Source organism: Methylobacterium sp. D48H, from assembly GCF_053345715.1.
In genome coordinates, this window is record NZ_JBKFAP010000006.1 from 1 (window position 1) to 56,365 (window position 56,365).

General features: G+C 72.3%; 49 protein-coding genes and 1 pseudogene (1 of these 50 cut by a window edge). 23 read left to right on the top strand and 27 right to left on the bottom strand.

Going from position 1 to position 56,365, the window contains the following annotated elements; all coding sequences use genetic code 11:
* The 7 genes and pseudogenes from ACLBX8_RS13010 to ileS form a co-directional block, all read right to left on the bottom strand.
* Positions 1 to 110: pseudogene (locus ACLBX8_RS13010) on the bottom strand (ferredoxin--NADP reductase); the annotation flags it as partial.
* A 314-nt stretch (positions 111 to 424) separates the two neighbouring features.
* Positions 425 to 1,375, bottom strand: coding sequence for a ring-cleaving dioxygenase (locus tag ACLBX8_RS13015; protein WP_447699515.1), 951 nt, complete (start codon positions 1,373 to 1,375; stop codon positions 425 to 427).
* 190 nt (positions 1,376 to 1,565) lie between these two features.
* On the bottom strand, positions 1,566 to 2,861 hold the full coding sequence (locus tag ACLBX8_RS13020) for a M16 family metallopeptidase (RefSeq protein ID WP_447699516.1): 1,296 nt from the start codon (positions 2,859 to 2,861) through the stop codon (positions 1,566 to 1,568).
* 107 nt (positions 2,862 to 2,968) lie between these two features.
* The gene (locus tag ACLBX8_RS13025) at positions 2,969 to 4,378 is read right to left on the bottom strand and encodes a M16 family metallopeptidase (protein WP_447699517.1); all 1,410 of its coding nucleotides are present in this window, start codon (positions 4,376 to 4,378) and stop codon (positions 2,969 to 2,971) included.
* Between the two features lie 159 nt (positions 4,379 to 4,537).
* On the bottom strand, positions 4,538 to 5,203 hold the full coding sequence (locus ACLBX8_RS13030; protein ID WP_020093175.1) for a hypothetical protein: 666 nt from the start codon (positions 5,201 to 5,203) through the stop codon (positions 4,538 to 4,540).
* 160 nt (positions 5,204 to 5,363) lie between these two features.
* A complete protein-coding gene (gene lspA / locus ACLBX8_RS13035) occupies positions 5,364 to 5,879 on the bottom strand; it encodes a signal peptidase II (RefSeq protein WP_447699518.1) in 516 nt (171 codons plus the stop codon).
* 85 nt (positions 5,880 to 5,964) lie between these two features.
* Positions 5,965 to 8,931 (bottom strand): isoleucine--tRNA ligase, encoded by a 2,967-nt coding sequence (ileS, locus tag ACLBX8_RS13040; protein WP_447699519.1) that lies wholly within the window; start codon positions 8,929 to 8,931, stop codon positions 5,965 to 5,967.
* 336 nt (positions 8,932 to 9,267) lie between these two features.
* Between ileS and ACLBX8_RS13045 the strand changes: the two genes are divergently transcribed.
* Positions 9,268 to 9,531: a hypothetical protein gene (locus ACLBX8_RS13045; RefSeq protein ID WP_447699520.1), complete on the top strand. Its 264-nt coding sequence runs from the start codon at positions 9,268 to 9,270 to the stop codon at positions 9,529 to 9,531.
* A gap of 50 nt (positions 9,532 to 9,581) precedes the next feature.
* On the opposite strand, the gene ACLBX8_RS13050 is transcribed toward ACLBX8_RS13045, so the two are convergent.
* From ACLBX8_RS13050 to ACLBX8_RS13065, 4 genes are all read right to left on the bottom strand, one after another.
* The gene (locus ACLBX8_RS13050; RefSeq protein ID WP_056523381.1) at positions 9,582 to 10,535 is read right to left on the bottom strand and encodes a DMT family transporter; all 954 of its coding nucleotides are present in this window, start codon (positions 10,533 to 10,535) and stop codon (positions 9,582 to 9,584) included.
* A 114-nt stretch (positions 10,536 to 10,649) separates the two neighbouring features.
* Positions 10,650 to 11,030 (bottom strand): hypothetical protein, encoded by a 381-nt coding sequence (locus ACLBX8_RS13055; protein WP_091926382.1) that lies wholly within the window; start codon positions 11,028 to 11,030, stop codon positions 10,650 to 10,652.
* Between the two features lie 427 nt (positions 11,031 to 11,457).
* A complete protein-coding gene (locus ACLBX8_RS13060) occupies positions 11,458 to 12,300 on the bottom strand; it encodes a DUF1932 domain-containing protein (protein ID WP_447715279.1) in 843 nt (280 codons plus the stop codon).
* A 26-nt stretch (positions 12,301 to 12,326) separates the two neighbouring features.
* Positions 12,327 to 13,529, bottom strand: coding sequence for a pyridoxal phosphate-dependent aminotransferase (locus tag ACLBX8_RS13065; protein ID WP_020093181.1), 1,203 nt, complete (start codon positions 13,527 to 13,529; stop codon positions 12,327 to 12,329).
* A 166-nt stretch (positions 13,530 to 13,695) separates the two neighbouring features.
* On the opposite strand from ACLBX8_RS13065, the gene ACLBX8_RS13070 reads away from it, so the two are divergent.
* The 4 genes from ACLBX8_RS13070 to ACLBX8_RS13085 all read left to right on the top strand — a co-directional run bounded on the left by ACLBX8_RS13070 (position 13,696) and on the right by ACLBX8_RS13085 (position 16,511).
* Positions 13,696 to 13,974, top strand: coding sequence for a ribbon-helix-helix domain-containing protein (locus tag ACLBX8_RS13070; protein ID WP_447715280.1), 279 nt, complete (start codon positions 13,696 to 13,698; stop codon positions 13,972 to 13,974).
* Positions 13,967 to 14,308 carry a type II toxin-antitoxin system RelE/ParE family toxin gene (locus ACLBX8_RS13075; RefSeq protein WP_026604932.1) on the top strand — a complete coding sequence of 114 codons (342 nt, stop codon included), beginning with the start codon at positions 13,967 to 13,969 and terminating at the stop codon, positions 14,306 to 14,308. The genes ACLBX8_RS13070 and ACLBX8_RS13075 overlap by 8 nt, the downstream gene beginning before the upstream one ends.
* 46 nt (positions 14,309 to 14,354) lie before the next feature.
* Positions 14,355 to 15,377 carry an LLM class flavin-dependent oxidoreductase gene (locus ACLBX8_RS13080; protein WP_056523373.1) on the top strand — a complete coding sequence of 341 codons (1,023 nt, stop codon included), beginning with the start codon at positions 14,355 to 14,357 and terminating at the stop codon, positions 15,375 to 15,377.
* 105 nt (positions 15,378 to 15,482) lie between these two features.
* A complete protein-coding gene (locus ACLBX8_RS13085; protein ID WP_447715281.1) occupies positions 15,483 to 16,511 on the top strand; it encodes a fumarylacetoacetate hydrolase family protein in 1,029 nt (342 codons plus the stop codon).
* A 167-nt stretch (positions 16,512 to 16,678) separates the two neighbouring features.
* Here ACLBX8_RS13085 and cysN read toward each other — a convergent pair whose 3' ends face one another.
* Genes cysN through ACLBX8_RS13100 form a run of 3 tightly spaced genes read right to left on the bottom strand, consistent with a single transcriptional unit; the run spans position 16,679 to position 19,871 of the window.
* Positions 16,679 to 18,085, bottom strand: a complete 1,407-nt coding sequence (cysN, locus tag ACLBX8_RS13090) for a sulfate adenylyltransferase subunit CysN (protein WP_447715282.1) — start codon at positions 18,083 to 18,085, stop codon at positions 16,679 to 16,681.
* Positions 18,085 to 19,047, bottom strand: coding sequence for a sulfate adenylyltransferase subunit CysD (gene cysD / locus ACLBX8_RS13095; RefSeq protein ID WP_091926378.1), 963 nt, complete (start codon positions 19,045 to 19,047; stop codon positions 18,085 to 18,087). Before cysD ends, cysN begins: the two co-directional genes overlap by 1 nt.
* On the bottom strand, positions 19,044 to 19,871 hold the full coding sequence (locus tag ACLBX8_RS13100; protein ID WP_020093186.1) for a phosphoadenylyl-sulfate reductase: 828 nt from the start codon (positions 19,869 to 19,871) through the stop codon (positions 19,044 to 19,046). The genes cysD and ACLBX8_RS13100 overlap by 4 nt, the downstream gene beginning before the upstream one ends.
* Positions 19,872 to 20,136: 265 nt before the next feature.
* Between ACLBX8_RS13100 and ACLBX8_RS13105 the strand changes: the two genes are divergently transcribed.
* The 6 genes from ACLBX8_RS13105 to ACLBX8_RS13130 all read left to right on the top strand — a co-directional run bounded on the left by ACLBX8_RS13105 (position 20,137) and on the right by ACLBX8_RS13130 (position 28,591).
* The gene (locus ACLBX8_RS13105; protein WP_010686224.1) at positions 20,137 to 20,652 is read left to right on the top strand and encodes an Lrp/AsnC family transcriptional regulator; all 516 of its coding nucleotides are present in this window, start codon (positions 20,137 to 20,139) and stop codon (positions 20,650 to 20,652) included.
* A 111-nt stretch (positions 20,653 to 20,763) separates the two neighbouring features.
* Entirely contained in the window at positions 20,764 to 22,533 is a 1,770-nt protein-coding gene (locus ACLBX8_RS13110; protein ID WP_447715283.1) for a diflavin oxidoreductase, read from the top strand.
* 262 nt (positions 22,534 to 22,795) lie between these two features.
* Positions 22,796 to 24,646: an NADPH-dependent assimilatory sulfite reductase hemoprotein subunit gene (locus ACLBX8_RS13115; protein ID WP_091978246.1), complete on the top strand. Its 1,851-nt coding sequence runs from the start codon at positions 22,796 to 22,798 to the stop codon at positions 24,644 to 24,646.
* 403 nt (positions 24,647 to 25,049) lie between these two features.
* Positions 25,050 to 25,349, top strand: coding sequence for a hypothetical protein (locus ACLBX8_RS13120; protein WP_447715284.1), 300 nt, complete (start codon positions 25,050 to 25,052; stop codon positions 25,347 to 25,349).
* On the top strand, positions 25,346 to 25,984 hold the full coding sequence (locus tag ACLBX8_RS13125; protein WP_447715285.1) for a TetR/AcrR family transcriptional regulator: 639 nt from the start codon (positions 25,346 to 25,348) through the stop codon (positions 25,982 to 25,984). Before ACLBX8_RS13120 ends, ACLBX8_RS13125 begins: the two co-directional genes overlap by 4 nt.
* 426 nt (positions 25,985 to 26,410) lie before the next feature.
* Complete coding sequence (locus tag ACLBX8_RS13130) at positions 26,411 to 28,591, top strand: TonB-dependent siderophore receptor (RefSeq protein WP_100252069.1); 2,181 nt, start codon at positions 26,411 to 26,413, stop codon at positions 28,589 to 28,591.
* 54 nt (positions 28,592 to 28,645) lie between these two features.
* Here ACLBX8_RS13130 and ACLBX8_RS13135 read toward each other — a convergent pair whose 3' ends face one another.
* From ACLBX8_RS13135 to ACLBX8_RS13160, 6 genes are all read right to left on the bottom strand, one after another.
* Positions 28,646 to 29,842: a PepSY-associated TM helix domain-containing protein gene (locus ACLBX8_RS13135; RefSeq protein ID WP_447715286.1), complete on the bottom strand. Its 1,197-nt coding sequence runs from the start codon at positions 29,840 to 29,842 to the stop codon at positions 28,646 to 28,648.
* Positions 29,843 to 29,918: 76 nt separating this feature from the next.
* Complete coding sequence (garD, locus tag ACLBX8_RS13140; protein ID WP_447699530.1) at positions 29,919 to 31,511, bottom strand: galactarate dehydratase; 1,593 nt, start codon at positions 31,509 to 31,511, stop codon at positions 29,919 to 29,921.
* A 44-nt stretch (positions 31,512 to 31,555) separates the two neighbouring features.
* Positions 31,556 to 32,443, bottom strand: coding sequence for a 2-hydroxy-3-oxopropionate reductase (locus tag ACLBX8_RS13145; protein WP_447699531.1), 888 nt, complete (start codon positions 32,441 to 32,443; stop codon positions 31,556 to 31,558).
* Between the two features lie 22 nt (positions 32,444 to 32,465).
* Positions 32,466 to 33,230, bottom strand: a complete 765-nt coding sequence (locus ACLBX8_RS13150; protein WP_447699532.1) for an HpcH/HpaI aldolase family protein — start codon at positions 33,228 to 33,230, stop codon at positions 32,466 to 32,468.
* 130 nt (positions 33,231 to 33,360) lie between these two features.
* Entirely contained in the window at positions 33,361 to 34,251 is an 891-nt protein-coding gene (locus ACLBX8_RS13155; protein WP_447699533.1) for a LysR family transcriptional regulator, read from the bottom strand.
* Positions 34,252 to 34,373: 122 nt separating this feature from the next.
* On the bottom strand, positions 34,374 to 35,507 hold the full coding sequence (locus tag ACLBX8_RS13160; protein WP_447699534.1) for a branched-chain amino acid ABC transporter substrate-binding protein: 1,134 nt from the start codon (positions 35,505 to 35,507) through the stop codon (positions 34,374 to 34,376).
* 348 nt (positions 35,508 to 35,855) lie between these two features.
* Between ACLBX8_RS13160 and ACLBX8_RS13165 the strand changes: the two genes are divergently transcribed.
* Positions 35,856 to 38,561, top strand: coding sequence for an MGH1-like glycoside hydrolase domain-containing protein (locus ACLBX8_RS13165; protein ID WP_447699535.1), 2,706 nt, complete (start codon positions 35,856 to 35,858; stop codon positions 38,559 to 38,561).
* A 30-nt stretch (positions 38,562 to 38,591) separates the two neighbouring features.
* Here the strand turns inward: ACLBX8_RS13165 and ACLBX8_RS13170 are convergent, their stop codons facing one another.
* Entirely contained in the window at positions 38,592 to 38,909 is a 318-nt protein-coding gene (locus ACLBX8_RS13170; protein WP_447699536.1) for a hypothetical protein, read from the bottom strand.
* Positions 38,910 to 39,095: 186 nt separating this feature from the next.
* On the bottom strand, positions 39,096 to 39,374 hold the full coding sequence (locus ACLBX8_RS13175) for a hypothetical protein (protein ID WP_427509520.1): 279 nt from the start codon (positions 39,372 to 39,374) through the stop codon (positions 39,096 to 39,098).
* Between the two features lie 550 nt (positions 39,375 to 39,924).
* Here ACLBX8_RS13175 and ACLBX8_RS13180 point away from each other — a divergent pair.
* A complete protein-coding gene (locus ACLBX8_RS13180) occupies positions 39,925 to 41,673 on the top strand; it encodes an outer membrane beta-barrel protein (RefSeq protein WP_447699537.1) in 1,749 nt (582 codons plus the stop codon).
* 372 nt (positions 41,674 to 42,045) lie between these two features.
* On the opposite strand, the gene ACLBX8_RS13185 is transcribed toward ACLBX8_RS13180, so the two are convergent.
* Positions 42,046 to 42,609, bottom strand: a complete 564-nt coding sequence (locus ACLBX8_RS13185; protein ID WP_447699538.1) for a sugar O-acetyltransferase — start codon at positions 42,607 to 42,609, stop codon at positions 42,046 to 42,048.
* Between the two features lie 112 nt (positions 42,610 to 42,721).
* Between ACLBX8_RS13185 and ACLBX8_RS13190 the strand changes: the two genes are divergently transcribed.
* The 5 genes from ACLBX8_RS13190 (at position 42,722) to ACLBX8_RS13210 (ending at position 50,092) form a co-directional block, all read left to right on the top strand.
* Positions 42,722 to 43,267: a TetR/AcrR family transcriptional regulator gene (locus ACLBX8_RS13190; RefSeq protein ID WP_020093203.1), complete on the top strand. Its 546-nt coding sequence runs from the start codon at positions 42,722 to 42,724 to the stop codon at positions 43,265 to 43,267.
* Between the two features lie 211 nt (positions 43,268 to 43,478).
* Positions 43,479 to 46,937 (top strand): PAS domain S-box protein, encoded by a 3,459-nt coding sequence (locus ACLBX8_RS13195; protein WP_447699539.1) that lies wholly within the window; start codon positions 43,479 to 43,481, stop codon positions 46,935 to 46,937.
* Positions 46,938 to 47,349: 412 nt separating this feature from the next.
* Positions 47,350 to 48,363 carry a taurine ABC transporter substrate-binding protein gene (tauA, locus tag ACLBX8_RS13200; protein WP_447699540.1) on the top strand — a complete coding sequence of 338 codons (1,014 nt, stop codon included), beginning with the start codon at positions 47,350 to 47,352 and terminating at the stop codon, positions 48,361 to 48,363.
* A 23-nt stretch (positions 48,364 to 48,386) separates the two neighbouring features.
* Positions 48,387 to 49,178 (top strand): taurine ABC transporter ATP-binding protein, encoded by a 792-nt coding sequence (locus tag ACLBX8_RS13205; RefSeq protein ID WP_447699541.1) that lies wholly within the window; start codon positions 48,387 to 48,389, stop codon positions 49,176 to 49,178.
* The gene (locus ACLBX8_RS13210) at positions 49,175 to 50,092 is read left to right on the top strand and encodes an ABC transporter permease subunit (protein WP_447699542.1); all 918 of its coding nucleotides are present in this window, start codon (positions 49,175 to 49,177) and stop codon (positions 50,090 to 50,092) included. Before ACLBX8_RS13205 ends, ACLBX8_RS13210 begins: the two co-directional genes overlap by 4 nt.
* On the opposite strand, the gene ACLBX8_RS13215 is transcribed toward ACLBX8_RS13210, so the two are convergent.
* The gene (locus ACLBX8_RS13215; RefSeq protein WP_447699543.1) at positions 50,089 to 50,808 is read right to left on the bottom strand and encodes a hypothetical protein; all 720 of its coding nucleotides are present in this window, start codon (positions 50,806 to 50,808) and stop codon (positions 50,089 to 50,091) included. The two genes, ACLBX8_RS13210 and ACLBX8_RS13215, sit on opposite strands and share 4 nt — an antisense overlap.
* 756 nt (positions 50,809 to 51,564) lie before the next feature.
* Between ACLBX8_RS13215 and ACLBX8_RS13220 the strand changes: the two genes are divergently transcribed.
* The 4 genes from ACLBX8_RS13220 (at position 51,565) to ACLBX8_RS13235 (ending at position 54,027) form a co-directional block, all read left to right on the top strand.
* The gene (locus tag ACLBX8_RS13220) at positions 51,565 to 52,164 is read left to right on the top strand and encodes a PAS domain-containing protein (protein WP_100252078.1); all 600 of its coding nucleotides are present in this window, start codon (positions 51,565 to 51,567) and stop codon (positions 52,162 to 52,164) included.
* 208 nt (positions 52,165 to 52,372) lie between these two features.
* The gene (locus tag ACLBX8_RS13225) at positions 52,373 to 52,882 is read left to right on the top strand and encodes a ferritin-like domain-containing protein (protein WP_056523329.1); all 510 of its coding nucleotides are present in this window, start codon (positions 52,373 to 52,375) and stop codon (positions 52,880 to 52,882) included.
* 98 nt (positions 52,883 to 52,980) lie between these two features.
* Positions 52,981 to 53,625, top strand: a complete 645-nt coding sequence (locus ACLBX8_RS13230; RefSeq protein ID WP_082557760.1) for a cysteine hydrolase family protein — start codon at positions 52,981 to 52,983, stop codon at positions 53,623 to 53,625.
* Between the two features lie 204 nt (positions 53,626 to 53,829).
* Entirely contained in the window at positions 53,830 to 54,027 is a 198-nt protein-coding gene (locus ACLBX8_RS13235) for a hypothetical protein (RefSeq protein ID WP_012318739.1), read from the top strand.
* 91 nt (positions 54,028 to 54,118) lie between these two features.
* Here ACLBX8_RS13235 and ACLBX8_RS13240 read toward each other — a convergent pair whose 3' ends face one another.
* Complete coding sequence (locus ACLBX8_RS13240; protein WP_132367614.1) at positions 54,119 to 54,889, bottom strand: glucose 1-dehydrogenase; 771 nt, start codon at positions 54,887 to 54,889, stop codon at positions 54,119 to 54,121.
* Positions 54,890 to 55,041: 152 nt separating this feature from the next.
* On the opposite strand from ACLBX8_RS13240, the gene ACLBX8_RS13245 reads away from it, so the two are divergent.
* Positions 55,042 to 55,671: a TetR/AcrR family transcriptional regulator gene (locus ACLBX8_RS13245; protein WP_020093213.1), complete on the top strand. Its 630-nt coding sequence runs from the start codon at positions 55,042 to 55,044 to the stop codon at positions 55,669 to 55,671.
* 8 nt (positions 55,672 to 55,679) lie between these two features.
* On the opposite strand, the gene ACLBX8_RS13250 is transcribed toward ACLBX8_RS13245, so the two are convergent.
* Together ACLBX8_RS13250 and pyrF are read right to left on the bottom strand one after the other, a co-directional pair.
* Positions 55,680 to 56,024, bottom strand: a complete 345-nt coding sequence (locus ACLBX8_RS13250; protein ID WP_447699545.1) for a DUF1330 domain-containing protein — start codon at positions 56,022 to 56,024, stop codon at positions 55,680 to 55,682.
* A 63-nt stretch (positions 56,025 to 56,087) separates the two neighbouring features.
* A protein-coding gene (gene pyrF, locus ACLBX8_RS13255; RefSeq protein ID WP_056523322.1) for an orotidine-5'-phosphate decarboxylase crosses the window boundary here: on the bottom strand, positions 56,088 to 56,365 show its 3' portion. The gene runs 415 nt beyond the window's last position; only the last 278 of its 693 coding nucleotides appear in the window; its start codon lies beyond the right edge, outside the window; its stop codon occupies positions 56,088 to 56,090.

Below are 56,365 nucleotides of genomic sequence, written 5' to 3' on the forward strand. Positions count from 1 at the left end.
AACTCGCCGTTGCGGAACCGGAACGCCGGATCCCGCGTCGTGCGGAACGAGAACAGGTTGTCGGTCCAGTGGTGGACCGACAGAACGCGCTCCTCGTAGAACTTGCTCATCGACGGATCAGTCCTCGAATCCTCTGACGCTCGGCACACGGCCCCGACGATTCGGGGCCCGTGGTGCGGGGGATCCCCGCCGCCCCGCTCGGGCGGGGGTGGATCCTCGGCAGGGAACCCGCCCGGATCCGGTTGCAAACACACGCGCGCCGCTTCTTTCGCAGTTGCGGCACGTCCGTCAAGGCGTGCCGGGATCACACTGGCGAAAGAAGTGAACGGCCTGGAATCGTTCGAAGATTTAGCGTCTTCGCGGACGCTCCGCAGCGCCGTTCCGGACATGGGAGGGTTGCCGCAGAGCCGGCCCCGCGCCGCCCTCAGACGAGGGCGGCGGGCCGGAGCGGCGCGAGCCCGGCCTCGATCTCGGCCCGGCGCGGCTCCAGGAACGGCGGCAGGGCCAGGCGCTCGCCCAGGGTCTCCAGGGGCTCGTCCGCGGTGAAACCCGGCCCGTCGGTGGCGATCTCGAACAGGATGCCGTTGGGCTCGCGGAAATAGAGGCTGCGGAAGTAGTAGCGGTCCACCGGCCCGCTGCTCGGCACCCGCGCCGCCCGGAGCCTGTCGGCCCAGGCCTCGTAATCCCCGTCCGGGATGCGGAAGGCGACGTGGTGGACCGCGCCCGCGCCCTGGCGGGCCGGCGCGGACCGGTCGGCCAGGAGCTGGAGCTCGGCGGCCGGGCCGCCGGGTCCCATCGCGTAGACCTCCACCGGGCCGTCGCCCGTCTCGAAGGCGCGGTCCCGGCGCAGGCCGAGCACCTCGGTCAGCACGGCGGCGGTGCGGGCCGGGTCCGGCACCGACAGCCGGATCGGGCCGAGGCCGCGGATCTGGTAGGCGGCCGGCACGGGCGAGCCGTCCCAGGGATGCTCCGGCCCGGTCCCGCCATCGTCCACCAGGGCGAGGCGCTGGCCCTCCGGATCCTCGAAATCGAGGGTGAGGCGCCCGTCGCGCGCGGCGGGCTCGGCCTCGACGATCCCGGCCTCGCGCAGGCGCGCGTGCCACCACGCGACCGCGCCCTCGCCCGGGACGCGCAGGTGCGTGCGGGTGATGCTGCCGGAGCCCCGCCGCTCCCGGGGCGCCGGCCAGTCGAAGAAGGTGATGTCGGTGCCGGGGCTCGCCAGCCCGTCGGCGTAGAACAGGTGGTAGGCCGAGACGTCGTCCTGGTTCACCGTCTTCTTCACGAGCCGCAGGCCGAGCGTGCCCGTGTAGAAGGCGACGTTCTCCGCCGCGCGGGCGGTCACCGCGGTGAGATGGTGGATGCCGGTGAGCTGCATGTCGGTCCTGGGGTTCGCCGCGTCGCGCCTCAGGTGGGGAGCGGCGGCGGCTTCGCGAGCGGCCCGCGGATCGGGCGGCCGGCACCCGTTCCTCCGGGGCCGCGCCCCGGACCGGCGGCGCGGCCGCTACGCGGCGATCGGTACCCGGGCGCGGCGGATTTCGCCGAACCGCGGTCCCGAGACCCGCTTCTCAGAGCCCCACGGGCCGGCCGGCGGCGACCACCAGCATCTTGCCGTCCGCGAAGGTACGGGCGGCGGCCCGGCGGATATCCGCCTGGGTGACGGCCGAGACCATGGCGTTGCGGCGGGCGATGTAGTCCATGCCCAGCTCCTCGAAGGCGATCTGCACCAGCTGGTGGGCGATCTTGGTCGAGGTGTCGAAGCCGAGCGCGTAGGAGCCGGTCAGGTAATCCTTGGCCTTCTGGAGCTCGTCGTCGTCCGGGCCGTCCGTGATCAGCCGGCCGATCTCGTCGCCGATCACCGACAGGGCCTCGCCGACGCGCTCGTTCTTGGTGGCGGTGTAACCCCAGGTCATCGCGGCCGAGCGGTGGCTGACGAGCGAGGTCCCGACCGAGTAGGCGAGGCCGCGCTTCTCGCGCACCTCCTGGAACAGGCGGGACGTGAAGGCGCCGCCGCCGAGGATGTGGTTCAGCACGTAGGCCGGGATGAAGTCCGGGTCGCGCCACGGCACGCCGGCCATGCCGAACCGGATCACCGACTGGGGCACGTCGAGGTCGACGACGACGCGCTTGCCGAGATCGTGCACCTCGGTGCGCGGCACCGCCTTCAGCGCCCCGGCCTCCGGCAGGGCTCCGAAGGCGCGGTTCAGGCCCTCGGCGAGCTGCTCGGCGCCGATGGCGCCGACCGCCGCCACCTTCACCCGGCCGCGGCCGATGATGCGGGCGTGCATTGCCAGCAGGTCGTCCCGGGTGATCGCCGTCACGCTCTCCACGGTGCCGGAGGACGGGCGGGCATAGGGATGGCCGGCGAACGCCTCCTTGAAGAAGCGGCGGGAGGCCAGCACGCCCGGATCGTTCTGCTGGTAGCGCAGGCCGGCGATGATCTGGGCGCGGACGCGCTCGATCGCGTCGGGGTCGAGGCGGGGCTTGGCCAGCGCCAGGGCGAGGAGCGCGATGCCCTCGTCGGCGTGCTTGACCAGCATCTTCAGCGAGCCGCCGACCGCGTCGGCCCCCGCGTGGAACGACAGCTCGATTGCCCGGGCGGCGAGCCGCTCCTGGAACAGGTCGGAGGTCAGATCGCCGGCGCCCTCGTCGAGGAGCCGCGCCAGCATCTGCGCGCAGCCGGCCTTGCCGGCCGGGTCCTGGGCGGCGCCGCCCTCGAAGGTGAAGGCCAGGGCGATCATCGGCACCACCGGCGACTCGACGTGCCACGCCTCGATGCCGGCGGCGGTCGTCACCGGCAGCGCCGTGGTGGGCGAGCTGACGGTTTGGGCGGTGGTCTCGACCAGAGTCTCGGCCAAGCTCATGGGAACCTCGTGTCTCTATCTCGGGCGACAGCGGAGCGGGCCAGGGCTCCCGTTCGGCAGAGCGCCCCGCCCAGACCCGTCACGGGCCCGGCGGGACGCACCCGGGGTTACTCGGCGGCCATCGCGACCGGGGCGTCGGGATCCTGCGCCTTGGTCAGGTAACCGGTGACCGAGCGGGCCGGCGTCAGCCAGCGCTCGGCGGCGCCCTTGAGACGCGCCTGCGTCACCTCCTCGATGTCGGTCGGCCAGCGGCGGACCTCCTCGATGGTCTCGCCGATCGCCAGCGCCGAGCCGTAGATGCGGGCGAGCGACGACTGGCTGTCGGAGGAGTAGACGGTCTCGGCCACGAGGCGGGTCTTGGCGCGCTCGATCGCCTCGGCGTCCAGGGCCTCCGCGGGGGCGCGGCGCAGCACCCTGTCGACGGCCTCCTCCAGCTTCTCCAGGGGCACGCCCTCGGCGGGCACCGCGTAGACGGAGAAGCGGGTGTCGTCGATCGCCGAGCCCATGTACCAGGCGCCGGCATTCACCGCGAGGCCGGTCTCCATGACCAGCTTGCGGTAGAGGTACGAGGTCGAGCCGCCGCCCAGCACCTCAGCCAGCAGCTCGAGGTCGTGGCAGCCGCCGTCCCGGGCGGTGATGCAGGAGGGGGTCAGGTAGAGGCGCTGCAGGGTCGGCTGCTCGACCTTCGGGTCGGCGACGGCGACGCGGCGCAGGGCCTTCGGCTCCGGCTCCCGCGCCCGCAGGCGCTCGGGCCGGGCGCCCTGGGGCGTCACGCGGCCGTAGGTGGTCTCGGCGAGGCGCCGGACCTCGTCGGGCGTGACGTCGCCGGCCACCACCAGGATGGCGTTCTCGGGGGTGTAGAAGCGCTTGTAGTAGGCCAGCGCGTGCTCGCGGTTCAGGCCCTCGATCTCGTGCATCCAGCCGATGATCGGGATGCCGTAGGGATGGTGCACGAACAGGCCGGCCGCCATCGCCTCGGAGAGCTGGGCGGAGGGGTCGGTCTCGACCCGCATGCGCCGCTCCTCCAGCACGACGTCGCGCTCGGGGGCGACGACGGCGTCGTCGAGGACGAGGCCGCTCATGCGGTCCGCCTCGAATTCCATCATGGTGCCGAGGTGATCCCGGGCGACCCGCTGGAAGTAGGCGGTGTAGTCGTAGCTGGTGAAGGCGTTCTCCTGGCCGCCCAGGCCCGACACCGCCTTGGAGAAGGCCCCGACCGGGTGCTTCTCGGTGCCCTTGAACATCAGGTGCTCGAGGAAGTGGGCGATGCCCGACTGGCCGAGCGGATCATCGGCCGAACCGTTGCGGTACCAGATCATGTGGGTGGCGACGGGGGCCCGGTGGTCGGGGACGACCACCACGTCGAGGCCGTTGTCGAGGGTGAAGGCCGTCACTTCCGGTCCGCCCGCCTCGGAACGCCCGAACGGCGCGGCCTCGCCCCGGCCGGCGCTGCCGCCGTAGGGCGAGCCCGGACGCAGCGGGAAGAGGGTGGGCGTCGCCTTCCTGAACAGGTGCATTCCGCTTTCCTTCTGCCGGCCCCGGATCGAAGCGTCCCGCGTCGGGATGCGCGCGCGGATCGGGGCCGTCCTGGTCACCGGGGCGCAAGAACCGCACCGGGACGATCATCTCATGTTGCCACGCCGTGTCGCCGTTGCAACGGCGACACGGCGCCCCCGTCACTGCTGCGCGCGCTGACGGAGATACGCGCGGGGATCCGACTCCTCGCGCTCGCGGCTGGCGTTGTTGATCGGGTCGCTCGACGGCGGCCGGGCCAGCTGCTTGGGCGACTGCCGGTACCCGGTCGGCGGGTCCGTGAGCGTGTCGCGGCTCGGCTCGATGTCGGAGGGCTCGGCGTTGGCGCTCTTGCCCTTGAGCAGCTCGAAGGGGCTGAGCAGGCTGTCGTCGCGGTTGTTGTCGCCGGGCTTGCGCTCGGCGGTGGTCGTCAGGCCCGCGCCGGCACGGCGGCCGCCGCGCATCTCCTCCACGGAGAGCGTCGCGTTGTTGTCGTCGTAGCGGCCCTGGGCCTGGGAGCCCTTGGGATTGCGCCGCTCCACGGCGGCGCGCTCGCGCTCCACGATCTCGGGATCCTTCGGCCAGGCGGTGCTGGTGGAGCGCGCCCGCGGCTGCGGCAGGGCCTTGCCGTCGATCTTGGGCGGCATCACCAGCGGCGGCCGCTCGTGATAGTCGATCGGATCCTGGCGCTTCTCCAGGAGGCCGATGCCCGACAGGGCGTCGCGCATGAACTCGCCGCGCTCCTGCGCGTGCGCGGCACCGACGACGCAGAGCGGAGCCAGGGCCACCGCGGCGGAGAGGAGGGGACGAAGCCTGCGATGCCCGGTCATGCTGCCTCACGGGTTCCGGACGGAGCGTCCGGCTCTGGGAAGGCCGCGGCGCGGCCCGATCCGACAGGTCCCGGCCTGAGACCGGTTTCCGGCGATCGTATGGCGCCTTGACTGCGTCGCGCCAGGAGGGGGACGCGGGAGGACCTGTGTGTTGCAGGGATCACAGGCGCGGCGCCGGGTCGCCCTGCGGCGGGGACGCCCGGCCCCTGCGGCCGTCCGGGGACAGGCTGTCGAGGATCAGGCCGATCACGCCGGCCACGATCGCCGCGTCGGCGACGTTGAACACGTACCAGGACCAGCCGCCGGCATGCAGGTGGACGAAGTCGAAGACGGCGCCGTAGGCAGCCCGGTCGATGGCGTTGCCGAGCGCCCCCCCGACGATCAGCCCGAGGGCGATCCCGAGGAGCCGCGACATGGCCCGGCGCATCCAGATCCCGAGGCCGAGGGCGGCGGCCAGCGACAGGGCCACGAGTAGCCAGCGGCCGATCCCGCCCTCCTGCTGGAACAGCCCGTAGGAGACGCCCCTGTTCCAGACCACGACGAAGTCGGCGAAGGGCGCCAGCCGCCAGGGCTGCGTCAGCACGAGGTCGGTGCCGAAATAGAGGCCGAGCTTGCTGGCCTGATCGAGGACCAGGGTGAGGACGAGGGCCAGGAGGCCGGCGCGGAAGGGCGTCACGGGCGGCGCACTCGGCCCGGGCCGGCGCCCCCTGCTCCCCGCGGGCGGGGAGAGGGAGTGGCGCCGCCGACGACGCGGAACGCCCTCACGCCGCGCTCGCCTCCGGATGCGCCGCGTCCCACTCGCGCAGGGCCTGGGCGTCGCGGGGCGTCACGTCCGGGTAGTCCGGGTCGCTGCCCACCTCCGGGCTGACCCGCCAGGAGCGGGCGCACTTGCGGCCCTCGGCCGGGCTCGGCACCACCGCCACGCCGCGCACCTCGTCGAGGCGGAAAGCCTCGGCCGGGCCCTCGCCCGCCACCACGGCGATGTCCGAGGTGATGCAGGTATCGGCGAAGTCGCAGCCCTCGAGCGCCGCGAGAAGCTCCGGATCCGCCACGTAGACCGTCGGCGCCGCCTCCAGGCTCGCGCCGATGCGCTTGGCCGCGCGCTCGATCTCCAGGGCGCCGGTAACCACCCGCCGCACCCGCCGGATTTTTTGCCAGCGCTCCGCGAGGGGGGCGTCGAGCCAGTCAGCCGGGGTCTCCGGCAGGGTCTGGAGATGCACCGAGCCGTCCTCGGACGGGTAGCGGTCGAGCCACGCCTCCTCGGCGGTGAAGGCGAGCACCGGGGCGAGCCAGATCGTCACCCGGCGGAAGGCCTCGTCGATCACCTGCAGCGCCGCCCGCCGGCGGACCGAGGACACGGGATCGCAGTACAGGGCGTCCTTGCGCACGTCGAAGTAGAAGGACGACAGGTCGCCGGTCATGAAGCCGTTGAGCAGCGCCACCACCCGCTTGGTGTCGAACGCCGCGTAGGCCTCGCGGATCTCGCCGTCGAGCTCGGCGAGCCGGTGCAGGATCAGCCGCTCCAGCTCCGGCATCTCCTTGTACGCCACGTCGTCGCCCGGGACCCGGTGCGCGAGGGAGCCCAGCATCCAGCGCAAGCTGTTGCGCAGCTTCCGGTAAGTTTCGGCAAACGTCTTGATGATCTCCGGGCCGATGCGCAGGTCGTCGGTGTAGTCGGAGGCGGCGACCCAGAGGCGCAGGATGTCGGCGCCCGAATCCTTGATGACGCTCTGCGGCGCGACGACGTTGCCCTTCGACTTCGACATCTTCAGGCCCTTGCCGTCGAGCACGAAGCCGTGGGTCAGGACGATGTCGTAGGGCGCCCGGCCGCGGGTGCCGGCGGATTCGAGCAGCGAGGACTGGAACCAGCCGCGGTGCTGGTCGGAGCCCTCCAGGTACATGACCCGGTCCTGGCCGCCGTCGCGGACGCGCTTCACCCCAGAAAGCCCCGGGAAGGCCTCCGGATCGTCCAGCACGAAGGCGTGGGTCGAGCCGGAATCGAACCAGACGTCGAGGACGTCGGTGACCTTCTCGTAGGCGGCCGGGTCGTGGTCGGGCGCCAGGAAGCGCTGCGCGGCGTCGTCCCGGAACCACGCGTCGGCGCCCTCGGCCGCGAAGGCGTCGCGGATGCGGGCGTTGACGGCGTCGTCCTTCAGGATCTCGGCGGTGTCGCGGTGGACGAAGACGGTGATCGGCACGCCCCAGGCGCGCTGGCGCGAGACCACCCAGTCCGGCCGGTTGGCGACCATGCCGGTGATGCGGTTCTTTCCTTGCGTCGGCACCCACTGGGTGTCGTCGATACCCTGGAGCGCCACCTCGCGCAGCGTCCGGTTGCCCAGCGAATCCACCGGCCGGTCCATGGCGATGAACCATTGCGGCGTGTTGCGGAAGATCACCGGCTTCTTGGACCGCCAGGAATGCGGGTACTGGTGGCGCAGCACCCCGCGGGCGATCAGCGCCCCGGCCTCCGTCAGCGCGGCGATGACCGCCTTGTTGGCGTCGCCCTTCTCGCCCTTGGCGGTGAGCACGCGGGTGCCGGTGAAGCCCGGGGCGGCCTCTGTCAGCACGCTGTCGGCGTCGACCGTGTAGGGGATGGTCGCGTCGATGCCGCGCTCGCGCAGCAGCCGGCCGCTCGCCATCCAGAGCTCGAAATCCTCGCGGCCGTGGCTCGGCGCCGTGTGGACGAAGCCCGTGCCGGACTCGTCGGTGACGTGGTCGCCGTCGAGCATCGGCACGGCGAAGCCGTAGCCGAGCTTGGCCAGCGGGTGGTCCAGGGTCAGGCCGGCGAGCGTCGACGGGCTCACGTCGGCGACGCGCGCGAACGCCTCGACCCGGGCGGCCTTGAACACCGTGGCGGCGAGGCTGTCGGCGAGCAGGTAGGTCTGGCCGGGCACCGCCCAGTTGTCGGCCGGCGCCTCCGTCACCCGGTACAGGCCGTAGGCAATTTTTTTGGAGAACGCGACGGCGCGGTTGCCCGGGATCGTCCACGGAGTGGTCGTCCAGATCACCACCCGCGCCTGCGCGAGATCGCCCTCGGCGCCGGACCGGATCGGAAACGCGCAAAAAATCGTGTCGCTGACGTGCTCCTCGTACTCGACCTCGGCTTCAGCGAGCGCGGTCTTCTCGACCACCGACCACATCACCGGCTTGGAGCCGCGATAGAGCTGGCCGCTCATCGAGAACTTCATCAGCTCGTCGGCGATCACGGCCTCGGCGGGGAACGCCATGGTGGCGTAGGGATGGTCCCAGTCGCCGGTGACGCCGAGCCGCTTGAACTCCTCGCGCTGCACGTCGAGCCACTGGGCCGCGAAGGTCCGGCATTCCTGCCGGAACTCGATCACCGGCACGTCGTCCTTGTTGCGGCCCTTGGCGCGGTACTGCTCCTCGATCTTCCACTCGATCGGCAGGCCGTGGCAGTCCCAGCCCGGGACGTAGTTGGCGTCGAAGCCGAGCGCGGTCTGCGAGCGGACCACCACGTCCTTGAGGATCTTGTTGAGCGCCGTGCCGATGTGGATGTTGCCGTTGGCGTAGGGCGGGCCGTCGTGGAGCACGAATTTCGGCCGGCCCTGGCCGCGGGCGCGCAGCTTGCCGTAGAGGTCCATCCGCTTCCAGCGCTCGATGAAGAGCGGCTCGCGCACCGGCAGGCCGGCGCGCATCGGGAACTCGGTCTGCGGCAGGAACAGGGTCTTGGAATAGTCGCGGGCGGGCGCGGTCTCGGGGGCGGTCATCGGATCTCGCATCGGCGGTCGGGCCGGCAGCGTCGGGCCGGCGGAATCGGGTCGGGCGGCAGGAGGATCCCGGACCTCCGCGCGGCCGCGCTGGAGCGGGCCCTCAGGCGGAGGCCGGGCCGGTAATTCGGATCGGGCGGCCGGGGCCGCGCAGGGCGCGCGAAGCGTGCATGACGGGTTCTCTACCAGCCGCCCCGGCCGGAGGCCAGCGGCAGCGCGGATCACGCGCCCGTGACCGCGGATGGGACCAATCGGCGTCTGAACCGTTGACCGACACACCCTCCGCCCGCCGCGGCGGCGCGGAGCCGATTCGGACAGACATCCGGGAGTAGCCCCATGAAGAAGCTTCTGATCGCGACCCTCGCCCTCGCGCCGCTGGCCTACGCGGGCGCCGCGGAGGCCCAGGGCACGGCGCGCGGCGCCCAGCGCGGCGTCGAGGACGGCACGGCCGCGGCCGGCCCCGTGGGCGGGGTCGTCGGCGGCGCGGTCGGCGCGGCGACCGGCACGGTCGGCGGCGTGCTCGGCACCGATCCGGACCCGGCCCGCCGGGCCCGCGAGAACCGCCGCGAGGAGCGGATGGAGCGCCAGGAGCGCCGCTGAGCGCGCCTCGGCCGCTGACAGGGTCCCGTGACAGGGTCCGGCCGGTCGCCTCAGGCGGCCGGCCGCGCCTCCCGGCGGATCGTCTCCTGCGCCAGGAGGTACAGGCCGGAGCCGACGACGATCATGGCGCCCGCCACGGTCCAGCGGCTCGGGACGTCACCGAACAGCAGGAAGCCGAGCGTCACCGACCACAGCAGCTGCGTGTAGATGAACGGCGCCAGCACGTTGGCTGGGGCCCGGGCATGGGCCATCACCAGCAGCCAGTGGCCCAGCGTCCCGAACAGCGCGACCCCGAACAGCAGCGCCCAGTGGGTCAGGCTCGCCGGGCTCGTCCAGATCCACGGCAGGAGCGGGGCCATCAGCGCGAGTCCCGCGAGGCCCGTGTAGAACATGGTCGTGGCGGTCGAGTCGTAGGCCGCGAGCTTGCGCGTGATGATCGCGTAGAAGGCGTAGACCACCACGTTGGCGACGCAGAGCAGCGCGGCCGGATGCATGCCGCCGACGCCCGGCCGCACGATCACCAGCACGCCCAGGAAGCCGACGCCGATCGCCGCCAGCCGCGCCCGCGACGACCACTCGCCGAGCAGCGGCCCGGCGAGCAGCGCCACGGTGAGCGGCGCGGCGAACTGGATCGAGATCGTCTCGGCGAGCTGCAGGTAGCGCAGGGCCAGGAAGTTGAGCGCCGTGGAGGCGAAGAGCAGCAGGGAGCGCGCGATCTGCAGCGGCAGGCGCCGGCTCTTCACGACGCCCGGCGTGCGCACCGGGTTGATGAACAGCGAGATCATGGCGACGCTCGCCGCGTAGCGCATGAAGGTGGTGACCAGGGGATCGACGCCGGCCCGGGCCAGGGTCTTGCCGCAGGCGTCGAGGCTCGCGAAGAAGGCGACGGCCCCGCACATCAGGGCGATGCCGACGATCCGCCGGCGGCCGGCGAGGTCGGCCTCCGGAGCGGCGCGCGGCGCGGCGCTGTCGTCGGGGACGGAGGTCGCGACCTGCGTGCTCATGCCTGACCAATCTCGGTAGAGGCTGAAACCCCTGCCACGCCCGGCGCCGCACGGGTATCGGCCGGCGCGCAGGGGAACCATGCAGCCGGCACGGTCGCCCGCGCCGGCGGCGGCTCAGCGCTTCGCCGCGACCTTCTCGGCGGCGGGGGCCTTCTCGGCGGAGGCCGTCTTGGTCGCGGCCTTGGCGAGCTTCGGCTTGGGCGGCGTCGCGCCGGCGATCAGGGCGGCGAGGTGCGACTGGTCGAGCCCCGCGGCGGCGCGCGCGGGCGCAGCGGGAACAGGCGCCGCCGCGGCGACCGGCGCGGGCGCCAGCGCGGCGGCCCGTTCGACCCGGCGCGGCTCGATGGAGCCGGTCGCGGTGGGCTCGGCGAGGCTCGCCGTCGCGACCGCGGGGGCGGCGGACTCGCGCTGCACCCGCAGGGTCCAGTGCGCGGCGGTTGAGAGCGCGGCGATGCCGAGGATCGCCTTGATGCCGCTGGTGAGCAGGGCTCGCATGGTCGTCAGGCCCGAGAGAACGCGGTTACGCGGAACCGGATCCCCGGCCCGGACGCATCATCGCGCGGGAGCGTGAACGAAGCCGCAACGGACCCGGACGACGCTGTCCCGGAACGGGGCAGGGACCCGCGCCCGCGACCCGTCTCGCGGGCGGAATCGGGTGGGAAATCATGTGGGCCATGCGCCGGACCCGCGGTTCCTGTTCCCCGCGCTCCCGACACTCCTGCAGCGACTCGGCCCACTGAGCCTCACAGGAACGGCCCAGAGAACTGGTCCGGACCGTCCCGTCACTGCCGACCCCGCCGCCATGCAGGCCCGAGCGGGCTCGCGAAACCTTCAGGCGCATCGGCCGCTGGGGACAGCCCGTGTAGAGGGTGACAGCCGAGCCGGCAACAGAGGCGGGGCCGTTTCCGGGACCCCGCGGCGATCAGTGCTCCGCCGCGGCCGCGGCGAAGCGCATCAGCGCGGCGATCTCGTCCGCGCCGTCCTCCGCGGCGAGGCGCCGGTAGAGCGCGGCGTAGCCGGAGAAGACCTGCCGCCCGGCCGCGTCGGGCCCGAGGAACCCGGCGATCTCCTCCATCTCGGGCGCCCAGCGATAGGCCTTCGGCGCCATGTCGGGCAGGCCCCTGGCGAACCGGGCCAGGAGCGCCGGCTCGTTCTCGGCGAGCTCGGCCAGCAGCGCTTCCCCGGCGCCGGCGCGCTCGGCGGCGCCGATCACGAGCGCGGCGAGCGCCGTCAGGCCCTTGTTGAGGCCGGCATAGCTCATCTTGAGGCTGGAGGCGGCGCCGACCGCGCCGGGGCAGACGCGCAGGTCGAGGCCGAGGTCGCGCAGGACCAGGGCCGGGGTCGTCTCGAGACCCGAGACGTAGACGCGCGGCCCCTTGGCGCCGGGCTTCGGCGGCAGGCCCAGGATCGCCCCGTCGAGGAACGGCGCGCCGGTGGCCGCGACGATCCCGGCGACGCGCCCGACCGTCTCCGGGCTGACGGCGTTGGCGTCGATGTAGACCGGCTTGCGCGGGGCCGCCGCCAGGGCGGGCGCGAGCCGGCGGGCCAGCGCCTCCGCATCGGCTGGCGGCACGATGGAGAGCAGGAGATCGGCGGCGGCGAGGTCGCCGTCCCCGGCATGCGCCATGCCGGCGGCCGCGGCCCGGGCGCGGCTCGCCGCCCCGCGCCCGTCCAGGGAGGTCAGCACGCGGGCGCCGTGCCCGGCGAGCCGGGCCCCGACGGCGCTGCCCATGGCGCCCGGGGCGATCACCGCGATCGTGGGCACGGGACGCCTCCGGGACCCTGGGGCCGCTACCGCAGCGAGCCGCAGAAGCGCTGGATGCGCCGGCAGGCCTCCTCCAGCACCGCGTTCGACGTCGCGTAGGAGATGCGCAGGTTCGGGCCGAGGCCGAAGGCCGAGCCGTGGACCGCCGCCACGCCCTCGGCCTGGAGCAGCTCCATGACGAAGTCCTCGTCGGTCTCGATGGTCTTGCCGGCCTCGGTCCGCTTGCCGATCAGCGCCGCGCAGGACGGGTAGACGTAGAACGCGCCCTCCGGCGTCGGGCAGGTCAGCCCGTTGGTCTGGTTGAGCATCGACACGACGAGGTCGCGCCGGCCCTGGAAGGCGGCCCGGAACGTGGCGAGGTGGTCCTGCGGCCCGTCGAGGGCGGCCACCGCCGCCCACTGCGCGATCGTGCTGGCGCCGGAGGTCTGCTGGCCCTGGACGAAGTCCATCGCCTTGATGAGCGCTTCCGGCCCGGCCGCGTAGCCGATGCGCCAGCCGGTCATGGCGTAGCCCTTCGAGACGCCGTTCATCGTCAGCGTCCGCTCGATCAGCTGCGGCTCGACCTGGGCCGGCGTGACGAACGCGAAGTCGCCGTAGGTGAGGTGCTCGTAGATGTCGTCGGTGAGGATGTGCACGTCCGGGTAGCGGAGCAGCACGTCGGTGAGCGCCTTCATCTCGGCGCGGGAGTAGGCGGCGCCCGACGGGTTCGACGGCGAGTTGAGGACGATCCACTTGGTCTTCGGGGTCAGGACCCGGTCGAGCTCCTCGGCCTGGAGCTTGAAGCCGTTGGCCATGTCGGTGTCGGCGAAGACCGGCGTGCCGCCGCACAGCCCGACCATCTCCGGGTAGGACACCCAGTAGGGGCGGGGGATCACCACCTCGTCACCGGGGTTCAGCGTGGCGAGGAACGCGTTGTACAGCACCTGCTTGCCGCCGGTGCCCACGATGGTCTGCGAGACCTTGTAGTCGAGCCCGTTCTCGCGCTTGAACTTCCGCACGATCGCCTCGCGCAGGGGCACGATGCCGGAGACCGGCGGGTAGCGGGTCTCGTTCCGGTGGATCGCCGCGATGGCGGCCTGCTTGATGTGCTCGGGCGTGTCGAAGTCGGGCTCACCCACCGACAGGCTGATGACGTCGACGCCGGAGGCCTTCAGGTCCCGGGCCTTCTGGGTCATCACGATGGTCGCGGACGGCTTCACCCGCGAGAGGACGTCGGCGAGGAGAGCCATGGCGTGCGATGCTCCGGATTTTTGCGGTCAGGCGCCGCTTCCCCGCGGCGCGGCGGACCCTAGGCCCGGGACGCTGAGCCGGCAAGCGTGAGACGCCGCGGCGGCGCGCGGGAGCGACGTTTCTGCTATGATCCTCGGAATCGGGACGGAACGAGAGGCCCTGCCGATGGGCGAGACGATCAGCATCACCCTGGCACCGGACACGCTCCGCGCCGTGCGGGAGAGCGTCGAGGCCGGTGAGTACGCTTCGGTGGACGCGCTGCTCGACGAGGCCGTGCATGCCCTGCAACGCCAGCGACGCGAGGATGCCGAGCGTCTCGATGACATCCGCGCCCGCATCCGGCGTTCCCTGGACGATCCGCGGCCGGATCTGAGCATCGAAGAGGTTCAAGAGGATCTCGACAGGATGTTCGCTGAAGCGCGGCAAGACACCCGCCGTGCGTAGACTGCCTGTTGCGTTTCGCCCTCAAGCGCAGGCCGATCTGGCCGGCATCTTCCGAACGGTCTTGCAGCGGAGTCAGAACGTCGCGACGGCGCAGCGCTTCACGCAGCGGATCAAGGATCGGTGCGACCGAATCGGCCACGCACCGCATGCGGGCCGACCCCGTGACGATCTCTTGGAAGGCTTGCGAACGGTGGCGTTCGAGAGATCGGCTGTGATCGCCTATCGCGTGGAACGTGGATCCGTGAGGATCCTCAATATCTTCTATGGCGGCCGCGATTTCGAGGCGGTCTATCCAGGCGATACCACGGAAGAAGCTCAGGAGCCCCCGTCCTGACGAACTGCCCTCGCACCGGCCGGCCCAGACCCCCATCTCACCCGGCATGACCCCGCTCTCCGTCCTCGACCTCTCCTTCGTCAGCGCCGACTCGACCCCGGCGCGGGCGCTGCACGACACGCTGGCCCTCGCCCGCCACGTCGATAACCTCGGCTACCGGCGCTACTGGCTCGCCGAGCACCACGCGCTCCCCAACGTGGCGAGCCCGGCACCCGAGATCATGATCGGCCAGATCGCCGCCGCGACCCGCAACATCCGGGTCGGCTCGGGCGGCATCATGCTGCCGAACCACGCGCCGCTGATGGTGGCCGAGCGCTTCCGGGTGCTGGAGGCCCTGTTCCCGGGCCGGATCGACCTCGGTCTGGGGCGCGCACCCGGCACCGACGGCCTCACCGCGCGGGCGCTGCGCCGCCGGGAAGCGCCGGGGGAGGGCGGGGACGACTTCCTCGACCGCCTCCAGGAGCTGCTGTTCTGGGACGGCGGCTTCCCGGAGGGGCACCCGTTCGCGCGGATCGAGGCGAGCCCCGCGGGGGTGCCGCTGCCGCCGATCTTCCTGCTCGGGTCCTCCGACTACAGCGCCCGCCTCGCCGGCGAGATCGGCTGCGGTTTCGGCTTCGCGCAGCACTTCTCCGGGATGCCCGCGGAGCCGCCGATGCTGGATTACCGGACCCGGTTCCGGCCGACGCGGCTCGGCGCGAAGCCCCACGCGATCCTGGCGGTGGCGGCGATCTGCGCCGCCACGGACGCGGAGGCCGAGCGCCTCGCCTCCAGCGCGCGGCTCGCGACGCTGCGTCGGGAGCGCGGCGAGTACCGGCCTCTGCCGAGCCTCGCCGAGGCGCTGGACTACCCGTATTCCGACGGCGAGCGGGTGCAGATCGAGCGCGGCCGCGACCGCCTGCACGTGGGCGGCCCCGAGACCCTGCGGGCCCGGCTGGCCGAGATGGTCCGGCGCACGCAGGCCGACGAGCTGATGATCGTCTCGGCGATCCCCGACCAGGCGGCGCGCCACGACTCCTACGCGCTGCTGGCGCGGGCCTGGGGGCTCGGCGCCGCCTCACAGGCGGCCTGAGCCGTCACCCGCCCCCGCCGCGGGCGCTGGCGGCGGCGGGGCCGGCCGTGCAGGCTCCCACGGTTCACGCCCGCGACCAGACGGGCCGACCGGAGGAGAGGCAGCATGGGCAACCGACGCGAATTCCTGACCGCCACGGCCGCCGGCCTCGCCGCCGCCGCGGCGCCGGCCCGGGCCGCCGAGGAGCGCACGGCGGCTCCGAAATCCACGCCGACGGGGGCGCCGCCCTTCGGCATGCCCCGCGACATGGTCCTCCTCAACATGCGCCGCGGCGACGGCTACGCCCTGGGCGTGAAGACGAAGGACGGCGTTCTCGACGTCGAGGCCGCCGGCCGGGCGCTCGGGATGCCGGTCCCCGCCGACATGGACGACCTCCTCCAGAACGGGCGCGGCCCGGCGCTGCGGGCGCTGATCGACGCGGTCGAGGCCGCCCCCGACGGGCGCTTCGTGCTGGCGGAATCCGACGTCGCCTACGCGCCGGTGGTCACGCGGCCCGAGAAGATCATCATGATGGGCTTCAACTACCGCCACCACGCGGAGGAGACCGGCACGCCGATCCCCAAGGACCCGCCGCTGTTCAACAAGTACAACAACGCCCTGAACCACCACGGCGGCACGATCGCGCTGCCGACCCAGGCGGCGCGGGAATTCGACTACGAGACCGAGCTGGTGATGGTGTTCGGCCGCGAGTGCCGGAACGTGTCCGAGGCGGACGCCCTCGATTATCTCGCCGGCTACTGCACGGGCAACGATTTCAGCGCCCGGGACCTCCAGACGCTGACCTCGCAGTTCATGATCGGCAAGACCTCGGACGGGTTCGCGCCGCTCGGCCCCTACCTGGTGACCGCCGACCGGGTGAAGGACCCGAACAACCTCAAGCTCAAGACGCTGGTCAACGGCCGGGTGCGCCAGGACTGGAGCACCAACGACATGATCTTCAACTGCCGCCAGCTGATCAGCTTCGCGTCGAAGGTGATGACCCTGAAGCCGGGAGACATCTTCTACACCGGGACCCCGCAGGGGGTGATCTTCGGCGAGAAGATCCCGCGCAAGGACCGCGCGTGGCTGAAACCCGGCGACGAGGTCGTATCCGAGCTGGAAGGGCTCGGTGAGCTGCGCTTCAGGCTGGTCTGATCCGTCGTCCGAGCGGCGCGACCCGCACCGTCATCACGAGCGCAGCGACGTGACCCAGGGCAGCGCGACGGCAGGTGTCGTCGCGCCGGCCGGATCGCTTCGCTCCGCTCGCAAGGACGGCACTGTCGCAGCCATCACCTGAGACGGCCAGGGTGCGCGGGTCGTCCTCAGCGCCCGAGCAGGCGCCCGAGACGGGCCAGGAACCCCGATCCTTCAGCAGGCTTCGCACCGGGCGTCGCCGCCTGCGCGGCTCCCGCCTTCGGCGCCAGGATGAGCCCGAGGGCTGCCGTATCGGTGGTCTCGCGGTCGATCAGGATCAGGCTGCCGGTCTCGCGGTTCTCCGCGTACGGGTCCACCGCCACCGGCCGGTCGAAGCGCAGGCTCACGTCGGCGATGTCGTTCGCCGACAGGCGCTCGGCCGGGCCGGGCTGGCCGGTCTCCGGATCGATCCGCGAGGCGATCAGCTCCACGGTCGCGGTGACCGTGGCGGTGCCGATCTTGGCGAGCAGGCTCGCCCCCGGGCTCAGATCGGTCTCGGAGGCCCAGAACAGGCGCGCGTCGAGGGTCTCGGTGACCCGCATCGGCGCGTCGGTGGCCACGATCACCTGCCCGCGGGAGGCGTCGATCTGGTCGGCCAGCACCAGGGTCACCGACTCGTCCTCGCCGGCCTCGGGCAGGTCGCCGTCGGCGGTGTAGATCCGCGCCACCGTGGAGGTCCGGCCGGAGGGCTGGACCGTCACCGAATCGCCCGGCCGCACCCGGCCGCTGGCGATCCGGCCGCTGTAGCCGCGGAACTCGGAATTGGGCCGGTTGACCCACTGCACCGCCATCCGGAACGGCGCGTTCAGCGCCTCCGCGCGGACCGGCACGGTCTCGAGGTAGTGGAGCAGGGTGCCGCCCGTGTACCAGGGCGCCGCGACGCCCGCGTCCACGACGTTGTCGCCGTTCTTGGCCGAGAGCGGGATCGCCTTGACCTCGGAGAAATTCAGCCCGCGGGCGAAGTCCGAGAACCCCGACACGATGCCGTCGAAGGTGCCCTGCGCCCAGCCGGCGAGGTCCATCTTGTTCACCGCCAGCACGACGCGGCGGATCCCGAGATTCGACACGAGCAGCGCGTGGCGCCGCGTCTGCCGGGTCAGGCCCTGGCGGGCGTCGACCAGGATCACCGCCACGTCGGCCGTCGAGGCGCCGGTGGCCATGTTGCGGGTGTACTGCTCGTGGCCGGGGGTGTCGGCCACGATGAAGGAGCGCTTGTCGGTGGAGAAGAACCGGTAGGCGACGTCGATGGTGATGCCCTGCTCGCGCTCGGCCTGGAGGCCGTCGACGAGCAGCGCGAGGTCCATCTCCTGCCCCTGCGTCCCGTGCTTGCGGGAATCCCGCTGGAGCGCCGAGATCTGGTCGTCGAAGATCTGCTTGGTGTCGTGCAGGAGCCGCCCGATCAGGGTCGACTTGCCGTCATCCACCGAGCCGCAGGCGATGAAGCGCAGCACCGCCTTGTTGCGGTGGGCGGTGAGGAACGCCGCGTAGCCGGAGGCCCGGTCGGTGAAGGCCGTGGGAGCCTGGTGGAGCGTCATCAGAAATAGCCCTCCTGCTTCTTGCGCTCCATGGCGCCGGCCCCGTCCTTGTCGATCACCCGGCCCTGGCGCTCCGAGGTGCGCGCCGCCAGCGTCTCGCCGATGATCTCGGGGAGCGAGGCCGCGTCGCTCTCCACCGCGCCGGTGAGCGGGTAGCAGCCGAGGGTGCGGAAGCGGACGAGGCGCTGCTGCGGGGTCTCGCCCGGCGCGAGCGGCAGGCGCTCGTCGTCGACCATGATGAGCTGGCCCTCGCGCTCGACCACCGGCCGCTCCTTGGCGAAGTAGAGCGGCACGATCGGAATGTTTTCCTGCTCGATGTAGAGCCAGATGTCGAGCTCGGTCCAGTTCGACAGCGGGAAGACCCGCAGGGACTCGCCGCGCTTCTTCTTGAGATTGTAGAGGTGCCAGGGCTCGGCGCGCTGGCGCTTCGGGTCCCAGCGGTGCTGCGCGGTGCGCAGGGAGATGATCCGCTCCTTGGCGCGGCTCGCCTCCTCGTCGCGGCGGGCGCCGCCGAAGGCCGCGTCGAACTTGTGCTTGTCGAGCGCCTGCCGCAGGGCCTGCGTCTTCATCACGTCGGTGTGGACCTCGGAGCCGTGGCTCACCGGGCCGACGCCGCGGGCGAGCCCGTCCGGGTTGGTGTGGACCAGGAGGTCGAGGCCGAGCTCTTTGGCGCGGGCGTCGCGGAAGGCGATCATCTCGCGGAACTTCCACGTCGTGTCGACGTGGAGCAGCGGGAACGGCAGCCGCCCGGGCGCGAAGGCCTTGAGGGCGAGGTGCAGCAGCACCGAGGAATCCTTGCCGATCGAGTAGAGCATCACCGGGTTCTCGGTCTCGGCGACCGTCTCCCGGAAGATGTGGATGCTCTCGGCCTCCAGCCTCTTGAGATGGCTGAGGCGGTCGGCGGCGGTCGGTGCGGGCGTGGGGGCGCTCGGCTGCACGGCGGCGGCGAGGGCGGCGCTCATCGGGCGAACTCCGGCTGGCGGGCTGTCTGATTCGGGGTGGTCTCGAAGGCGGCGGGCTCGAGGATCGCGGGCTCTTGGCCCGGCTGCACGGCCGCACCGGGGCGTCCGACGTGCAGGCCGCACTCCTTCTTGTCTTCCTGCTCCCACCACCAGCGGCCGGCCCGCTCGGGCTCGCCGAGCTTCACGGCGCGGGTGCAGGGGGCGCAGCCGATCGACGGGAAGCCGCGATCGTGCAGGACGTTGTAGGGCACGAAATTGTCGCGCACGAAGCGGTCGACCTGCTCCCGCGACCAGTCGGCCAGCGGGTTCAGCTTGATCAGGCCGCGCTCCGCGTCGAAGGCGGCGAGCGGCGTCTCGGCGCGGTTGGCCGACTGGCCGGCCCGCAGCCCGGTGAGCCAGCCGCTCGCGCCGGCGAGCGCGCGGCCGAGCGGCTCGACCTTGCGGAAGCCGCAGCAGGCCTGACGGGCCGCCACCGAGCGCCGGAAGCCGTTGATGCCCTCGCTCCGCACGAAGTCCTCGGCGGCCGCGCGTTCGGGGGCGTAGGCGGTGATTCGGATGCCGTAGGCCGACTCGGTCTCGGTCCACGTGTCGTAGGTCTCGGCGAAGAGGCGGCCGGTATCGAGGGTGACGATCTCGACGCGACCCTTCGCGAGGCCCGCCATGGCCAGCGCGTGGGTGAGCGCCTGGTCCTCGACGCCGAGGCTCGTCGTGAAGACGAGGCGGCCGGGGATCTCGGCGGCGATCAGGTGGAGGCGGCCTGGAAGGTCGAGCCCGGACAGCCGCTCCGCGAGGGAGTCGGCCGCCTGTCGGTCCGGACGGGTCATCGCGCCATGTCCCGGGGTTCGCGTGGTGGAAAGGCCACGGCCAGCGCCGTGCCTGTTGTCGAGCGGTCGAAATGTTCGCTATACCGAACGAAGTCAAGGCGCCCCGGCGCGCTTGGCGGGGTCGGACCGGCGGTTCGGCGTGCGGTTGCGCACAGCTTCCGGCGCGGGCAGCATGGGCCCGAGGTAAAAGATTCTTCTCACCGGTCCCGGTAGACACGTATATGCGCTCGCGCCCCGCGCGCGGCGGAAGCCCACGGAGACAGCTTTGGACGCGATCGATCTGAAGATTCTCGCCCTGCTGCAGACGGACGCCACGCTCTCCATCGCGGCGATCGGCGAGCGCGTGGGCCTGTCGCAGACCCCGTGCTGGAAGCGCATCCAGAAGTTGGAGGCCGACGGGGTCATCGACCGGCGCGTGGCGGTGCTCGATCCGGTGAAGCTGGGCCTCGGGCTGACCGTGTTCGTCTCCATCGAGACCGCGGACCATTCCCAGGAGTGGCTGCAGCGCTTCGCCGCAACCGTCTCGGCCATGCCGGAGGTGCTGGAGTTCTACCGGATGGCCGGCGACGTGGACTACATGCTGCGGGTCGTCGTCGCCGACATGCAGGCCTATGACAGCTTCTACAAGCACCTCATCGCGGTGCTGCCGCTCAAGAACGTCACCTCCCGCTTCGCGATGGAGAAGGTGAAATCCACCACGGCCCTGCCGCTGCCGGCGCCCCCGAAGAACGGGCGGCACCTGCCGGGGACGGCCCCCGTCCTCGCCGTGGTTGGAGAATGATATTCTCTTTTTTCGCAGTGCAGCGAACGTGATGTCCTATACGCCGCCCGTTCTGCAAAACGAACGTTTCTCGATTGACACCGGCCGCGCCGGCCCCGACATGGTCCCGTGATGTCCCGCCAGAATCTCCTCCCGCGCACCGCCCCGTTCGGGGACGGCGAGCGCGCCAGCCTCGACGCGGTGCTCGGCACCGCGAGCCCCACGCAGCGCGCCTGGCTCGCCGGCTTCCTGGCGGGCCTCGACGCCGCGGGCGGCCAGCCGGCCGCGGTGCCGGCCGCCCCGCCCAAGGCCGCCGCGCCGCTGACGGTGATCTACGCCAGCGAATCGGGGAACTCCGAGGCGCTCGCCGGCAACGTCGCCAAGCTCGCGCGCAAGCAGGGCTTCAAGCCGAAGGTGGTGGACTTCGCCGACCTCGACGTCGCGACCCTGCCCAAGGCCGGCAAGCTGATCGCCATCGCGGCCACCTGGGGCGAGGGCGAGCCCCCGGCCCGGGCCGTGCGGGCCTACGGCGAGCTGATGGGGGAGGGCGCCCCGCGCCTCGACGGCGTCGAGTTCGCGGTCCTGTCGCTCGGCGACACGTCCTACGCGGAGTTCTGCGCCATCGGGAAGGCGCTCGACGCGCGCTTCGAGGCGCTCGGCGCCAAGCGCGCCGCCGAGCGGGCCGACCTCGACCTCGACTTCGAGAAGCCGGCCGCCGACTGGATCAAGGGCGCGCTGAAGGCGCTCGCCCCGGCCGAGCAGCCCGACAACGTCGTGGCGGTGGACTTCGCCCGCGCCGGCGCTGGCGAGGACGACGACGCCGAGCCGAGCCGCGAGCCCGTCGTGGTCGAGGTCGTCGAGCACGTGAACCTCAACTCGTCGCGCTCCGACAAGGAGACGATCCACCTCGCGCTCGCCTTCGAGGACGGCGCGCCGGCCTACGAGCCCGGCGATTCGCTGGAGATCTATCCCGAGAACGACCCGCAGCTCGTGGACGAGATCCTGAACGCCGCCGGGCTCTCGGGCGACGAGGCCCTGCGCCGGGCGCTGCTCGCCGAGCGGGACATCACCACGCTGTCGGCCGCCACGATCGAGCGCTTCGTGAAGGCGACCGGCCACGCGGAGGCGCAGACGCTCATCGACAGCGGCGAGGCCAAGGCCTGGATCGAGGGCCGCCACCTGATAGACCTGCTGGAGACCTACCCGGCGAAGCTCACCGCCGAGCACGTGAATACGATCACCCGGCCGCTGCCGCCGCGGGCCTACTCGATCGCCTCCTCGCGCAAGGAGGTGGGCGACGAGGTCCACCTCGCGATCGCGGCGGTGCGCTACGAGACCCACAGCCGCGCCCGCTCGGGCGTCGCCTCGGTCCACGTCGCCGACCGCATCCGCGACGGCGCCAAGCTGCGGGTGCGGCTGAAGCCGAACCGCCACTTCCGCCTGCCGCAGGATCCGGCCACCGACATCATCATGGTCGGGCCGGGCACCGGCGTCGCGCCGTTCCGCGCCTTCGTGCAGGAGCGCCGGGCCGTGGAGGCCCCGGGGCGGTCGTGGCTGTTCTTCGGCGACCGGCACTTCACCCACGACTTCCTGTACCAGCTCGAGTGGCAGGACGCCCTGGAGGACGGGTCGCTCACGAAGATCGACGTGGCCTTCTCGCGGGACCAGCCGGAGAAGGTCTACGTTCAGGACCGGATCACCCAGCACGCGCAGGAGTTGGTCTCCTGGCTGGACGGGGGCGCGCATCTCTACGTCTGCGGCGATGCCAAGGCCATGGCCAAGGACGTGCGCGCCGCCGTGGTGGGCGCGTACCAGAGCGCGAAGGGCCTCAGCGCCGCCGACGCCGAGGCGCAGGTCGCGGCGCTGGAGCGCAGCCACCGCTACCAGCAGGACGTTTACTGACGGATCGGCCTTCCGAGGCCACAGGATCGAGATTGCAGCGGAGCAGGACGGGGCGCGGGTCCCCTCTCCCGGGCGGGAGAGGGACAGGGTGAGGGATCCAGGTCTTTCCGGAGAGGGCGCGTCCCTCACCCCGACCCTCTCCCGCCGGGGAGAGGGGGACCGTCGCGGATCCCGCCCCTTCCGTGAACCGGCGCGCGCTCCGCTCGACACCCACCCCTGACGCGGGGGCTGGGAGACGCGTTCAGACAGACGGATTCACCCCATGGACGACCACAGCCCCCGCGACGCCGCCGAGACCCCGGCCCCCGGCCCGACCACCGCCCCGGCCAAGCGCGTCTACGAGACCCCGCCGACGACGCGCCCGATCACGGACGCCGAGGCCGCGCGCGCGGAGAAGCTCGCGGCGAACGAGCACATCAAGATCGCCAGCGGCTACCTCCGCGGCACCCTGGCGGACGGCCTCCTCAAGCACGCCACCGGGGCGATCTCGGAGGATGACGGGCAGCTCGTGAAGTTCCACGGGATGTACCTGCAGGACGACCGCGACCTGCGCCCCGAGCGGACCAAGAAGAAGCTCGACAAGGCCTACAGCTTCATGATCCGCCTGCGCATCGCCGGCGGCGTCATCACCCCGAAGCAGTGGCTGATCCTCGACGACATCGCCCGGACCTACGCGGGCGGGGCGCTGCGCGCGACCACGCGCCAGACCTTCCAGTACCACGGCGTGATCAAGTCGAACCTGAAGCGCACGATGGCGGCCATCGACGGGGCGCTGCTCGACACGATCGCGGCCTGCGGCGACGTCAACCGCAACGTCATGGCGGCGACGAACCCCGCTCAGACCGGCGCCCACAAGGCCGCCTACCAGCTCGCCAAGGACATCTCCGACTCGCTGCTGCCCAAGACCAGCGCGTGGCGGGAGATCTGGCTCGACGGCGAGCGCGTGGTCGGCGGCGAGGAGGAGGCCGAGGTCGAGCCGGTCTACGGCCGGACCTACCTGCCGCGGAAGTTCAAGACCGTCGTGGCGGTGCCGCCCTCCAACGAGGTCGACATCTTCGCCCACGACCTCGGCTTCATCGCGATCCTCGACAAGAAGAACCAGGTCACCGGCTGGAACGTGACGGTGGGTGGCGGCATGGGCATGACCCACGGCGAGCCCGACACCTTCCCGCGCACCGCCGACGTGATGGGCTTCGTGAAGCCCGAGGACGCCCTGAAGGTCGCCGAGGCGGTGATGACCGTCCAGCGCGACTGGGGCAACCGCAAGAACCGCAAGAACGCCCGGCTCAAGTACACGATCGAGCGCTACGGCCTCGACGCCTTCCGGGCCGAGGTCGAGAAGCGCGCCGGCAAGAAGCTCGGCGCGCCCAAGCCCTTCACCTTCACGGGCAACGGCGACCGCTACGGCTGGGTCGAGGGCGACGACGGCCGCCACCACCTGACCCTCTACGTGCCCTCGGGCCGGATCAAGGACATCGCGGGCGGCGCGCAGTTCCTCTCGGGCCTGCGCCGCATCGCCGAGGTGCATCAGGGCGATTTCCGCCTCACCGGCAACCAGAACGTCATCATCGCCAACGTCCCGGCCGAGAAGCGCGCCGAGATCGACGCGCTGGTCGACGAGTACGGCCTGACCCGGGGCGCGAGCGCGCTGCGGCGCAGCTCGATCGCCTGCGTGGCCCTGCCGACCTGCGGCCTCGCGCTCGCCGAGAGCGAGCGCTACCTGCCGGACCTGATGACCGAGCTGGAGGAGAGCCTCGCGTCCCACGGGCTCGCCGAGGAGGAGATCACAATCCGCTCCACCGGCTGCCCGAACGGCTGCGCCCGGCCGTTCATCTCGGAGATCGGCCTCGTCGGCCGCGGCCCCGAGCGCTACCACCTCTACCTGGGCGCCGCCCACGACGGCTCGCGGCTCAGCAAGCTCTACCGGGAGGACGTGGCGGCCTCCGAGATCCGCGACACCCTCGACCCGCTCTTCGCCGACTACGCGAAGGGCCGGCAGCCGGGCGAGCATTTCGGCGACTACCTGATCCGCGCCGGCCACGTGGCGCGGACCACCAACGGCCCGGACTTCCACGAGCGGACCGGCGCCCTCAAGCCGGCCACGCTCGGCTGACGAAAGGCCGCGCGCGTCCGGGACGGCGCTTCCGGACGCGCCGGGACCGCGAGGCCGCGGCGGCAGGGTCGCGGGCAGGGTTGCGGAATGCGGGTCGCGGCCCGGCCCCGCCCTGACCGGAGCCGCGCGCCGATCCCGGGCGGCCGGGCCACGGCGCCAGGGATCCGAGCCCCGGAAGAACTCCCTGCCCATGCGTGGATCCGGACGGCCGTTCCGAGAAAACCGGAACCGCCGCCGGAGACCCGGCCGCGCTCGCGCCGGCACGCCCGGTAGATCCCCGCCCTCGCATATCCCCGTCCCAGCGGTGCGCTGCCGTCGCAACCCATCGCCCCCGATGAGAATGAACGTTCATTGACATGAGAATGAACGTTCATTATAAAGGTGAGGCAAACAGGAGCGCGCGATGGCTCTCACACTCGAAGGCCGCTGGTCCCATCTCGATGCCGAGCGTTTCGGTGCCTGCGGCCCGGGCGCCCTCGCCCTCGTCCGCGCCGTCTGCACCCCCGCCAACCTGACCTTCGGCGCCGTCCTGGCCCTCGCCTGGCTGGCCCTGATCAACTGGACGGGCGCCGGCCCGGACGGCTGGCAGGCGCGGATCTGCGCGGACCTGCATCAGGGACCGCAATCCTGCGCCATCGCCAGCCTGGGCAAGGACCAGAGCCGCGTCGCCCCGGTCGCCGTCACGGCGCAGCCGGGATCGTGACCGGCGCGGCGGACAGGGCGGCGGAGGCCCGCGGCAACCCGTCCGCCCGGCGCGCGCACATCCTCGACGCCGCCGAGACCTGCTTCGCGCGCAACGGCTTCCATCGCACCACCATGCAGGACCTTGCCCGCGAGGCCGCGATGAGTCCGGGCAACTTCTACCGCTACTTCGAATCCAAGGAGGCCCTGGTCCTCGGGCTGGTGGAGCGCGAGCGCGAGCGCGGCACGCTCCTGGTCGCCGAGATGGAGGGCAGCGGCGACCCGCGCGGGACGTTGCTGGGCATCATCGCCCGCTACTTCGCGTCGATCACCCGCGAGGCCGCGACTCTGCGGGTGGAGATCTGGTCGGAATCGACCCGCAACACGGACATCGCCGCCATGACGGCGCGGACCGAGGCGGAGAGCCGCGACTGGTTCGTGGCGACCCTGGCGGCGCTCGCCACCGCGCCGGGATGCGATCCGGCCGGGCTCTACGCCCTGCTCGCGCCGCTGATGAAGGGGATCGTCGTCGGCCGGGCCGCGCTGCCCGACTACGACGTCGCCGCGGCGATCGCCCAGCTCCACGCGCTCCTCGACGCCGGGCTCGACGGTCGCCTGCCGGCCCCGCCGCTCGCGGGCCGACACGCCGGCCGCTGATCCCGGCACCGCCGCCGCCGCGCCCTCGGGACGCACCGGCGGCGCGCCGGTCGAACCGCCATCGACGATCGCGCGTCGGACACGGCGCGCGGTACGCCGGCCGGTCCGCGTTTCCCCCCTCGCGCGGGCCGGCCGGTCGTTCTCCCGCGCGATCACGCCCGGTCCCCTGACGGACGCGGCGGCGTGAGTCGGCCCGCGGCCCGGGATTCAGCCGGTTGCGAAGGCCACGCATTACACACTCTGTAGTTGGCATCTTTGAATGATTTCAAAGCATTGCCCTTCAAAGCGTGCCTTCCGCGCCACATCCGGGCAGAGGATGCGCGCGTCACCCGCGGCTTTCCGGATCGGCGTTGAGAAAGGACGGCGTTTGCACTCTAGAAACACCGCACCGCGTCGATACGTCGCTCTTGAGAACGATTTTAAATCATGCACGCCGCCCGGATCGACGCCGTCGATCGCATCAAATACTGCCGGTCGCGCCTGAATATCTGCAGCACCGGACTCGCGACGTCGCTCCTCCTGCTCGCGCCGACGGAGATCCGCGCGCAATCCGACCCGGCCGCCGACGAGGTCGTGCTCTCCGAACTCAGCGTTGCGGGCACGGGCCCGGCCAGCGAGCGGGCCGACGGTCCCGTCGTGGGCTACCGGGCGACGCGCTCGGCGACCGCCACGCGCACCGACACGCCGGTGCGCGACTCGCCGCAATCGATCAACGTCGTGTCCCGCTCGGTGATCACCGACCAGCAGGACCTGCGGCTGACCGATGCCGTGACCAACGTCAGCAACGTGGTTCTCGGCAGCACGGTGCAGGGCCGGTCGCAGAACTACCTGATCCGCGGCTTCTCCACGCAGGTCTTCGCCGTCGACGGCGTGCTGGTCGATCCGGCCATCAACTTCTACCCGGTGACGCGCGACCTCGTGGATGCCGAGCGCGTCGAGGTGATCAAGGGCCCGGCCTCCGTGCTGTTCGGCCGGGGCGATCCCGGCGGCGTCATCAACATCGTGACCCGCCGGCCGACCTTCGAGCCCACGGCCGACGCGAGCGTGCAGGGCGGCAGCTTCGGCTTCCGGCGGTTCCAGGGCTCCGTGTCGAGCGCGCTACCGGCCGTCGAGGGCCTCGCCGCGCGTCTCAGCTTCGCCGCCCAGGAGGATCCGACCTTCCGCAATTACGGCGGCGACACCAACCGGCGCGTCTTCGTGGCGCCGGCCTTCAGCTGGACGCCGAGCGCCGACACCCGGGTCTACGTGAACTCGGAATTCACCAACCAGCACACCCAGTACGACGAGGGGCTGGTGGCCTTCCGCGGCCGCGTCCCGCTCGACAACATCGGCCGGTTCTACGGTGAGCCGTCCTCGCGCTACTTCGGCGCGTTCAACACGATCACCATGCGGGCCGAGCACGACGTCAACGAGAACCTGACGCTCCGGCAGGTCATCGCCGGGCAATGGGGCACGTTCGACGTGTTCGCCGCCCGTGCCCTGTCGGTCAACAATGCCGGCACGCTGCTGAGCCGGCGCGAAGCCACGGTCAATTCGCGCTTCGCCGCGGTCGACAGCCAGACCGAGGCCGTGATGAAGTTCGACACCTTCGGCTTCGCGCATACGGCGCTCCTCGGGTTCGAGTACTCGAACGGCTTCCGCCACGCCTTCTCCCAGCAGGGCAACCTCGCCCCGGTCAGCTTCCTCAACCCGATGTTCGGCGCGGCCTTCCAGCCGCTCCAGTTCCAGGCCGACCTGAAGCAGAAGCTGGAAGTGTTCGGGCTCTACGTCCAGGACCAGATCGTGCTGGCGCCGGGCCTGCAGCTCGTCGTCGGGGCCCGGTTCGATCTCGGCAGCCAGTACTATTTCAACCGCCAGCCGGCCTCGCGGACCCAGCCGCCCGAGCAGACCCTGTTCGGCGCCTCGCCGCGGGTCGGGCTGATCTACCGGCCGTTCGAGCCGCTGACCTTCTACGCGAGCTACGCCACGTCGTTCCTGCCGCAGACCGCCAGCGTGCTGAACGTGGCGAGCCCCCCGCCCAGCACGGGCGAGCAGGTCGAGGCCGGCACCCGGGTCGATCTCACGCCCGGCCTGACCCTGAGCGCGGCCGCCTTCCAGATCGTCCGGGACAACGTCGCGGCCACCGACCCGCGCAATCCCACCTTCTCGGTCATCACCGGCCAGCAGCGGTCGCGGGGTGTCGAGGCCGATCTGGCCGGCGAGATCCTGCCCGGCTGGAGCATCATCGGCAGTGTCGGCCTGATCGACGCGCGGATCACCAAGGACACGACCTTCGCGGTCGGCAACCGGCTCACCGGCGTGCCGGTGTTCAGCGGCAGCCTGTGGACGACCTACGCGTTCCAGGACGGCCCGCTGCGCGGGCTCGGGCTCGGCTTCGGCGTCACCCATGTCGGCCGACGCTACGGCGACCTCGACAACAGTTTCACCGTGGGCGCCTACAACCGGCTCGACGCGCTCGTGTACTACGATTTCGACGCCCACTGGCGCCTGTCGGTGAACATGCGCAACCTGACGAACGCGCGCTACATCGAGGCGCCGACCAACGCGACCAACAACACCCCCGGGGCGCCGTTCACGGTGCTGGCGACGATCACCGCCCGGCTCTGACGGGCGGGCCGCATCGCCCGAGCGGCCGGGCCGTCGCCCCGCCGGAGGCCGCCGTCAGGGGCTCGCCGTGCGGACGGCGCCCGCCGGCGCCCCGGCCGCGACGGTCCTGCGCCGGGCGCCGGCGCGGCGGCGCAGAACGTAGAGCGTCAGGCCGGTCGCCGCGAAGCCCGGCATGGCCAGCGCCGCGAGGCAGAACAGCAGCGCGACGAGGTCGCCGAAGAAGCGGCCGCGATGCACCTCCAGGACGTTGTCCAGGAGGCGCCGGCCCAGCGGCGCGTCGGCGGCCCGCTCGGAGGCCAGCAGCGCGCCCGTGGCGGGATCGTAGCGGATCTCGTTGCGGGCGCTCGGCGCGTCGACGCCCTTCGGCAGCCAGCGGATGCGGATCGCCTTCGTGTCGGCGCCCGGCAGGGTCAGGACCGCCGTCCCGGCCTCCGCGCCGGTCCGCGCCCGGAAATCCGCCCAGGCGCGGTCGACGGCCGCGCCGTCGGCGGCGGGATCGGCCGGTTTTCCGGCGGCCCTGCGGCCGACCGGCTTCGCGGCGTCGGGGGCGCCCGCGAGCAGCCGCGTCGCGCCGTCCTTGAACCACGGGTAGGACCACGTCAGGCCGCTCAGCGCGATGACCAGGTAGACCGGCAGGAGCCAGGTCCCGACCACGGCGTGCAGCGACCACCAGCGCGGCCGGCCGGGCCGCGACAGGGCCGGCTTCAGCCAGATCCGCCAGCGGTGGATCCGGGGCCAACGCAGGTAGAGGCCGGTCGCCAGGAAGGCCAGCAGCGCCAGGGTGCAGGCGCCCGTGACCGTGCGGCCCCAGCCCTTGGACCCGCCGGGCAGCAGCAGCCAGCGGTGCAGGTCCCGCACCGTCGTGAAGGCGCCCTCCAGCCGCACCGGGCCGAGCAGTGCGCCGTCGTAGGGGTCGGCGTAGGCGGCGGGCGGCCGCGCGCGGGTCTCGGGATCGCGGGCGAAGCGGACGTGGACGCTCGCGCGCGGGTCGTCCGACAGGGTCAGCACGTTGGCGACGCGGCCGCCCGCCTGCGCGTCGATCCGCGCCGCCAGCGCCGCGGGGGGCAGCGCCGTCCGCCCGCCGGGCGCGACCTCGAGCCGGTCGCGGTTGGCGAAGGCGGTGACCGCCTCCTCGTAGCTCATCAGCGCCCCGGTCAGGCCCATCAGGGCGAGGACGAGGCCGGCGGTGAGGCCGAGCGCCCAGTGCAGGCGGAAGAGCAGGGTCCGGAGGGAGGGAATCGGCAGCGTCATGGCGGTGCCCGCTGCCTAGCAGAGTCCGGCCACGCTGACGACGCGGCGGGACGCAACGCCGTCCCGCCGGTGAGTCTCAGGTGATCGGCGCGGGGTTGAACAGGGTCAGGTCGTTGAACAGCCCCCACCGGTCCGACCAGGGGCGCTTGCGCCCGCTCGCGACGTCGAGGATCAGGTGGAACAGCTCCCAGCCGACCTCCTCGATCGTCGCCGCGCCTGTGGCGATGCGGCCGGCATCGAGGTCGATCAGGTCGGACCAGCGCTCGGCCAGCTCCGTGCGGGTGGCGACCTTGATCACCGGCGCCTGACTGAGGCCGTAGGGCGTGCCGCGGCCGGTGGAGAACACCTGCAGGGTGATGCCCGAGGCGAGCTGCAGCGTGCCGCAGACGAAGTCGCTCGCCGGCGTCGCGGCGAAGATCAGGCCCCTCTCGCGGACGCGCTCGCCCGGCGCCAGGACCCCGGAGATCGCGCTCGTGCCGGACTTGGCGACCGAGCCCAGCGCCTTCTCGACGATGTTGTTGAGCCCGCCCTTCTTGTTGCCCGGCGACGGGTTGGCCCGGCGGTCGGCCTCGCCCTTGGCGAGGTAGGCGTCGTACCACGCCATCTCGCGGACCAGCGCCGCGGCGACCTCCGGGCTCTTCGCCCGCGGGGTGAGGAGGTGGATCGCGTCGCGCACCTCGGTCACCTCGGAGAACATCACGGTGGCGCCGCAGCGGACCAGTAGGTCGGCCGCGAAGCCGAGCGCCGGGTTGGCGGTGACGCCCGAGAACGCGTCGCTGCCGCCGCATTGCAGGCCGACGACCAGCTCGGAGGCCGGGCAGGTCTCGCGGGTCCGGCGGTTCAGCACCTCCAGGCGGGCCTCCGCCATGGTCAGGATGCTGTCGATCATGGCCGAGAAGCCGCGGTGGCGCTCGTCCTGCAGCCGCACCACCCCGTCGCCGGCCGCTCCGCTGTCGGGCAGGAGCCGCTCCGAGACGAGCTTCTCGCAGCCGAGGCCGACGACCATGACCTCGCCGCCGAAATTCGGGTTCTGCGCGAGGCTCTGGAGCGTCCGGATCGGCACCACCGCCTCGGGAGCGTTGATGGCGACGCCGCAGCCGTAGGCGTGGGTCAGGCCGACCACGTCGTCGACGTTGGGGAAGCGCGGCAGCAGCTCCTGCTTGATCCGCCGGATCGCCACGTCGAGGGTGCCGGCGACGCACTGCACGCTGATCGAGATCGCCAGGATGTTCTTGGTGCCCACCGACCCGTCCGGGTTGCGGTAGCCCTCGAAGGTGTAGCCCTCGAGCGGGGGCAGGGGGGCCGGCACGCGGGTGGCCATCTCCAGGGCGTCGAGGGCGGGGGCGACCGGCGTCGCGACGCGGGATTCCTCCACCCAGGCGCCCCGCGGGATCGGTTGCGTGGCGATGCCCACCACCTCGCCGTAGCGGCGGACCTCGCCGCCCTCCGGGATGTCGGTGAGCGCCACCTTGTGGCCCTGCGGCACGAACTCGACGAGTTCCAGCCCGTCCGGGAAGACCGTGCCGGCCGGCAGCCCGAAGGCGTTGACCACGATCGCGACGTTGTCGCTGTCGCTCAGGCGGATCGTGCGCGGCACGTCGCCGGCGGCCCCTGCGGCCCCCGCGCCGGCCGGGTGCGGGCGGGTCGGGGCTTCGATCTCGGCCTGCATCGGATGCTCCTTCCGTCTCGCGCCCGTCCGGGCTCCTGTCGGGATCAGGCGGCGTCGCCGACCGCGTGGTTCGCCAGGGCCTCCAGGGCCTTCACCATGGCCGAGTGGTCCCAGGCCGCGCCGCCCTGGGCCACGCAGGCCGAGAACAGCTGCTGCGCCAGCGCCGTGGCGGGCAGGCTGAGGCCGAGCGTCCGGGCGTTGTCCAGGGCGAGGTTCAGGTCCTTCTGGTGCAGGCCGATGCGGAAGCCGGGATCGAAGGTCCGCTCGATCATCCGCGCGCCGTGCAGCTCCAGGATCCGCGAGGTGGCCAGCCCGCCGGTGATCGCCTGCCGCACCTTGGCGGGATCGGCGCCGGCCTTCGAGGCGAAGAGCAGCCCCTCGGCCACCGCCTCGATGGTCAGGGCGACGATGATCTGGTTGGCGACCTTGGCCACCTGTCCGGACCCGACCGGGCCGACATGCGTGACCGTCTTGCCCATCGCGGCGAACAGGGGCTCGGCGTGCGCGAAGGTCTCGGCCTCGCCGCCGACCATGATCGAGAGCGCGGCGTTCTTGGCCCCGACCTCGCCGCCCGAGACCGGCGCGTCGAGATAGGCGCCGCCCCGCTCGGCGATCCGGGCGGCGAAATTCTTTGTGGCCAGCGGCGCGATCGAGCTCATGTCGATCACGGTCTTGCCCGAGCTGAGCCCCTCGGCGACCCCATCCGCCCCGAACAGGACCTGCTCCACGTCCGGGGTGTCGGGCAGCATCAGGATGATCGTGTCTGCGCGCTCGGCGACCTCGGCGGCGGTGGCGCAGGCGGTGCCGCCCGCCGCGAGCAGGGCCTCGGGCACGCTGCGCCGGGACTTGAGGAACAGGCTGTGGCCCGCCGCGATCAGGTGTCCGGCCATGGGCGTGCCCATGATGCCGAGGCCGATGAATCCGATGTTCATGGGTACGATCCCGTTGCGGAACTCAGGCGCGGAAGCGGGCGGCGAGCGCCTCGGAGCTGCGGGCGAGCAGCCCCATGTCGGAGCCCACCGCGGTGAAGCGGGTGCCGGCCGCGATGTAGCGGCGGGCCAGCTCCTCGCTCGGCGTGAGGATGCCGGCCTGCTTGCTGGCCCGGACGATCCGGGCGACCGCCGCCTCGATGGTGGCGACCACCTCCGGGTGGCCCTGCTGGCCGACATAGCCGAGGCTGGTGGAGAGGTCGCCGGGCCCGATGAACACGCCGTCCACGCCCTCCACGGCGGCGATCGCGTCCAGATTGTCGAGGGCGCGGCGGGACTCGACCTGCACCGCCACGAAGATCTCGGCCTCGCAGCGGGTGTGGTAGTCCTTGATCCGGCCGAACCGAGCGGCGCGGGGCGCCTGCGAGAAGCCGCGGATGCCGCGGGGCGCGTAGCGCGTCGCCGCGACCACCCGGGCGGCCTGCGCGGCGTCGTCGATGTTGGGGATCATCAGCGACTGCGCGCCGGCGTCGAGGACGCGCTTGATGGTGATCGGGTCGTCGCTCGGCACCCGCACCATCGGGTGCGTGTCGCCCTCCATCATCGCCTGGAGCTGGGCGTAGATGTCCCGGAGGTCGTTGGCCGAGTGCTCCATGTCGAGGAGCAGCCAGTCGAACCCGGCCCCGGCGACCACCTCGGTGGAGATGGGACTGGCGAGGCTGCACCACAGGCCGATCTGCTGGCGCCCCTCGGAGAGCGCCGCCTTGAAGCGGTTGGTGAGGCTGTCCATCACGATCCTCCCTGGGGGCGTCGCGGCGTCTGCGCGCCGTCCGCCCCATCACGCGCAGCCTTCCGCCGCGAGGTCAAAGCCAAACACTGGATCGATCGATGCGGATCGCGCATCGATCGACCGTGCGGGCTCACGCGGGCGGCATCTCCGCCACGATCGAGACCAGCTGGGCGATGAGCGGGTCGTCCGCGTCGCGCCGCCACGCGAGGAGGAGCTCCACGGGGCGCGGCGCCGGCAGGGCGAGGGGGCGGAACACCACGCCCTCGAAGCGCAGGCGCTCGGCGGCGGCCGGCACCAGGGCGATGCCGAGCGCCGCCCGGACGAGGGCCAGGATCGAGTGGATCTGCGTGAGCTGCTGGACTATCGGCGGCCGGATCTCGGCCTCCGCGACGAGGCCGAGGACGAGATCGTGGAAGTAGCGCGCCTCGTTGGGCGCGTAGCCGATGAGCGGCTCGCGCCCGAGATCGGCGGGGGTGAGCCCGTCGCGCAGGGCCAGGGGGTTCCCGGCCGGCAGGGCCACCACCAGGGGCTCGGCCAGCGCCCGGACGGCGATCAGGTCCGGGTGCGTCACGGGCGGGCGCACCAGCGCGGCGTCGATCCGGCCGGCGAGCAGCTCCTCGATCTGGTCCTTGCTGACCATCTCGCGCAGCGCGAGCGTCACGTCCGGCAGCGCCCGCCGGAACGCGGTGACGAGGCGGGGCAGGAAGTCGTAGGCCGAGGCCGCCGTGAAGCCGAACTTGAGGACGCCCGCGCGCCCCGCCGCGACCTGCCGGGTGACGTGGGTCGCGGTCTCGGCGAGCCGCAGGATGCGCTGCGCCTCGGGCAGGAAGCTGCGACCGGCGGCGGTCAGCCGGACCGTGCGGCTGGTGCGCTCCAGGAGCTGCACGTCGAGGACGCGCTCCAGGACCTGGATCTGCCGCGACAGCGGCGGCTGCGTCATGTTCAGCCGGGCGGCCGCACGCCCGAAATGCAGCTCCTCCGCCACGGCGGCGAAGCACCGGAGCTGGCTGAAGTCGAACATGAAGGCTCCCTCTCCCGGACCGCGGCGCAGTCGGGCGGGAGCATAAGGCCTTCGCGGCGGCCACGTTGAGATCGCCGCCCTCATCCAATTAGGTAAGGCGGCGGCCTCCGGGCCCGACCGGCCTACGGGGTCACCTCGTGCCCGGCATAGTCGATCCGGCCGTCCGGCCCCTTGGTCCACTCGTAGATGACGTAGTCGGGGCGGGTGAGATCGCCCTTCCCGTCGTAGGCGATCGGCCCGACCACCGTGTCCACCGGCTGGCCCCGGTGCAGCCAGTCGGCGAGCGCCTTGCCGTCGCTGGAGCCGGTCTCGGCCATCGCCTTGGCCAGGACCTGCACGGCCGCGTAGGCGTAGAGCGTGTAGGCCTCGGGATCGATGCCCCGGGCGTTGAACGCCGCCACCACGCCCCTGGCGTTCGGGTTCTTGCGGGCGTCCGGCGCGAAGGTCATCAGGGTCCCGGCCGCGCCCGGGCCGGCGATCTGGACGAATTCCTTGTCGGGGATGGCGTCGCCGCTCATCATGCGGGCGGCGAGGCCCTGATCGCGCATCTGCCGGATGATCAGCCCGGCCTCGGTGTGCACGCCGCCGAAATAGACGACGTCGACGTTGGCGGACTTCATCTTGGAGACGAGCGCCGCGTAATCCTTCTCGCCCGGGTTGATGCCCTCGAACAGCACCTCCTTGCCGCCCTTGGCCTTGAAGGCCTTCAGCGTCTCGTCGGCCAGCCCCTTGCCGTAGGGCGTCTTGTCGTGGACGAAGGCGATCTTCCTGCCCGGGAAGTGCGCGGCCAGGTAGCTGCCCGCCACCGCGCCCTGCTGGTCGTCGCGGCTGCAGGTGCGGAACGTGTTCCACATGCCGCGCTCGGTGAACTTCACGCTCGTGGAGGCCGGCGTGACCTGGATGATGCCGGCGTCGAGGTAGACGTCGGAGGCCGGGATCGTGACGCCGGAATTGTAGTCGCCGACGACCATCTTCACGCCGTCGCTGGCGAACTTGTTGGCCACCGAGACGCCCTGCTTCGGGTCGGAGGCGTCGTCGCCGACCGTGACGGCCAGCGTCGTGCCCTTCAGCGTGCCGGCCCTGTTGATGTCCTCCACCGCCTGGCTCACGCCGTTCCGGATCTGGGCGCCGAAAGCCGCGTTCGGCCCGGTCATGGGCGCGGCGACGCCGATCTTCACCGGCGTGCCGCCCTCCTGACCTTGCGCCGCGGTCATGAACAGCAGCCCGGCCAGGCCGGCCATCAGTAGTCGCGTCATCTTTCCCCCAAGATGTGGCCGGACAGATCGCCGACGAACGCTGAATTCGGATAGATCAACGCGGATCCCCGCGCGTCGAGTCGCAGATCACCCGGCGCGATCCTGTCGCTCACCTTCACTGGGGTCAAGGTTTGGGGGCGGGCCGAGACGGTCACCGGCGCGGGCGCGCGATCGGCCGGCGGGCGCTCACGGAGCCGTGCGGCGGCCCGAAGGCCCGACGGGTCGGGATGGCGCCGATGATGCATCGGGCCGGCGCATCCGCAGCAACCCGCCGTGACCGATGACCGCCTTCCGTCCCCGCCGCCCCCCCAGCCCCGGCCGACCGGGCCCGCGTCCGGGACGCGGCTGATGGGGCCGCGCGCGGACGAGGATCGGGACGGGGATCGGGGCGAGGGTCGAGACGCGTCGGTGGACTGGGCCGAGCGCCGCCGGATCGCCGAGCAGGGCCGGGGCGACCGGGCGTGGTCGCTCTGGGGCCCCTATCTCAGCGAGCGGCAATGGGGGACCGTGCGGGAGGATTACAGCCCCTGCGGCAACGCCTGGGCCGCCCTGACGCACGAGGACGCCCGCTCGCGCGCCTATCGCTGGGGCGAGGACGGGCTGGCCGGCATCTGCGACGAGCGCGGCAACCTGTGCCTGGCCCTCGCACTCTGGAACGGGCGCGACCGCATCCTCAAGGAGCGGCTGTTCGGCCTGACCAACCAGGAGGGCAACCACGGCGAGGACGTGAAGGAGGTCTACCACTACCTCGACGCGGTCCCGAGCCACGCCTACCTGAAGATGCTGTACCGCTACCCGCAGGCGGCCTTCCCCTACGCGGACCTCGTCGACGAGAACGGGCGGCGCGGGCGGGAGCAGCCCGAGTACGAGATCGAGGAGACGGGCGTCTTCGACGGGGACCGGTTCTTCGACGTCACCGTGGAGTACGCCAAGGCCGACGCCGACGACGTCCACGCGGTGATCACCGCGCTGAACCGGGGGCCCGAGCCCGCCGACCTCCACCTCGTCCCGCAGCTCTGGTTCCGCAACACGTGGTCGTGGGAGGCCGGGCAGGCGCGCCCGCGGATCGCCCGCGCGCCCGACGGGGGCGCCGTCTGCACCCACGAGCGGCTCGGGCCGTACCGGCTCGCCTTCGACGGGGCGCCGGACCTGCTGTTCTGCGAGAACGACACCAACCTGCGGCGGCACGGCGGGCAGCCGGACGCCGCGGGGCCGTTCAAGGACGGTCTCCACGCGGCGATCGTCGACGGCGATCCCGCTTCGGTGCGCCGGGACGCGGGCACCAAGCTCGGCCTGCACTACGCGCTGCGGCTGGCGCCCGGGGCGACCGCCCGGATCCGCCTGCGGCTGTCGGCGGGCCTGCGCGCCCGGGCCGTCGACGACGGGTCCCTGGTCCGCCGCCGGGTGGCCGAGGCGGACGCGTTCTACGAGGAATTGCAGGACGGCATCGCGAGCGCGGAGTCCCGCGCGATCTTCCGCCAGGCCGCCGCCGGCCTGATCTGGTCGAAGCAGCTCTACAGCTACGACGTGCGGCGCTGGCTGGAGGGCGACCCGCTCCAGCTGCCGCCGCCCCGGGGGCGCGCGGGCGGCCGCAACGGCCAGTGGCGCCACTTCGCGGCGGCCGACGTGCTGTCGATGCCCGACACCTGGGAATATCCCTGGTTCGCCGCCTGGGACCTCGCCTTCCACTGCCTGCCGCTCGCCCTGCTGGACCCGGACTTCGCCAAGAAGCAGCTCCTGCTGCTCACCCGCGAATGGTACATGCACCCGAACGGCCAGCTCCCGGCCTACGAGTGGGAGTTCGGCGACGCCAACCCGCCGGTCCACGCCTGGGCCACCTACCGGGTGTTCGAGATCGACCGGGACCGGCGGGGCGGGCGCGGCGACCTCGCCTTCCTGGAAGGCGTGTTCCACAAGCTCCTGATCAACTTCTCCTGGTGGGTGAACCGCAAGGATGCGCAGGGCCGCAACGTGTTCCAGGGGGGCTTCCTGGGGCTCGACAATGTCGGCGTGTTCGACCGCTCGCGCCCGCCCCCGGGCTTCGGGGTGGTGCACCAAGCCGACGGCACCGCCTGGATGGCGATGTACGCGCTCACCATGATGCGCATCGCCCTGGAGCTCGCCCTCCACAACGACGTCTACGAGAGCACCGCCTCCAAGTTCTTCGAGCACTTCCTGCTGATCGCCGAGGCCATGACCGACATGGGCGGGTCGGGCGGGGACGGGCAGGGCTACGGCCTGTGGGACGAGATAGACGAATTCTACTACGACGAGGTCGACATCCCCGGCGGCGGGATGCTCCCCTTGCGGGTCCGCTCCATGGTCGGGCTGGTCCCGCTCTTCGCCGTCGAGGTGATCGAGCCCTCCGTGCTCCACCGGCTGCCGGACTTCGCCCGGCGCCTGAACTGGGTGCTGGAGAACCGGCCCCACCTCGCCCGCTTGGTCTCCCGCTGGACCGAGGGGGGCGTGAAGGACCGCAAGCTGCTGTCGCTGCTGCGCGGCCACCGGATGAAGGCGCTGCTGCGCCGCATGCTCGACGAGGCCGAGTTCCTCTCGCCCTACGGCGTGCGCTCCCTGTCGAAGGTGCACCGCTACGCGCCCTACGTGCTCAACGAGCTCGGCGCCTCCTTCACGGTCCGGTACGACCCGGCCGATTCCACCTCGAACATGTTCGGCGGCAACTCGAACTGGCGCGGCCCGGTCTGGATGCCGATGAACTTCCTCATCGTCGAGGCTCTGCGGCGCTTCCACACCTATTACGGCGACGACTTCCTAGTGGAGTACCCGACGGGCTCGGGCGCGATGCTGACGCTCAGCGCCATCGCGGACGCCCTCGAGGACCGCCTGATCGCGCTGTTCGCCAAGGACGGGACCGGGCGCCGGCCGGCCTTCGGGACCCGGCCGCCGATCGCCCCGGCGCCGGGTGCCGAGGAGGCGCTGCTGTTCCACGAGTTCTTCGACGGGGATACGGGGCGGGGCCTCGGCGCCGCGCACCAGACCGGCTGGACGGCCCTGATCATCAACCTGCTGCGCGACCGGGCACGCCCGCGATAGGCGCGCCCGGCCGGGAGCCGGCCGATCCGGTCAGCAGCTCAGCCGCCGGCCCTCGCGACGCCCGAACACTTTGTAGTGGGCGGCGCCCGATTCCATCTGGCCGTTGGCCACGGCGCGGCGGACATCCGGGTTGCAGCGCAGGTACTCGCGCTCGTCGAACCCGTAATTGGCGCGGCCGCGGTAATCGTCCCGGTCGCGGTAGCCGCGGTCCCGGTACTCGTAATCGCCGCGGTCGCGGTAGCCCCGGCCGCCGTAATCGTCGTAGTCGGGGCGCGGCTGCGCGGAGACCGGGCCGACCACGCCCAGAATGCCGAGGCTCACCGCGGCCGCTGCCAGAATCGCCTTCATCGTACCAATCCTCCCTTGTCGGTGGCCAGAAACGCGTCGGGGCGCGGATGGTTCGATCGCCTCGGACGTGGCACCCCCGGCCAGCTCGAGCCCAGCACGGGCTCAGCCCCCGCGATGCGGGAAGCCCGCCTCGCGGCTCTGCCCCGGCCCGCGCCGGGGCGGGCACCGCCCCGGCGCGGACGCGCGTCACATGCGGCGCATCATCTCGCGACGCATCTCGCGGTGGCGCATCTCGCGGCGCATCTCCCGATGCATCATGTGGCGCTCCATCCGGTGGCGCATCATCCGGCGCTCCATGCGACGGCGCATCATGTGGCGCTCGACGGGATCCATCTGGACCGTCGAGACCATGCCGGCGGGCGCCGACACGCCCGTGCCGGGGCCGATCGGCGCGGCGGAGGCCGGGCTCGCGACGGCGGAACCGAGGGCCGCCAGCAGGGCGGCGGCAATGATCGTTGAACGCACGTGAGGTTTCCTCTCTCGCCGCCCGGGAAGACGGGCGGGCGTATCCAGGGGACTCGCGGCCGGATCCGCCCGCAATCCCGCCCAGGAAGGCTCGGGCCGCCCGGATGGTTCCCCGGACCGGGCCGCCCCGCCAGGAACGCGCCGGAGCGGTATCGCGACGGGCATCGCGTCGGGCCGGCGGCCCGGCCCCGTGGCCGCCCTGGGTTGGACCGGGCAGGGCGCAGGTGATGCACGAACGCATCACCCGGCCGCAAAAGCGAACGGAACCAAGCCGCGGCACGACCGAAGATCAGAGCAACATCTCCGCTGACAATGACTCGAATAGGCCATCAAGATAATAAGTCTGCAAAATCCGCGTATTTGGTAAAATACACTTCTCGCATCAACAATTGTATATCTAGTCAAATTTGATGAGATAGGTCGAAAATTTACGCTTCAGAATCGAGACATCACGACCTAATCATAAGAGCGCATCATGCGAACCGCGCGAGATCAGCAGAAGCTCCACTTCGGCATCCGAATCCTTACCGACGAAGAGACCTTGACGCTCATGCCTTCGACGACGCGCGGCGGGGGACACTACATGTACCGCATCTCGAGTTCTGGACTTCTCCTGTGCCTGCTGTCGCAGACCGCGATGGCGGCGGACCTCCCGCGGCGGGCCCTTCCGCCGGCGGCGACGGCCGTGCCGATCTTCTCCTGGACCGGAGCGCATGCCGGCCTGTTCGCCGGTTACGGGACCCTCGATCGGGCCACGCAGTTCGTCTGCACAGGTCCGGACGGGCAGCCCGGAGCCCGGAACTGCCCGGTCATTCCATCGAAGCGGGCCTCGGACGGGAGCTTCGTCGGCGGCGCCGAGGTCGGCTACGATTGGCAGGTGAATTCCGGCTTCGTCGCCGGCGCCGCCGCGGATTACCAATTCACCCGGCTGTGGGGCTACGATCGCCGCGAGGGCGCTTTTCCGGCCGCGGGCGGCGGCTTCTATCGCCGCAGCGTCGCCCATTCCGGCCAGAGGCTGGACGAACTCGCCACCCTGCGCGGCAGGATCGGCTTCGCCGTCGATCGCACCCTCGTCTACGCCACGGGCGGCCTCGCCGCGGGCACGGTCCGGACCGACAACAACCTGTCGTTGGCCGGTTTCCCGCTGTTCGACGGGCGCCAGGGCGCGGTGCGCCTGGGCTACGTGGCCGGCGCCGGCATCGAGCACGCCTTCAGCGAGCACCTCTCCGCCAAGGTCGAGGGTCTCTACTACGATCTCGGCTCCCGGGCGGTCCTCCCGGCTCCGTCGTACCCCGTGCTGACCGGCTACCACGCCGGCACGCGGGTCGCGACGGACGGCTTCCTGGCCCGCGTCGGCCTCAACTACCGGTTCGGAGCCGGGCTTCCCACCCTGGCCCCGATCGCGTCGGCAGGCCCGGCCACCTGGGATTTCGAGGGCGGCCTGCGCTACTTCTTCAGCTCCGGGACACCGCGCGAGAAGCTCGGCGACCCCGACGCGCCCGGCCAGCTCAATTCGCGCCTGACCTACAACAACACCCAGGCGCATGCCGGCGAGAGCTTCGCACGGCTCGAGCACAACCCCACCGGCCTGTTCGCCAAGGGCTTCCTCGGCTCGGGCGGCGTCACCGGCGGCCGCCTCGCCGACGAGGACTTCCCGCCCGCCCTGCGCCGCTATTCGAAGACGCTGTCGCCGATCAAGGACGGCGACATCGGCTACGGCGTGATCGATCTCGGCTACGACGTGCTGCGCCGGGACGGGTACAAGCTCGGCGGCTTCCTCGGCTACCAGTTCGCGTCCGAACTGTACAACGGCTACGGCTGCCGTCAGGTGGCGGGCGGGACTCCCTGCGCCAGACCCTACCCGACCAGCATGAAGACGCTGGGCGAGAGCATGCAGTGGAACGCGCTGCGCGTCGGCGTGATCGGCGAAGCGCGGTTCGACCGGGTCCGGCTGAGCCTGGAAGGCGCCTACCTGCCGGTCGTGAGCCTGAGCGGCGTCGACCGGCACTGGCTGCGGCCCGATATCAATCCGGGGCCGGAAGGCGGCCGCGGCGACGGCTACTTCCTGGAGGGGATCATCTCGTACGACCTGACGCCGTCCGTCAGCGTCGGCGTCGGCGGCCGCTACTGGCAGCTCCAGGCCGACAAGGCGCACACGACGGCCTTCCCGTTCTCGCCGCCCAGCCCGATGAAGTTCGAGACCGGTCGCTACGGCGGCTTCGCGCAGCTCTCCTACCGGCTGGCCGATTTCGGCTTCGGCGAGACAGGCGCTCCGGCGGCCCCGATCCGCAAGGACTGATCCAGCCGCCACGCCGCGCCCGAACGCGGGCGCGGCAGGCCAGGGGACGGGCCGCGCCGGCCGTTCGATTCCGGTGCCTCGATATCCCGGTGCCTCGATCCCGGCATCGCCCCCCCGGCCCGCGGCAGCGACGCCGCGGGGCCGCTCAGCTTGGCCGCGCGGCCGCGTGAACCGGCCGCGACCGGTCGTCGGCGTCCCCGGCAGGTCCGGCCCGGACAAGAGTTCCGGCCCGGACAAGAGTTCCGGCCCGGACAGGAGTTCCGGCCCGGACGGGAGTTCCGGCCCGGACGGGAGCGCTGGCACGCTCGACGGAGGGCCGACGCGGCCGGACCGCTCCCCCACGCAGCACGCGCCCCGCGCGCCCTCACCTCCTCACGGCCGCGGCCGGGCCGGGTTCCCCACCACGGTGGCGCCGGCCGGGACGTCGCGCGTCACCACGCTGCCCGCCCCGACGATCGCGTCGTCGCCGATCGTGACCCCGGGGAGGATGATCGCGCCGCTGCCGATCCAGACATTGGCGCCGATCACCACCGGGCGGGCGAATTCCAGCATCTGCCGGCGCTGGGCCGGCTCGCGCGGATGATCGGGGGTCAGGATCTGCACGGCCGTGCCGATCTGCGTCAGGTCGCCGATCGTGACCGACATCACGTCGAGGATGCTGCACCCGAAGTTCAGGAACACGCCGCGGCCCAGGCTGATGTTGTAGCCGTAGTCGCAGTGGAACGGCGGCCGGATGTTGCAGCCCGGGCCGACCCGCGCGAAGGCCTCCTCCAGGAGCGCCTGCCGCTCGGGCTGGCTCCGCGTCTGCGCGGCGTTATACCGGTCCATCCATTCCGAGATGCGCCGGTTGTCGGCGGCCAGTTCCGGGTCGTCGGCGCAGTACAGCTCGCCCGCCAGCATCCTCTGCTTCTGGGTCTTCACGATCTCTGTGTTCATGGTGGGGACCTCCCTCCGGCCGCGTCGGACCCTAGCTATGCGTACAGATGTACATATCAAGGCCGCGCGCGTCACGGCCCGGCTGCCCTGAACCGGATCCGAGGAGGTCCCCTTGCCCGCCGCCCAGCGCCGTTTCGACCCGGATCGCCGGGCGCGCATCATCCGGGCGACCCTCGACGTCGTCGCCGAGCACGGCGTCGCCGGCACGACCCACCGCCGGGTCGCGGCGGCGGCCGACGTGCCGCTGGGCTCCATGACCTACCATTTCGACAGCCTCGACGCGCTTCTGACCGAGGCGTTCACCGGGCTCGCCGACACGGTCTCGGCGCGGTTCGCCGACCGGCTCGCCGCGGCCGCGACCGTCGACGAGGCCTGCGAGGCCGTGGTCGACCTGATCGTGAGCGACCTCTGGGCGAGCCCGCGCACGATGCTGCTGAGCTACGAACTCTACGCCTTCGCGGCCCGGAACCCGCCGCTGCGCCGGGTCATGCAGGACTGGATGGCCAAGAGCCGGGCCGCCCTGGAACGGCACTTCGCGCCGGAGACCGCCAAGGCCCTCGACGCCATGATCGAGGGCCTGACGATCCACCGCTCGGTCGACCCGCAGCCGGCGGATCGGGCGCAGGTGCGGGCGATCGTGGAGCGGCTGGTGCGGTAGGGCCGCACCCGTCCCCGCACCCGCCCCCCACCGGGCCGGGGACGCCGCGTGCCGGCCCCTCAAGCGATCGTGATCGCCGGCCGGACAGGTGCCGAATGCCGCACGGTGCCGGCAAGGAATCAGCAACCGTCGCGCGAGCAGGTTCGCCCCGATGCGTGCCGAGGGCGCGCCCGGGCGCGGTCCGCGCCGGTGGTGGGGAACCCTGGGGCCGATGCAGATTGACGCGACCCGCCCGGCCGCGCCGCCGGATCCCGCTCCGCGCCGGGCCGCGGGCGAGCCTGCACCCTGGGACGGGGGCCCCGGCTTCGGGCAGTGGCGTCTCGATCCGCGGACCCGCCGGGTGACCCGATCGGCGAGTCTCGCGCGGCTGCTCGGGACGCCCGGCGCGTGCGACCTGCCGCTCGCCGAGCACGTCGCGTGCTATCATCCGGACGACCGCGCCGCCCTGGTCGCGCGGCTCGAGGGGATTCTGGAAGGAAGCCGGCCGGCAATCCCCTACCAGGCGCGGGCCCGCATCGTCCGCCCGGACGGGACCGTGCTGGACGCGATCATCCAGGGGCTGCCCGAGTTCGGGCCCGAGGGCGCGCTCGTCGCCCTGCACGGCCTCATTCTCGACGTGACCGACCTCGTCCGGTCGGAGCGGCGGGCGCGCGAGACCGACATGATCCTGCGCGGCACGCTGGACAGCTTGGACCAGGGACTCGTCGTCCTCGACGCCGACCAGCGGGTGCGCGCGTTCAACCGAAGCGCCGCGGACCTGCTCGACCTGCCGGACGACGTCCTGCGGGCGGGCGTCGCCCTCCCGGACATCCGCGCCTACCAGCGGGCCCGCGGCGACTGCGCGGCGGCCGGGTCCGATCCGGGCCTCGGAACGGGCGCGCGCGCCGGGCTGCCGCCGCTGTTCGACTGGCGCCTGCCCGGCGGCCCGATCCTGGAGGTCCGGTGCGCGGCCCTGCCGGACGGCGGCACGGTCCTGACCTTCGGCGACGTGACCCAGAACCGGATCGCCGAGCGGGACCTGGAGGAGAGCGAGCGCCGCTACCGGCTGCTGGCCGAGAACGCCACCGACATCATCATCTGGTCCGACCTGACCGCCCGCCGCCGCTACGTCTCGCCGGCGGTGCGCGCCGTCCTGGGCTACGATCCGCAGGAGCTGATCGGCACCCATCCCCTCGACTTCGTCCATCCCGACGAGGTCGGCGCGTACCGCCGCGTCCTCGACGACCTCACCGGCGGCCGCGCGTCCCGCGCCCTGACCTCCCAGCGCTACCGGCACCGGGACGGGCACTGGGTCTGGGTGGAGATCTCGTTCAGCCTGACCCACGATCGGGCGACCGGCGCCCCGGACGGCTACGTGGCGACCCTGCGCGACGTGAGCGCCCGCAAGGCCGCGGAGGACGCCCTGCGGTTGAGCGAGGCCCGCTACCGCGCCCTGGCCGACGCGCTGCCGCAGCTCGTCTGGATCGCCAGCACGGAGACCGGCGACGCCTCCTACGTCAACCGGCGCTTCGAGGATTACTACGGCCCGATCGGCCCGACGCGCGCCGCCCGGATCGCCCGGACGCATCCCGACGACACGGAGCGGATGGAGCGGCTGTGGTCGGAGGCGCCCGCCCGCCGCGCGCCCTACGAGGTCGAGGGCCGCCTGCAGCGGCACGACGGCGCCTACCGCTGGCACAAGATCGTGCTCCTGCCGATCTGGCAGGGCGAGAGCATGGTGGGCATGCTCGGCACCGCCCTCGACATCGACGAGATCGTCACCGCCCGGCGCGCCGTGGAGGATGCCAGCAGCCTGCTGCACCTCGCCCAGCAGGCCGCCCATGCCGGGACGTGGCACCTCGACCTCGACAGCGGCCGGATCGAGTGGTCCCCCGAGAGCGCGCGGCTCCACGGCATCGAGACCGACCGGAACCACGCCCTCGACACCCGGGACTGGCTCGCCCTGATCGACCGCGCCGACGGCGAGCGGGCGCTGCGGATCGCGGCCGCGGCCGCGGCCGCCGGGCAGACCTTCTCGATCGAGTTCCGGGTCCCCACCGCGGACGGCGGGGTGCGCTGGATCAACGGCGTCGGGCGCGGCGCGCCCGGGCAGGCGCGGCGGATGATCGGCCTCAACATCGACGTCACCGCCCGCAAGGCCGCCGAGGCGGCGCTCCTCGCCGCCAAGGCGGCGGCCGACGCCGCGCGCCTGGAGGCGGAGCGGGCGAGCGCGGCCAAGAGCGAGTTCCTCGCCGCCATGAGCCACGAGATCCGCACGCCGCTCAACGGGGTGATCGGCTACGCCGACCTGCTCCTCGACGGGACGGATCTCGGACCGTCGGCGCGCCGGAACGCCGACCGCATCCGCACCGCCGGGGCCGCGCTCCTGACCGTGGTCAACGACGTCCTCGACTTCTCGAAGGTCGAGGCCGGGCAGATCGAGATCGTGCCCCGGCCCTTCGCCCTGGAGGCGCTGATCGACAACGCGGTGTCGATCGTGCGCCCCTCCGCGGAGCGCAAGGGGCTCGCCCTCACGCTCGCCCAAGGCCCGGGCCTGCCCGACTGGGTCGAGGGCGACGAGGACCGCCTCCGGCAGATCCTGCTCAACCTGCTCAACAACGCCGTGAAGTTCACCGCGTCGGGCGGCATCGACCTGTCGGTCCGGGTCAGCCCGGACGCGATCGGCGGGACGCGGCTGCGCTTCGCGGTCCGCGACACCGGCATCGGGATCCCGACCGACAAGTGCGACCGCCTGTTCCGGCGCTTCTCGCAGGTCGACGGCTCGATCAGCCGCGAGTACGGCGGCACCGGGCTGGGGCTCGCCATCTCGAAATCCCTCGTCACGCTGATGGGCGGGACGATCGGCGTCGCGAGCACGGTCGGGCACGGCTCGACCTTCTGGTTCGAGGCCGACCTGCCCGCGGCGGTCCCGCCGGCCCGCGCGACCGCGCCGGCCTCGGCGATCGCCCGCGCGACCGGCCGCCGCCTGCTCCTGGCCGAGGACGTGCCGCTCAACCAGGACCTCGCCCGGATGATCCTGGAGCGCGCCGGGCACGCGGTGGACGTGGTGGCCGACGGGGTCGCCGCGGTGGCGGCCGTCCAGGCGCGATCCTACGACCTCGTCCTGATGGACGTGCAGATGCCCGTGATGGACGGCATCGCGGCGACCCGGCGGATCCGCGCCCTGGGCGGCGCCGCCGGCCGCCTGCCGATCCTCGCGATGACGGCGAACGTCCTGCCGCAGCAGGTGGCCGAGCTGCGCGCCGCCGGGCTCGACGACCATATCGGCAAGCCGTTCCGCGCGGACGCGCTGCTCGCCGCGATCGACCGGTGGGCGGCCCCTCGCGCCGAGCCGCCGCGCCGCGCGGGGACGATCGACCGGGCCACCCTGGACGAGATGACTGCGATGGTCGGCCAGGCGCGCATGGGCGACCTCCTGGCGATGCTGGCGAAGGAGCTCGCCGAGCGGTTCGGGCCGGCGGCGACCGACGGCGACCGGACGCGGCTGATGGGGGACGCGCACGCCATGGTGTCGGCGGCCAGCATGATCGGCTTCCTGGATCTGGCCGCGACCTGCCGGGCCTTCGAGACGGCCTGCCGCGCGGGCGAGGACGTCACCGCGCTGCTGGCCGCGCTCCGGGCCCAGGCGGCCGCCACGATCGACGAGATCGCCGCGCTGCGCGCGGCCTGAGCGGGGGCGCCGGAGCCAGCCCGCGGGTTTTGCACGCCCAAATTCTCGTCTCCCAGCCACGCGGCGGCGAGGAACGATCTTCCCAGCCGGCGGTCCCGCGCCGGCTGCGCGCCCGCCGGGCCGCGACTCCGGGACGACGATGGCGGGCGCCTCCGGCGAGGGCGGTTCGGAGAACGGCACCGGCTATCGCGCGCGTCCGGGGAGATGGATATTCCGGCGCGCGCGGTCCGCGCAGCGCCGCGGGCGGCTGCCCGCGACCCGCGCACCGCCGCGGGGGCCGCGGCGCGAGGCGGATCCCGGGCGCGACCGGGGCAGGGCACGGGCCCTTGCCTTCGTGGCCGAGCTCGGCCGACCCTGCGCCCGGCCGCCCGAGTCGCCTCCGCGCCGGGCCGGCCGGAATGGGGGACATCTCATGACATCTGCCGGTCCGCACCGCCGCGCCGTCGCGCTGGCCGCCCTGGCCGCCCTGGTTCTCGGCGCGCCGTTCACCGGCACCGCCCGCGCGGCCGACCGGGAGGTCACCTTCGCCCACCAGGACATGGTGGTGCCGTTCCGCGCCCTGATGGCCTCCGGGGCGATCGAGAAGGCGACCGGCTACACGATCCACTGGCGCAAGTTCGGCGGCGGCGGCGACGTGATCCGCGCCATGGCCTCGGGCAGCGTCCAGATCGGCGAGGCGGGGTCGAGCCCGATCGCGGCGGCCGCCTCGCAGGGGCTCGACATCCAGCTGTTCTGGATCCTCGACGAGATCGCCGACGCCGAGCAGCTCGTGGCCCGCGCCGGCAGCGGCGTGACGGGTGTGGCCGACCTGCGCGGCAAGACGATCGCGGTGCCGTTCGTGTCGACCGCGCATTACCAGCTGATCGCCGCCCTGGCGGAGGCCGGGCTGACGCAGGCCGACGTCCGGATCCTCAACATGCGGCCGCCCGAGATCGCCGCCGCCTGGGAGCGGGGCGACATCGACGCGACCTTCATCTGGGACCCGGTGCTCGCCCGGGTGAAGAAGTCCGGCACCGTGGTGGTCTCGGCCGGCGACCTCGCCCGCCGGGGCAAGGCGACCTTCGACGGCCTCGTGGTCGACCGGGCCTGGGCGGCGCGGAACCGGGACTTCCTGGTGACGCTCGTCCGGCTGATCGCCGCCCAGGACGCGGCCTACGCCGCCAGGCCCTGGGGCGCCGACGCGCCGGAGGTGGCGGCGGTGGCCCGGATCAGCGGCTCGGCGCCCGCCGAGGTGCCCGCGAGCCTCGCGGCCTACCGGCTCCCGACCCTGGAGGCGCAGGCCTCCCCGGCCTGGCTCGGCGGCGCCGCCGCCAAGGCCCTGACCGAGACCGCCGCCTTCCTGAAGGCGCAGGGGCGCGTGCAGGCGCTGGCGCCCGACTACGCCCGGTTCGTCACGACGCAGGTCGTGGACGCGGCCCGGAAATAGCCTGTCCCCGGACCGGAGGGCCCATGATCGAGATCCGCAACCTGAGCGTCCGCTACGGGCAGGGCGCCGACGCGGTCGCCGCGCTGTCGGGGATCGACCTGACCATCGGTCCCGGAGAGTTCGTGGTGGCGCTCGGCGCCTCGGGCTGCGGCAAGACCACCCTGCTCTCGGCGATCGCGGGATTCCTGGCGCCCACCGAGGGCCGCATCCTCCTCGACGGCGCGCCGGTCCGGGGTCCGGGAGCCGAGCGGGGCGTGGTGTTCCAGCGCCACGCCCTGATGCCCTGGCTGGACGTCGCCGAGAACGTGGCCTTCGGACCGAAGATGCGGGGCGTGCCCCGGGCGGAGCGGCGGCGGATCGCCCTGGCGACGCTCGACCTCGTCGGCCTGCCCGACTGCGCCGACCGGAAGGTCTACGCGCTCTCGGGCGGGATGCAGCAGCGGGTCGGCCTCGCCCGGGCGCTCGCCGGAGACCCGCGCGCCCTGCTGATGGACGAGCCGCTCGGCGCGCTGGACGCCTTCACCCGCGAGCAGATCCAGGAGCTGATCCTCCGGATCTGGCACCGGACCGGCAAGATGGCCTTCTTCATCACCCACGACGTCGAGGAGGCGGTGTTCCTCGCCACCCGGCTGGTGATCATGAGCCCGCGGCCCGGCCGCATCGTCGAGACGCTGGACCTGCCCTTCTCCCGGGCGTTCGTCGAGGGCCGCGACGCCCGGGCCGTGAAGTCGGACCCCGCCTTCATCGCCGTGCGCGAGCGCGTGCTCGCGCGCATCCGCGGCGGCGCCGGCGCGGCACCGGAGGCCGTCCGATGAGCGGTCTGCCCCGCGCCGCGCCGGACGCGGTCCCGGACGTGATCCCGGACGTGATCCCGGACGTGATCCCGGACGTGATCCCGGACACGGTCCCGGCCCCGGCTCCGGCGGCGGCCCCGCTGGCGCGCACCGGAATCCGCCGCCGCCGCGGGATCCTGGTGCCGACGGTCAGCGCCGCCACGGTGCTGGCAGCCCTCGGCCTCTGGCTGGTCGCCACCCGTGCCGGCTGGGTGAAGCCGCTGTTCCTGCCGCCGCCGGAGGCGGTCCTGGCGGCCTTCGGTCAGGCCTGGCGCGGGGAGATCGACGGAGCCCCGCTCGGGCTCCACATCGGCGACAGCCTCCTGCGCGTCCTCGGCGCCTTCGCGCTCGCCGCCCTGGTGGGCATCCCGGCCGGGCTCGCCATGGGCACGAGCCGGATCGCCCGGGGCATCCTCGACCCGCCGATCGAGTTCTACCGGCCGCTGCCGCCGCTCGCCTACCTGCCCCTGATGATCATCTGGTTCGGGATCGGCGAGCTGTCGAAGGTGCTGCTGATCTTCCTCGCCTGCCTCGCCCCGGTGGCGCTCGCCGCGCGGGCGGGGGTGCGCTCCGCCTCGGTCGACCAGATCAACGCCGCGCGCGCCCTCGGGGCGAGCCGCTGGCAGGTCCTGCGCCACGTGGTCTTCCCGGCGGCGCTGCCGGAGATCCTGATCGGCCTGCGGATCGGCATGGGCGTGGGCTGGACCACCCTGGTGGCCGCCGAGATGGTGGCGGCCCAGGCCGGGCTCGGCCAGCTCGTCCTCAACGCCTCCAATTTCCTGCGCACCGACGTGGTGGTGATGGGCATCCTGCTGATCGGCCTGTTCGCGGGCCTGTTCGAGCTCGGGATGCGGGGCCTGGAGCGCGTGCTGGTGCCCTGGAAGGGCCGACACTAGCGCCGCCGCAGCACCCGCTTGAGCCGGCTGCCCGCGTGCGGATCGACGTAGTGCAGCAGGGCCGTGGCCCGGATCGCGTCGGACGCGCAGGGCTCGTTCGTGTGCAGCGAGCGGTAGCCCCAGAAGAAGTACAGGCTTCCCGGCTTCAGCGACAGGCGGATCACGCGGTCGCTGCCGCGGTCGTAGGCGCGGGTCAGGAGCTTCTGCGCGAGCGGATTGTCGACCAGCGCCTTGTCGACAAGGTTGCGGAGGTAGCTTCGACGCAGTGCGCGGGTGTTCGGGTGGATGATCAGGCGCCCCGGAGAACCGTGGTCCGGCATCGTGACCGGGACGAGGGCCGTGAGCACGTACGAGTCGAAGTGGAAGCGCATCGAGTGCGTCCTGGCGCCATGTCCCGCCAGACAGCGCAGGATCTGGTAGTAGCCGACATCCGGCGCGGGCCGTCCCACGGCGCTCTCGTAGATGCCGCGGCACAGGGCGTTGAAGGTCGGGTCGTCCGGCAGGGCGGCCAGGAACGTGCCGCCGAGATCCTTCGTCCCGGTGAAACCCGCGTACTCACCGCCCTTCGCGGCGACCGCCCGCGCGACGAAAGCCTGCGCGACGCGCAGGTCCTCCGGGCTCACGTAGTCCTCGAGAACCGCGTAGCCCTGTGACGTGATCTGCTGCGCGATCGCCCCCGCCACGGCGCCGGAGGGGACCTTGAACATGTAGCTCATGGGACCGAACCTTGCCGACCCGAGCCAGACGACACCTGAGAGCCGGTCCGAACGCCATCAGGCGCATTATCTGAGCCGATAGAGCCGGATTCGTCAATCATTCATCTGGATAAATAGCTGCACAAGATGGCGCAAGTTGCGCCATTACTGCACAGGCCGCCGGGACGAAGGGGGCCATGGGTTCACGGCGCGGCGGATGGGTCCGCGCGGAGACCCTGCGGATCGGAGGAACGGGCCGGCCCGCGCGCGGCTCTGCATCCACGTCCGCGTCCCGACAAGATGTGGGGCCCACCAGGCAGCGGACGTGGAGGTCGGCAGAACCAACCCGTCCTTGATCGCGTCGGCCCGCTCGCCGGTCGCCCTCATTTGATGCGCTCGCTGCGCTGACGAACCGCGTCCAGCGCCCGCGCGGACGCGCAGGGCGCGCAAGCTCCGGCCCGGACCGGGACGTCCCGGGCCCCTCGGCCAGGACGCTGGGCCTGGACGCTGGGCCTCGCCCCGTCCCTGCCGGCGGAGTCAGGTGTCGGCCAGTGGAGGGACGGCACGTCGCGGCGGCCAGCAGAAAAAAATTCCCTTCGAGTCCGCCGCTCAACTCTGACGGAAGCCTAGGGCAGGCGAACCGGGCACGGCGAGACAACACATATATTTGAATACAAGATCTTTACGGGAATTTGTATTGGGCTATAACGGATTTTGCAGGATCACAATCGTCGCGCAGCGTCGCCTCTGGTTGCGGTGAGATCGGGGAGGTCTCGGATGGACCACGCGGACGACGTCGTATCCGAGGCGGCGCTCGTCGCGGCGCTCGAAGCCTCGGGCGGCGTCGGCTTCTGGATGTGGGACATCCTCCGGGACGAGGCGCGGGCCGATCCGGTGAGCGCCCTGCTGTTCAACATCAGCCCGGCCCGGTCGCGGGTCGGGGTCAGCCTCGCGGAGCTCCTGAAGGCCGTCCATCCGGACGATCAGCCCCACATCTCGCAGGTCATTCTGGACTGCGTCCGGACCGGCGGCTCCTACACGGCGGAGTACCGCGTCTGCTCGCCGGAGGGGCGGCTGCGGTGGCTGTTCACCCGCGGGCACTTCTACCTGGACCAAGACGGGCGACCGACCACCGGACGGGGCGTGATCGTCGAGATCTCGGACAGCAAGGCGGCCGGCGCGGCTTTCGCGGAGCGCGACGGGGACACGATCGACGACGCCCTCAGCCGCACCGCCGACCTCTGCCTGTCGCTGCACAACACGGTCTCGGTGCTCGGCGACACCGCCCTCGTGGCGCTGACCGAGACGCTGCTCCTCGAGATCGGCAAGCGCCTCGCGGAGCGCCAGCGCGCCGAGCGCAGCGGCGGCCTGCACTGAGCGGGGCAGCTGCCGGAGGTCGCGGATCGTCCGCTCGATGCGCGCCGCCCCGGCTTCGTCGACCGGCACCGGCTGTCCGGTCTCGTGCGGCCCGTCCGGGACCGGCGCCCCCCGCGCCTGCGACCTTCCGACCGGAACTTGGCCGTGCGGCACCCGTGTTTGCCGGTTGAATGAGCCCCGCGCTCACAACTGCTGAGAGGTGAACGCCATGACCACGGACGCCCGCGAGATCTACGTCACGGCCCTGAAGAACACCCATGCTGTGGAGATGCAGGCGCTGCAGATCATGGAGCGGCAGGTCGAGCGCCTGGAGCGCTATCCCGAGATGGAGCAGGCCCTGCGCCGCCACATCGAGGAGACGCACGGGCAGCGCCACCGGCTGGAGGAGGCGCTCCAGAGTCTGGGCGACAGCCCCTCGACCCTCAAGGAGGGCTTCCTGGGCTTCGTCGGCAACATGATGGCGCTGGGTCACACGCCGGCCCAGGACGAGATCCTGAAGAACACCTACGCCAACCACGCCTTCGAGAATTTCGAGATCGCCGCCTACGAGTCGCTGCTCACCATCGGCGACGCCGCCGGCCAGCAGGGCCACCGGACGGCGTTCGAGCAGTCCCTCAAGGAGGAGCAGGCCATGGCGGAGGCGGTGCGCAAGCTGATCCGCCCGACCACCGAGCGCTACCTCTCCCTGACGGTATCCGGCGCCAAGGCCGACCGCTGAGGTCCCGCCGTCCCCGCCCCGAGACCGGGCGGGGACGGCCTCCCGTACCACCTTCGCCCGCTACCCGAGCCACGCTGACCCGGTCTGATCGCGCGCCCATGGACATCGGAAGCCGCCCATCGACGGACAGTCCCCGGCCGGAGCCGGAAACCGCCGGCGGGGCCCTGGGGAGGGGGTGCGTCCACCTCTGCGTGGACATGCAGCGCATGTTCGCCGAGCCCACCGACTGGCAGACCCCGTGGATGAACCGCGTCCTGCCCCATGTCTGCCGCCTCGCGGCGGCGCATCCGGAGCGGACCGTCTTCACCCGCTTCATCCCGGCCGCCCGGCCGGGCGAGGGCCGCGGGACCTGGGCGACCTACTCGCGGCGCTGGGCCGGCATGACCCGGGAGCGCCTCGACCCGGGCCTGATCGACCTCGTCCCGGACCTCGCCCGACTGGCTCCGCCCGCCGAGATCGTCGACAAGACCGTCTACTCGCCCTGGCTCGAGACGGGTCTCGACGCGCGCCTGCGCGCGCGGGGGGTCGACACGCTGATCGTCACAGGCGCCGAGACCGACGTCTGCGTGCTGGCCGCCGTGCTCGGCGGGGTCGATCTCGGCTACCGGATCGTGCTGGCCACCGACGGCCTGTGCAGTTCCTGCGACGAGGCGCACGACGCCCTCCTGCTGATGTACCGGATGCGGTACGGCCACCAGGTCGAGACGATGACGACCGCCGAGATCCTCGACCGCTGGCACTGAGCCGGCCGCGCGCCCTCCCGCCGTGCCCGAGCATCCGATCTGTAATGGCCAAGCTCAAGGCGAGTTCTCGGCCCGGCTCCGCCGGCCACCCCGGCTCACGAACACTCGATCCGTGCGGCCGCGCACGCGAAAAACAGTCGCAGCGCATGAACCGGTGGCCAGTGAGACCGTTATGTTCCCGAACAGGGTTCCGGAGGAAAGGTTATGGCCAAGCACGAGATCCTCGGCTACTTCGAGCACCGCCGCGACGGGGCCTGGGTCTGCGTCCGTCCCTTCACCCTGACCACGCGGGACGCGAGCGTCGACATCCGCCAGGGCATGCGCTTCGACTACGGCAAGCGCGTCGGGGGCGTCGATCTGGCCGAGTACCTCGAGCGCCTGGGTTCGCAGTTCGGCTCCTGAGGCGCGGCCACGCGCGAGCCGCAGATCGCAGACCCTTCGACGCGGCGCCGGGCGTGACCCCTGCGCCGCGCTTCGTCGTTCCGGGCGCCGCTCAGGCGCCGCCCCACTGCATCGTCAGGCCGCCATCGACCACCAGGGTGTGGCCGGTGACGTAGGCGGCGTCCTCCGAGGCGAGGTAGAGGATCGCCCGGGCGATCTCCTCGGGCTGGCCGGCCCGGTGCCACGGGATCCGCTCCAGGGACTCGTCGAGAACCTCCGGCTTCTCGAACCGGTCGGCGGTCATCGGCGTCTCGATCAGGCCCGGGGCGACGTTGTTGACGTTGATCCGGTCCTCCGCGAGTTCGCGCGACAGGGACCGGCAGAGGGAGCCGAGCCCGGCCTTCGACATGCCGTAGGGGGCGCTCTCCGGCGTGGGCAGGTGCTGGGCCACGGAGGAGACGAATACGATCTTCCCGTTGCCGCCCTGGGCCCGGCGCATCCGGATGAAGGGGCGGGCGCAGAACAGCGGCCCCATGAGGTTCACCCGCAGGATCCGCTCCAGCACCGCGTCGTCCATCTCGGCGACCGGCATCCCGCTCATGGCCTGCCCAGCATTGGCCACGAGGATGTCGAGGGTGCCGAACTCGCTGCCGATGCGGTCGAAGGCCGCCGTGACCGCCGCCGGGTCGCCGACGTCGAGCTGGAGCACCAGCGCCCGCCGGCCCGCGGCCTCGACCCGCGCGGCGGTCTCGCGGATGCCCTCCGCGTCGCTGTGATAGGTGATGGCCACGTCGGCGCCCGCGCGGGCGAGCAGTTCCGCGGTCGCCTGCCCGATGCCGGAATCGGCCCCGGTGACCAGGGCGCGGGTGTCGGTGAAGCGCATCGCGGATCTCTCGCTGACGCCGCCGTCGCGGCGGGGTGCCTGGGCAATGGGCGCCGGCCGGGCCGGTTCCGGGCGCGCGCAGCCGCCGCAGGGGAACCCGATCCGGGTTCGCGTCTTTGACGCCCCGCCGCCGCATGGCCTAGTGAGGTCGCATGTCCCTCGAAGATACGACCCGCTCGCTCGCGGAGGAGTGCGCGCCCGACACGCGGAGCCGCATCCTCGCGACGGCGGGCACGTATTTCCGCGAGATCGGCTACCAGAAGACGACCGTGGCCGACATCGCCCGGACGCTGAAGATGAGCCCGGCCAACGTCTACCGCTTCTTCGAGTCGAAGAAGGCGATCAACGAGGCGGTGCTGGAGCGGCTGATCGGCGAGAGCGAGGCGGTGATCCTCGGCATCGCCGACCGGCCGGGCCTCGACGCCACCGCGCGCCTCGCGGCGGCGATCGAGGCCCTGCATCGCGACTCCACCCGGCGCTGCGAGACGTTTCCCCGCCTGCACGAGATGATCGAGGCGGCGATGGCGGAGAGCTGGGACGTCTGCCGCCACCACGTCGCCCGGATCACCGCCGGGTTCGAGCGGATCATCCGCGACGGGGTGGCGCGGGGCGAGTTCGAGGCGGCCGATCCCGCCGAGGCGGCCGCCTGCGTCCACGTCGCCATCGCCCGCTACACCCACCCGCTGCTGGTGGGCTGCTCCACCCTCCAGCCGGTGCCGCCCATGGCGGCGATGACGGCGTTCCTGCTGCGGAGCCTCGCGCCGCGCGGGTCGCTCCCGTAGCGCGCCGCCTACTCGGAGGCCGGCCCCGCCTCCGGCGCCGGCTCGGAGGCGCTGGGCTGCGGCCCGTCATAGCCCTCGATCACCAGGATCTCGGCCTCGACGCCGCCGCGCTGCTTGGCCTTGGCGGCCTGGTAGAGGTCGGAGTTCCAGCAGGCGAGGGCGTCGGCGTAGCTCGGGAACTCGATCACCACGTTGCGGGACCGGGCCGGGCCCATCACCGCCTCGTGGGCGCCGCCGCGCACGAGGAACCGGCCGCCGAACTTGGCGAAGGCCGCGCCGTTGGCCGCCACGTAGTCCTTGTAGGCCTCCCCGTCGCGGACATCGACCCGCGCGATCCAGTAGCCCTTGGTCATGCTGCGTCTCCTGCCCTGCGGAGCGAAGTGGGACCGCTCCGCCCGAAGGCAATCCCGCTCGGATCAGGCGAGGTCCGCCACGATCGCCCGCGCCACCGCGCGGGGGTCGGCGGCGCCGGTGATCGGGCGGCCGACCACCACGTGGTCGATCCCGGCCCGGCGGGCGTCGCCCGGCGTCATGACCCGCTTCTGGTCGCCGGCCGCGGCGCCCGCCGGGCGGATGCCCGGGGTGACGATCAGCCGGTCCGGACCGACGACGCGCCGGACCGCGCCCGCCTCGGCGGCCGAGCAGACGAGGCCGTCGATGCCGATCTCGGCCGCCTGCGCGGCGCGCTTGGCGA

Coding starts and splice junctions, on each gene's coding strand:
- ACLBX8_RS13220 (WP_100252078.1), top strand. CDS start 51,565: ATGGACCACGCGGACGACGTCGTATCCGAGGCGGCGCTCGTCGCGGCG.
- ACLBX8_RS13045 (WP_447699520.1), top strand. CDS start 9,268: ATGAAGAAGCTTCTGATCGCGACCCTCGCCCTCGCGCCGCTGGCCTAC.
- ACLBX8_RS13150 (WP_447699532.1), bottom strand. CDS start 33,230: ATGGACAGCCTCACCAACCGCTTCAAGGCGGCGCTCTCCGAGGGGCGC.
- ACLBX8_RS13135 (WP_447715286.1), bottom strand. CDS start 29,842: ATGACGCTGCCGATTCCCTCCCTCCGGACCCTGCTCTTCCGCCTGCAC.
- ileS (WP_447699519.1), bottom strand. CDS start 8,931: ATGACCGCCCCCGAGACCGCGCCCGCCCGCGACTATTCCAAGACCCTG.
- ACLBX8_RS13205 (WP_447699541.1), top strand. CDS start 48,387: ATGATCGAGATCCGCAACCTGAGCGTCCGCTACGGGCAGGGCGCCGAC.
- ACLBX8_RS13050 (WP_056523381.1), bottom strand. CDS start 10,535: ATGAGCACGCAGGTCGCGACCTCCGTCCCCGACGACAGCGCCGCGCCG.
- ACLBX8_RS13100 (WP_020093186.1), bottom strand. CDS start 19,871: ATGACCCGTCCGGACCGACAGGCGGCCGACTCCCTCGCGGAGCGGCTG.
- ACLBX8_RS13185 (WP_447699538.1), bottom strand. CDS start 42,609: ATGAACACAGAGATCGTGAAGACCCAGAAGCAGAGGATGCTGGCGGGC.
- ACLBX8_RS13130 (WP_100252069.1), top strand. CDS start 26,411: ATGCACGCCGCCCGGATCGACGCCGTCGATCGCATCAAATACTGCCGG.
- ACLBX8_RS13160 (WP_447699534.1), bottom strand. CDS start 35,507: ATGACGCGACTACTGATGGCCGGCCTGGCCGGGCTGCTGTTCATGACC.
- ACLBX8_RS13080 (WP_056523373.1), top strand. CDS start 14,355: ATGACCCCGCTCTCCGTCCTCGACCTCTCCTTCGTCAGCGCCGACTCG.
- ACLBX8_RS13165 (WP_447699535.1), top strand. CDS start 35,856: ATGGGGCCGCGCGCGGACGAGGATCGGGACGGGGATCGGGGCGAGGGT.
- garD (WP_447699530.1), bottom strand. CDS start 31,511: ATGCAGGCCGAGATCGAAGCCCCGACCCGCCCGCACCCGGCCGGCGCG.
- ACLBX8_RS13240 (WP_132367614.1), bottom strand. CDS start 54,889: ATGCGCTTCACCGACACCCGCGCCCTGGTCACCGGGGCCGATTCCGGC.
- ACLBX8_RS13115 (WP_091978246.1), top strand. CDS start 22,796: ATGGACGACCACAGCCCCCGCGACGCCGCCGAGACCCCGGCCCCCGGC.
- ACLBX8_RS13145 (WP_447699531.1), bottom strand. CDS start 32,443: ATGAACATCGGATTCATCGGCCTCGGCATCATGGGCACGCCCATGGCC.
- tauA (WP_447699540.1), top strand. CDS start 47,350: ATGACATCTGCCGGTCCGCACCGCCGCGCCGTCGCGCTGGCCGCCCTG.
- ACLBX8_RS13215 (WP_447699543.1), bottom strand. CDS start 50,808: ATGAGCTACATGTTCAAGGTCCCCTCCGGCGCCGTGGCGGGGGCGATC.
- ACLBX8_RS13120 (WP_447715284.1), top strand. CDS start 25,050: ATGGCTCTCACACTCGAAGGCCGCTGGTCCCATCTCGATGCCGAGCGT.
- ACLBX8_RS13030 (WP_020093175.1), bottom strand. CDS start 5,203: ATGACCGGGCATCGCAGGCTTCGTCCCCTCCTCTCCGCCGCGGTGGCC.
- ACLBX8_RS13225 (WP_056523329.1), top strand. CDS start 52,373: ATGACCACGGACGCCCGCGAGATCTACGTCACGGCCCTGAAGAACACC.
- ACLBX8_RS13195 (WP_447699539.1), top strand. CDS start 43,479: ATGCAGATTGACGCGACCCGCCCGGCCGCGCCGCCGGATCCCGCTCCG.
- ACLBX8_RS13055 (WP_091926382.1), bottom strand. CDS start 11,030: ATGCGAGCCCTGCTCACCAGCGGCATCAAGGCGATCCTCGGCATCGCC.
- ACLBX8_RS13180 (WP_447699537.1), top strand. CDS start 39,925: ATGCCTTCGACGACGCGCGGCGGGGGACACTACATGTACCGCATCTCG.
- ACLBX8_RS13210 (WP_447699542.1), top strand. CDS start 49,175: ATGAGCGGTCTGCCCCGCGCCGCGCCGGACGCGGTCCCGGACGTGATC.
- ACLBX8_RS13245 (WP_020093213.1), top strand. CDS start 55,042: ATGTCCCTCGAAGATACGACCCGCTCGCTCGCGGAGGAGTGCGCGCCC.
- ACLBX8_RS13170 (WP_447699536.1), bottom strand. CDS start 38,909: ATGAAGGCGATTCTGGCAGCGGCCGCGGTGAGCCTCGGCATTCTGGGC.
- ACLBX8_RS13025 (WP_447699517.1), bottom strand. CDS start 4,378: ATGCACCTGTTCAGGAAGGCGACGCCCACCCTCTTCCCGCTGCGTCCG.
- ACLBX8_RS13085 (WP_447715281.1), top strand. CDS start 15,483: ATGGGCAACCGACGCGAATTCCTGACCGCCACGGCCGCCGGCCTCGCC.
- cysD (WP_091926378.1), bottom strand. CDS start 19,047: ATGAGCGCCGCCCTCGCCGCCGCCGTGCAGCCGAGCGCCCCCACGCCC.
- ACLBX8_RS13020 (WP_447699516.1), bottom strand. CDS start 2,861: ATGAGCTTGGCCGAGACTCTGGTCGAGACCACCGCCCAAACCGTCAGC.
- ACLBX8_RS13110 (WP_447715283.1), top strand. CDS start 20,764: ATGTCCCGCCAGAATCTCCTCCCGCGCACCGCCCCGTTCGGGGACGGC.
- ACLBX8_RS13155 (WP_447699533.1), bottom strand. CDS start 34,251: ATGTTCGACTTCAGCCAGCTCCGGTGCTTCGCCGCCGTGGCGGAGGAG.
- ACLBX8_RS13015 (WP_447699515.1), bottom strand. CDS start 1,375: ATGCAGCTCACCGGCATCCACCATCTCACCGCGGTGACCGCCCGCGCG.
- ACLBX8_RS13230 (WP_082557760.1), top strand. CDS start 52,981: ATGGACATCGGAAGCCGCCCATCGACGGACAGTCCCCGGCCGGAGCCG.
- ACLBX8_RS13235 (WP_012318739.1), top strand. CDS start 53,830: ATGGCCAAGCACGAGATCCTCGGCTACTTCGAGCACCGCCGCGACGGG.
- ACLBX8_RS13070 (WP_447715280.1), top strand. CDS start 13,696: ATGGGCGAGACGATCAGCATCACCCTGGCACCGGACACGCTCCGCGCC.
- ACLBX8_RS13250 (WP_447699545.1), bottom strand. CDS start 56,024: ATGACCAAGGGCTACTGGATCGCGCGGGTCGATGTCCGCGACGGGGAG.
- ACLBX8_RS13065 (WP_020093181.1), bottom strand. CDS start 13,529: ATGGCTCTCCTCGCCGACGTCCTCTCGCGGGTGAAGCCGTCCGCGACC.
- cysN (WP_447715282.1), bottom strand. CDS start 18,085: ATGACGCTCCACCAGGCTCCCACGGCCTTCACCGACCGGGCCTCCGGC.